This window comes from Dyella sp., from assembly GCF_035486915.1.
Taxonomy (GTDB): domain Bacteria; phylum Pseudomonadota; class Gammaproteobacteria; order Xanthomonadales; family Rhodanobacteraceae; genus Dyella_B.
Window position 1 is genome coordinate 57672 of record NZ_DATHMR010000015.1, and the last position, 44915, is coordinate 102586.

The 44915-nt window shown below is 58.7% G+C and carries 48 protein-coding genes; 17 read left to right on the forward strand and 31 right to left on the reverse strand.

What is annotated here, in order from left to right:
* Positions 1-225: 225 nt before the first annotated feature.
* The 5 genes from alaS to VK725_RS01455 all read right to left on the reverse strand — a co-directional run bounded on the left by alaS (position 226) and on the right by VK725_RS01455 (position 5792).
* Positions 226-2862 carry an alanine--tRNA ligase gene (gene alaS, locus VK725_RS01435; protein ID WP_325316282.1) on the reverse strand — a complete coding sequence of 879 codons (2637 nt, stop codon included), beginning with the start codon at positions 2860-2862 and terminating at the stop codon, positions 226-228.
* A gap of 84 nt (positions 2863-2946) precedes the next feature.
* On the reverse strand, positions 2947-3447 hold the full coding sequence (locus VK725_RS01440) for a regulatory protein RecX (protein WP_325316283.1): 501 nt from the start codon (positions 3445-3447) through the stop codon (positions 2947-2949).
* 45 nt (positions 3448-3492) lie between these two features.
* Positions 3493-4122, reverse strand: a complete 630-nt coding sequence (locus VK725_RS01445; RefSeq protein WP_325316284.1) for a short chain dehydrogenase — start codon at positions 4120-4122, stop codon at positions 3493-3495.
* Between the two features lie 2 nt (positions 4123-4124).
* Positions 4125-5159, reverse strand: coding sequence for a recombinase RecA (recA, locus tag VK725_RS01450; protein ID WP_325316285.1), 1035 nt, complete (start codon positions 5157-5159; stop codon positions 4125-4127).
* Between the two features lie 123 nt (positions 5160-5282).
* Positions 5283-5792 carry a CinA family protein gene (locus VK725_RS01455; RefSeq protein WP_325316286.1) on the reverse strand — a complete coding sequence of 170 codons (510 nt, stop codon included), beginning with the start codon at positions 5790-5792 and terminating at the stop codon, positions 5283-5285.
* An 88-nt stretch (positions 5793-5880) separates the two neighbouring features.
* Here VK725_RS01455 and mutS point away from each other — a divergent pair, with 88 nt between their 5' ends.
* Positions 5881-8451: a DNA mismatch repair protein MutS gene (gene mutS, locus VK725_RS01460; RefSeq protein WP_325316287.1), complete on the forward strand. Its 2571-nt coding sequence runs from the start codon at positions 5881-5883 to the stop codon at positions 8449-8451.
* 278 nt (positions 8452-8729) lie between these two features.
* On the opposite strand, the gene VK725_RS01465 is transcribed toward mutS, so the two are convergent.
* Both VK725_RS01465 and VK725_RS01470 read right to left on the reverse strand, forming a co-directional pair.
* Positions 8730-9287, reverse strand: a complete 558-nt coding sequence (locus VK725_RS01465) for a response regulator (RefSeq protein WP_325316288.1) — start codon at positions 9285-9287, stop codon at positions 8730-8732.
* A 107-nt stretch (positions 9288-9394) separates the two neighbouring features.
* Positions 9395-9799, reverse strand: a complete 405-nt coding sequence (locus tag VK725_RS01470) for an RNA-binding S4 domain-containing protein (protein WP_325316326.1) — start codon at positions 9797-9799, stop codon at positions 9395-9397.
* Positions 9800-9898: 99 nt separating this feature from the next.
* Here VK725_RS01470 and VK725_RS01475 point away from each other — a divergent pair, with 99 nt between their 5' ends.
* Entirely contained in the window at positions 9899-10507 is a 609-nt protein-coding gene (locus tag VK725_RS01475; protein WP_325316289.1) for a trimeric intracellular cation channel family protein, read from the forward strand.
* Here the strand turns inward: VK725_RS01475 and VK725_RS01480 are convergent.
* From VK725_RS01480 to htpX, 3 genes are all read right to left on the reverse strand, one after another.
* Positions 10504-11409, reverse strand: a complete 906-nt coding sequence (locus VK725_RS01480) for an AEC family transporter (protein WP_325316290.1) — start codon at positions 11407-11409, stop codon at positions 10504-10506. The genes VK725_RS01475 and VK725_RS01480 overlap by 4 nt on opposite strands.
* A 180-nt stretch (positions 11410-11589) precedes the next feature.
* Positions 11590-13458 carry a molecular chaperone HtpG gene (gene htpG, locus VK725_RS01485; RefSeq protein WP_325316291.1) on the reverse strand — a complete coding sequence of 623 codons (1869 nt, stop codon included), beginning with the start codon at positions 13456-13458 and terminating at the stop codon, positions 11590-11592.
* A gap of 96 nt (positions 13459-13554) precedes the next feature.
* On the reverse strand, positions 13555-14451 hold the full coding sequence (htpX, locus tag VK725_RS01490; RefSeq protein WP_325316292.1) for a protease HtpX: 897 nt from the start codon (positions 14449-14451) through the stop codon (positions 13555-13557).
* Between the two features lie 139 nt (positions 14452-14590).
* Between htpX and gluQRS the strand changes: the two genes are divergently transcribed.
* Both gluQRS and phbB read left to right on the forward strand, forming a co-directional pair.
* Entirely contained in the window at positions 14591-15457 is an 867-nt protein-coding gene (gene gluQRS, locus VK725_RS01495; RefSeq protein ID WP_325316293.1) for a tRNA glutamyl-Q(34) synthetase GluQRS, read from the forward strand.
* A 142-nt stretch (positions 15458-15599) separates the two neighbouring features.
* Positions 15600-16340: an acetoacetyl-CoA reductase gene (gene phbB, locus VK725_RS01500; protein WP_325316294.1), complete on the forward strand. Its 741-nt coding sequence runs from the start codon at positions 15600-15602 to the stop codon at positions 16338-16340.
* A 40-nt stretch (positions 16341-16380) separates the two neighbouring features.
* Here the strand turns inward: phbB and VK725_RS01505 are convergent, their stop codons facing one another.
* A complete protein-coding gene (locus VK725_RS01505) occupies positions 16381-17166 on the reverse strand; it encodes a tRNA threonylcarbamoyladenosine dehydratase (protein ID WP_325316295.1) in 786 nt (261 codons plus the stop codon).
* 151 nt (positions 17167-17317) lie between these two features.
* Here VK725_RS01505 and VK725_RS01510 point away from each other — a divergent pair, with 151 nt between their 5' ends.
* Positions 17318-17707, forward strand: coding sequence for a cytochrome C (locus VK725_RS01510; RefSeq protein WP_325316296.1), 390 nt, complete (start codon positions 17318-17320; stop codon positions 17705-17707).
* A 4-nt stretch (positions 17708-17711) separates the two neighbouring features.
* On the opposite strand, the gene VK725_RS01515 is transcribed toward VK725_RS01510, so the two are convergent.
* From VK725_RS01515 to VK725_RS01545, 7 genes are all read right to left on the reverse strand, one after another.
* The gene (locus tag VK725_RS01515; protein WP_325316297.1) at positions 17712-19277 is read right to left on the reverse strand and encodes a glycosyltransferase family 39 protein; all 1566 of its coding nucleotides are present in this window, start codon (positions 19275-19277) and stop codon (positions 17712-17714) included.
* A 328-nt stretch (positions 19278-19605) separates the two neighbouring features.
* On the reverse strand, positions 19606-19908 hold the full coding sequence (locus VK725_RS01520; protein WP_325316298.1) for a DUF962 domain-containing protein: 303 nt from the start codon (positions 19906-19908) through the stop codon (positions 19606-19608).
* A gap of 66 nt (positions 19909-19974) precedes the next feature.
* Positions 19975-20850, reverse strand: coding sequence for a pirin family protein (locus VK725_RS01525; protein WP_325316299.1), 876 nt, complete (start codon positions 20848-20850; stop codon positions 19975-19977).
* A 12-nt stretch (positions 20851-20862) separates the two neighbouring features.
* Positions 20863-21921, reverse strand: coding sequence for an NADH:flavin oxidoreductase/NADH oxidase (locus VK725_RS01530; RefSeq protein WP_325316300.1), 1059 nt, complete (start codon positions 21919-21921; stop codon positions 20863-20865).
* A gap of 54 nt (positions 21922-21975) precedes the next feature.
* The gene (locus VK725_RS01535) at positions 21976-22830 is read right to left on the reverse strand and encodes an alpha/beta fold hydrolase (RefSeq protein ID WP_325316301.1); all 855 of its coding nucleotides are present in this window, start codon (positions 22828-22830) and stop codon (positions 21976-21978) included.
* Positions 22831-22972: 142 nt separating this feature from the next.
* Complete coding sequence (locus tag VK725_RS01540; RefSeq protein ID WP_126671912.1) at positions 22973-23182, reverse strand: cold-shock protein; 210 nt, start codon at positions 23180-23182, stop codon at positions 22973-22975.
* 302 nt (positions 23183-23484) lie between these two features.
* Positions 23485-23694, reverse strand: a complete 210-nt coding sequence (locus VK725_RS01545) for a cold-shock protein (protein ID WP_126671911.1) — start codon at positions 23692-23694, stop codon at positions 23485-23487.
* Positions 23695-24150: 456 nt separating this feature from the next.
* Here VK725_RS01545 and VK725_RS01550 point away from each other — a divergent pair, with 456 nt between their 5' ends.
* On the forward strand, positions 24151-24378 hold the full coding sequence (locus tag VK725_RS01550; RefSeq protein WP_325316302.1) for a hypothetical protein: 228 nt from the start codon (positions 24151-24153) through the stop codon (positions 24376-24378).
* 10 nt (positions 24379-24388) lie between these two features.
* Here VK725_RS01550 and VK725_RS01555 read toward each other — a convergent pair whose 3' ends face one another.
* A complete protein-coding gene (locus tag VK725_RS01555; RefSeq protein WP_325316303.1) occupies positions 24389-25648 on the reverse strand; it encodes a winged helix-turn-helix domain-containing protein in 1260 nt (419 codons plus the stop codon).
* Positions 25649-25812: 164 nt separating this feature from the next.
* Between VK725_RS01555 and VK725_RS01560 the strand changes: the two genes are divergently transcribed.
* Both VK725_RS01560 and VK725_RS01565 read left to right on the forward strand, forming a co-directional pair.
* The gene (locus tag VK725_RS01560) at positions 25813-26286 is read left to right on the forward strand and encodes a hypothetical protein (protein WP_325316304.1); all 474 of its coding nucleotides are present in this window, start codon (positions 25813-25815) and stop codon (positions 26284-26286) included.
* A 138-nt stretch (positions 26287-26424) separates the two neighbouring features.
* Positions 26425-27513 carry a phospholipase A gene (locus VK725_RS01565; RefSeq protein ID WP_325316305.1) on the forward strand — a complete coding sequence of 363 codons (1089 nt, stop codon included), beginning with the start codon at positions 26425-26427 and terminating at the stop codon, positions 27511-27513.
* Between the two features lie 51 nt (positions 27514-27564).
* Here the strand turns inward: VK725_RS01565 and VK725_RS01570 are convergent, their stop codons facing one another.
* The gene (locus tag VK725_RS01570; protein WP_325316306.1) at positions 27565-28047 is read right to left on the reverse strand and encodes a peptidylprolyl isomerase; all 483 of its coding nucleotides are present in this window, start codon (positions 28045-28047) and stop codon (positions 27565-27567) included.
* A gap of 189 nt (positions 28048-28236) precedes the next feature.
* On the opposite strand from VK725_RS01570, the gene dacB reads away from it, so the two are divergent.
* A complete protein-coding gene (gene dacB / locus VK725_RS01575; RefSeq protein WP_325316307.1) occupies positions 28237-29769 on the forward strand; it encodes a D-alanyl-D-alanine carboxypeptidase/D-alanyl-D-alanine endopeptidase in 1533 nt (510 codons plus the stop codon).
* A 16-nt stretch (positions 29770-29785) separates the two neighbouring features.
* Here dacB and VK725_RS01580 read toward each other — a convergent pair whose 3' ends face one another.
* The gene (locus VK725_RS01580) at positions 29786-30262 is read right to left on the reverse strand and encodes a glutathione peroxidase (protein WP_325316308.1); all 477 of its coding nucleotides are present in this window, start codon (positions 30260-30262) and stop codon (positions 29786-29788) included.
* A gap of 99 nt (positions 30263-30361) precedes the next feature.
* Here VK725_RS01580 and VK725_RS01585 point away from each other — a divergent pair, with 99 nt between their 5' ends.
* The 3 genes from VK725_RS01585 (at position 30362) to VK725_RS01595 (ending at position 32947) form a co-directional block, all read left to right on the forward strand.
* Positions 30362-31372, forward strand: a complete 1011-nt coding sequence (locus tag VK725_RS01585) for a methionine ABC transporter ATP-binding protein (protein WP_325316309.1) — start codon at positions 30362-30364, stop codon at positions 31370-31372.
* Positions 31369-32061 (forward strand): methionine ABC transporter permease, encoded by a 693-nt coding sequence (locus VK725_RS01590; protein ID WP_325316310.1) that lies wholly within the window; start codon positions 31369-31371, stop codon positions 32059-32061. The genes VK725_RS01585 and VK725_RS01590 overlap by 4 nt, the downstream gene beginning before the upstream one ends.
* Positions 32062-32149: 88 nt before the next feature.
* Positions 32150-32947, forward strand: coding sequence for a MetQ/NlpA family ABC transporter substrate-binding protein (locus tag VK725_RS01595; RefSeq protein WP_325316311.1), 798 nt, complete (start codon positions 32150-32152; stop codon positions 32945-32947).
* 58 nt (positions 32948-33005) lie between these two features.
* Here VK725_RS01595 and pncB read toward each other — a convergent pair whose 3' ends face one another.
* Positions 33006-34193 (reverse strand): nicotinate phosphoribosyltransferase, encoded by a 1188-nt coding sequence (gene pncB, locus VK725_RS01600; protein ID WP_325316312.1) that lies wholly within the window; start codon positions 34191-34193, stop codon positions 33006-33008.
* A 365-nt stretch (positions 34194-34558) separates the two neighbouring features.
* Between pncB and VK725_RS01605 the strand changes: the two genes are divergently transcribed.
* Positions 34559-35371: a cytochrome c gene (locus tag VK725_RS01605; protein ID WP_325316313.1), complete on the forward strand. Its 813-nt coding sequence runs from the start codon at positions 34559-34561 to the stop codon at positions 35369-35371.
* Here the strand turns inward: VK725_RS01605 and VK725_RS01610 are convergent.
* The 3 genes from VK725_RS01610 to VK725_RS01620 form a co-directional block, all read right to left on the reverse strand.
* Positions 35368-36465 carry an aminopeptidase gene (locus VK725_RS01610; RefSeq protein WP_325316314.1) on the reverse strand — a complete coding sequence of 366 codons (1098 nt, stop codon included), beginning with the start codon at positions 36463-36465 and terminating at the stop codon, positions 35368-35370. The genes VK725_RS01605 and VK725_RS01610 overlap by 4 nt on opposite strands.
* Before the next feature lie 45 nt (positions 36466-36510).
* On the reverse strand, positions 36511-36921 hold the full coding sequence (locus VK725_RS01615; protein ID WP_325316315.1) for a hypothetical protein: 411 nt from the start codon (positions 36919-36921) through the stop codon (positions 36511-36513).
* Between the two features lie 138 nt (positions 36922-37059).
* On the reverse strand, positions 37060-37398 hold the full coding sequence (locus VK725_RS01620) for a hypothetical protein (protein ID WP_325316316.1): 339 nt from the start codon (positions 37396-37398) through the stop codon (positions 37060-37062).
* Between VK725_RS01620 and VK725_RS01625 the strand changes: the two genes are divergently transcribed.
* Entirely contained in the window at positions 37391-37828 is a 438-nt protein-coding gene (locus tag VK725_RS01625; protein WP_325316317.1) for a hypothetical protein, read from the forward strand. The two genes, VK725_RS01620 and VK725_RS01625, sit on opposite strands and share 8 nt — an antisense overlap.
* Before the next feature lie 50 nt (positions 37829-37878).
* Here VK725_RS01625 and VK725_RS01630 read toward each other — a convergent pair whose 3' ends face one another.
* Positions 37879-38481 (reverse strand): rhomboid family intramembrane serine protease, encoded by a 603-nt coding sequence (locus VK725_RS01630; RefSeq protein ID WP_325316327.1) that lies wholly within the window; start codon positions 38479-38481, stop codon positions 37879-37881.
* A gap of 109 nt (positions 38482-38590) precedes the next feature.
* On the opposite strand from VK725_RS01630, the gene VK725_RS01635 reads away from it, so the two are divergent.
* The gene (locus tag VK725_RS01635) at positions 38591-39472 is read left to right on the forward strand and encodes a PhzF family phenazine biosynthesis protein (protein WP_325316318.1); all 882 of its coding nucleotides are present in this window, start codon (positions 38591-38593) and stop codon (positions 39470-39472) included.
* Positions 39473-39482: 10 nt separating this feature from the next.
* Here the strand turns inward: VK725_RS01635 and VK725_RS01640 are convergent, their stop codons facing one another.
* Both VK725_RS01640 and VK725_RS01645 read right to left on the reverse strand, forming a co-directional pair.
* On the reverse strand, positions 39483-40376 hold the full coding sequence (locus tag VK725_RS01640; protein WP_325316319.1) for an NAD(P)-dependent oxidoreductase: 894 nt from the start codon (positions 40374-40376) through the stop codon (positions 39483-39485).
* Between the two features lie 64 nt (positions 40377-40440).
* Positions 40441-41619, reverse strand: a complete 1179-nt coding sequence (locus VK725_RS01645) for an NAD(P)/FAD-dependent oxidoreductase (protein ID WP_325316328.1) — start codon at positions 41617-41619, stop codon at positions 40441-40443.
* A gap of 99 nt (positions 41620-41718) precedes the next feature.
* Here VK725_RS01645 and VK725_RS01650 point away from each other — a divergent pair, with 99 nt between their 5' ends.
* On the forward strand, positions 41719-42201 hold the full coding sequence (locus VK725_RS01650) for a YajQ family cyclic di-GMP-binding protein (RefSeq protein ID WP_325316320.1): 483 nt from the start codon (positions 41719-41721) through the stop codon (positions 42199-42201).
* Between the two features lie 47 nt (positions 42202-42248).
* On the opposite strand, the gene VK725_RS01655 is transcribed toward VK725_RS01650, so the two are convergent.
* The 3 genes from VK725_RS01655 to VK725_RS01665 all read right to left on the reverse strand — a co-directional run bounded on the left by VK725_RS01655 (position 42249) and on the right by VK725_RS01665 (position 44374).
* Positions 42249-42938: a DUF1345 domain-containing protein gene (locus VK725_RS01655; RefSeq protein ID WP_325316321.1), complete on the reverse strand. Its 690-nt coding sequence runs from the start codon at positions 42936-42938 to the stop codon at positions 42249-42251.
* Positions 42935-43210 (reverse strand): GNAT family N-acetyltransferase, encoded by a 276-nt coding sequence (locus tag VK725_RS01660; protein ID WP_325316322.1) that lies wholly within the window; start codon positions 43208-43210, stop codon positions 42935-42937. Before VK725_RS01660 ends, VK725_RS01655 begins: the two co-directional genes overlap by 4 nt.
* Before the next feature lie 87 nt (positions 43211-43297).
* Positions 43298-44374 (reverse strand): 3-deoxy-7-phosphoheptulonate synthase, encoded by a 1077-nt coding sequence (locus tag VK725_RS01665; protein WP_325316323.1) that lies wholly within the window; start codon positions 44372-44374, stop codon positions 43298-43300.
* A 272-nt stretch (positions 44375-44646) separates the two neighbouring features.
* Here VK725_RS01665 and VK725_RS01670 point away from each other — a divergent pair.
* A partial coding sequence (locus VK725_RS01670; protein WP_325316324.1) for an FKBP-type peptidyl-prolyl cis-trans isomerase occupies positions 44647-44915 on the forward strand: 269 nt, incomplete at its 3' end.

The following is a 44915-nucleotide window of genomic DNA, read 5'->3' on the forward strand; positions in this document are numbered from 1 at the left end:
GTTGCTGCCTCACCCCTGAGCACATCACCACGCAGATCTGACGTTGTATCCGTCAAAAGGCCCTACCGCCTTCCCCGGCTCCAAACTACCAAGTTGCCTCGAAAGACAGCTTGCCTTAACGGTGCCATCGCAACTAGCAGCGCCGTTATCTGACCGATACTAGCCGAGCCCCCGCGACACGTGCAATCTACACACAATCTTGACAAGGGGTCCATATGCAGCGCGTCATCCGGCTAGCTGCTTACCAATCCACTCCACTGTACCGTTCAAAATGTCTGGCAATTGTGGTTTGTCCAGACCACCGCCTTGCGCCATGTCGGGACGGCCACCGCCTTTTCCCTCGATCTGATTTGCCACATGCGCAACAACATCGCCTGCCTTGATTTTTCCGGCAGCATGACCGTTGACACCCGCCACAAGCGAAACACGTCCATCGGAAGCACCCGCAAGCAAGACGACGCAGTTCGTAAGTTGCTGTTTGAGTTGGTCCACGCCGTCACGCAACGCCTTGGCATCCAGTCCTTCCACGCGTGCGGCGACCACTTTGATACCACCCACATCGCGTGCGGCGTTAGCGAGATCGCCCGTCATCGATCCGGCCGCTTTCGCACGCATCGATTCAAGTTCACGCTCGAGTTTTTTCTGACGATCGAGCAGTTGACGCAGCTTTTCAGTGACATCCTCGCCGCTGCTGGAAAGCATGGAAGAAAGTTCGCCGAGGCGGCGCTCTTCATCCGCCACATAGGCAAGCGCACCCTCGCCCGTCACCGCTTCAATACGGCGCACACCCGACGCCACGCCGGCCTCGCTGACGATCTTGAAAAGTCCGATGTCACCGGTACGACTCACGTGCGTGCCACCGCAGAGTTCGGTGGAGAAATCTCCCATCTTCAGCACGCGCACTTCGTCGCCGTACTTTTCGCCGAACAAAGCCATCGCACCGAAGTCGATCGCGTCGTCGTACGCCATGTGACGCACTTCCGCTTCGGCGTTGCGACGCACTTCGTTGTTGACCAACGCTTCGATCTTCGCGAGCTCTTCGCGGCTGACGGGTTTGAAATGGGAAAAATCGAAACGCAAGCGATCGGGAGCGACGAGCGAACCCTTCTGCGTGACGTGCGTACCCAGCACCTGGCGCAATGCGGCATGCAGCAAATGCGTCGCGGAGTGATTGAGTATCGTCGCCTGACGACGCACGGCATCGACGTTCGCGTCGATCAAATCGCCAGTGCGCAGCGGCTGCGCGCCATGCCAGCGACCGACGTGTCCGAAGAACACACCGCCCATCTTGAGCGTATCGCCTACATCGAATTGGCCAGAACCGTTCGACAGCGTACCCGTATCACCGACCTGGCCACCGGATTCGGCGTAGAACGGCGTGCGGTCGATGATGACGAAACCTTCTTCGCCATCGCTAAGCTGATCGAGCTGTTTGCCCGCTCGCACGATACCAACGACCTTGCTGCCTTGCGCAGATAGGGTGTCGTAACCGAGAAATTCCGTCGGCTTGATCTGGCTCGCGAGTTCGGCAGGCATCTGGCCCTTGGCTTCGAAACGGCTCGCGGCACGCGCGCGATCGCGCTGCTGTGCCATAGATTGCTCAAAACCCGCCATATCCACGGTTAGACCACGCTCGCGCGCGATGTCGGCGGTGAGGTCCACCGGGAAGCCGTAGGTGTCGTAAAGACGGAACGCATCTTCACCCGGGATGGTTTCGCCCGACTTCGCCGCCACCTCATCGAATACGCGCATACCGTGCTCCAGCGTTTCGCCAAAACGCTGCTCTTCCGTGCGCAATGCTTCTTCCACGAACGATTGCTTCGCAGCAAGCTCCGGATACGCCGCGCCCATTTCTTCGACGAGCGGTTTGACCATCTTCCAGAAGAAATCGCCGCGCACGCCGAGCATCCAGCCGTGACGCAGCGCGCGGCGAACGATTCGGCGCAGCACATAACCGCGGCCTTCGTTCGACGGAAGCACGCCGTCAACAATCAGGAACGAGCATGCACGAATGTGATCGGCGATGACCCGCAGCGATTTATTGGCAAGATCTTTCGTGTTCGTGAGCTGCGCCGCCACCGCGATGAGGTGTTGGAACAAGTCGATTTCATAGTTTGAATGCACGTGTTGCAGCACTGCGGCCAGGCGCTCCAGACCCATGCCGGTATCGACGCACGGCGCAGGCAGTGGCGACAGCGTGCCATCCGGGGCACGGTCGAACTGCATGAACACCAGGTTCCAGATTTCGATGTAGCGATCGCCATCTTCATCGGGCGAGCCGGGCGGACCACCGGCGATCTCCGGGCCGTGGTCATAGAAGATTTCCGTGCACGGACCGCAGGGGCCGGTATCGGCCATCTGCCAGAAGTTATCCGATGCAAACGGTGCGCCCTTGTTGTCGCCGATGCGCACAATGCGCTCGGCAGGCACCCCCATTTCCTTGTTCCAGATGTCGTAGGCCTCGTCATCGGTGTGATAGACGGTGACCCACAGCTTTTCCGGCTGCAACTTAAGGACGGATGTCAGCAGCTCCCACGCGTAGCGAATGGCATCGCGCTTGAAGTAATCGCCGAACGACCAGTTGCCGAGCATTTCGAAGAACGTGTGGTGACGCGCGGTGTAACCGACCGAGTCCAGGTCATTGTGCTTGCCACCCGCACGCAGGCAGCGCTGCACATCGGCGGCGCGTACATAGGGCAGCTTTTCGCTGCCGAGGAACACGTTCTTGAACTGCACCATGCCCGAATTGGTAAACAACAGGGTTGGATCGCTGGCCGGCACCAACGAGCTGGACGGCACGATGGTGTGATCCTTGGCGCGGAAGTAATCGAGAAAAGCAGAGCGGATATCAGCAGTTTTCATGCGTGTCGGGGGCAAAGAACAGGGAGGACGCGTCATCGCGGCGCTCCGCGATCAGTTCGCCCGAACCCGCGAAAAAGCAGGGGTTCAGGGGCTGTCGTCGGTGGCGTCGTCCACGTCGGCGTGGGTGACATCCCGTACTGTGGCGGCGGGAAAGCCTCGACGCAAGAGGAATTGCGCTCGTTTGGCCCGTTCCGCGGGGTCCGCCGTGCCTTTGGAGCCGTAACGGCGGCGAAGTTGGGCACCGGCAGAGTCTTTCCAATCGATGCCGGCGGCGTCGATCAGGTGGCGAATCTGCGCATCCGAAAGACCGTGGCTTCTCAGCTCCACGCGAAGGCGCATCGGTCCGTAACCTTGTGCGGAGCGTGTGCGGATCAGCACCTCGGCGAAGCGGTCGTCATCTTGATACTGCTGCTCGCCGAGACGATCCAGTGCATCGGCAGCTTCGTCCCGCGCGTAGCCTCCGCGGTCGAGCTTCTGCTTCAGCTCGCGACGGGAATGCTCCCGGCGCGCAAGCAGACCCAGCGCCTTGCTATACGCGCTGGCCTTGGGTTTCTCGGAGGATTTGTCGCCTGATTTGCGTTTCATGACCCAGGTGCGAAGACATCCAGCTTTCAGCTCGTCATTGACTAGCTAGAAGATCTTGTAAACCTGCCCCGTCTGCGCGCCTTCCACGCTGCGGCTGAAAGCCAGCGCAGCACGCGCCGCGGTCACCGGTTCAAATCCGCGGAAGAACGGCCCATACGAAGGCATCGCTTCGGTCAGCACATTCGGGCTCACCACATTGATACGCAAACCACGCGGCAACTCGATGGCGGCAGCGCGGACAAACGCTTCGACCGCGCCGTTGACCATGCTGGCCGAGCTACCTGCCACGATAGGTTGCTCGGAGAGAATGCCCGTCGTCAGCGTAATCGAGCCTCCATCGCGCAGATAATTGCGCGCGGCAAGCGCAAGATTTACCTGCCCAAGCAGTTTGTCGGTGATGCCCAGCGTATGCAGCGATTCACCGAACGCCGCCGCCGTGAAATCGGCCAATGGTGCGAAAGTCACCTTGCCTGCAGCGCTGATCACCGCATCCAGCTCGCCCGCCTCGTTCAATCCGCGACGAATGCTTTCCACATCGGTGAGATCGATGGTGATGCTGCCGGAACTGCGTCCGGCAGCAATGACTTCATGACGCTGTCCAAGCTCGGCGGCTACGGCGCGTCCCAATGTACCCGACGCGCCCACAAGCAGAATGCGTAACCGCCTTTCACTCATGCTCAGACTTCTTCCAGTGCTTCTTCGGACGACGCCTTCGCACCGCCGCCGCTTACCAGCAGGCGTGAACGCAATTCGTGATCGACCTCGTCCGCGATCTTCGGATTGTCCTTCAGGAACTGACGCACGTTCTCCTTGCCCTGACCGATGCGTTCACCTTTGTAGCTGTACCAGGCGCCGGATTTGTCGATCAGGTTCTGTGCCACGCCCAGCTCGATGATCTCGCCTTCGCGCGACGTACCCTCACCGTAAAGGATTTCGAACTCGGCTTGACGGAACGGCGGCGCCACCTTGTTTTTCACGACCTTGACGCGCGTTTCCGAACCGATCACTTCCTCGCCCTTCTTCACCGCGCCGATGCGGCGGATGTCCAGACGAACCGAGGCGTAGAACTTCAGCGCGTTACCGCCAGTGGTGGTTTCGGGATTGCCGAACATCACGCCGATCTTCATACGGATCTGGTTGATGAAGATCACCAGACAGTTCGACTTCTTGATGTTCGCGGTGAGCTTGCGCAATGCCTGGCTCATCAGACGCGCATGCAGGCCGACGTGGGAATCACCCATTTCGCCCTCGATTTCGGCCTTCGGCGTGAGCGCGGCAACCGAGTCGACGACAACCATGTCGACAGCACCTGAACGCACCAGCATGTCGGCAATTTCCAGCGCCTGTTCGCCGGTGTCGGGCTGCGAGACGAGCAGATCGTCGACATTCACGCCAAGCTTCTGCGCGTAGCTGGGGTCGAGCGCGTGCTCAGCGTCGACGAACGCCGCAGTACCGCCGTTCTTCTGGCAGCTGGCGATGGCCTGCAACGTGAGCGTGGTCTTGCCCGACGATTCCGGACCGTAGATTTCGACGACGCGACCGCGTGGCAAACCGCCGACACCCAGCGCAATGTCCAGGCCCAGCGAACCGGTCGATACCGTTTCGATGTTGTCGTCGATGCGATCGCCCAGGCGCATCACAGCGCCCTTGCCGAACTGCTTCTCGATCTGGCCTAGGGCCGAAGCGAGCGCCTTGCGCTTGTTGTCATCCATCGTCTTCTTTCCGGTCGTTGTGGGTATGGCAGGCATCATGATCCGTCGCCGTCTCACGGCTTAGGATCGATGCCAGATCGAGTATCCCACATCGGTCAAGCACACTTGCTGGCTATTTTTTGATCAATCCGCCAGCGTTTCGCGGAGGCCGATCAGCGCAGCCGCGACCGTCTGTCGGCGCACCGCGTCGCGATCGCCACTGAAGTGAAAGCGCTTTGCGCGAGGCGCGCCGCCACGTCGCTGCCAGCTGATCCAGACGGTGCCGACCGGCTTGTCGGGCGTTCCGCCGGTCGGCCCGGCGATGCCGGTCACCGCCACGGCAACACCCGCGCCGAAACGGTCGAGCGCACCCGACACCATTTCCAGCGCAGTCTCTTCGCTTACCGCGCCGTTGTGCTCCAGCGTGGCTCGACTCACACCCAGCAACGAGGCCTTCGCGTCGTAGCTATAGGTCACCACGCCTGCATCGAACCAAGCGGAACTGCCGGGAAGATCGGTCAGCGTCTTGGCGATCCAGCCACCTGTACACGACTCGGCCGTCACGAGCATCAGTCTGTGGTGCTGCATATCGGCAGCAATCTGCGTCGCCCACACCGCCAATTCGGCGTCAGTAGGAACAGATGACAACTCCATGCGAGACTCCAGTCTTCTCGACGCCCTAATTCACGGCGTGAAGCGGCCGTTGTACCCCTTCAGCGCCACGACGCCAAGACTTGACTAGATGAGCCAAGACGAACTTTCGTTACACACCCCTTTAATGCGTCAGTACCTCGGGGCAAAAGCCGCACACCCGGACGTGCTGCTGTTTTTCCGCATGGGCGACTTCTACGAGCTTTTCTACGATGACGCGCGTAAGGCCGCGCGATTGCTAGACATTACGCTCACGCAACGCGGTCAATCGGCAGGTCAACCCATCCCGATGGCAGGTGTGCCGTATCACGCTGTGGAGAACTACCTGGCCAAGCTGGTGCGTCTGGGCGAGTCGGTGGCGATTTGCGAGCAGATCGGCGATCCGGCGTTAGCGAAGGGGCCGGTGGAACGCAAGGTGGTGCGCATCGTCACGCCGGGTACGGTGACGGATGCGGCATTGCTGGAAGAGCGTCGCGACAACCTTCTGCTCGCCATCGCGGCGGGATCGCATGGCAGCTACGGCCTTGCCTGGGTCGATTTGTCCAGCGGCCGCTTTTTGCTGAGCGAAGTACCGAATGCTGAAGCACTTGCCGCAGAGCTTGCACGATTGCAGCCCGCCGAAACGCTGGTTGGCGAAGATGTCATTTGGCCAAAGCTGGTCAGTTCCCTGCCCGGTTTGCGCAAACGTCCGCCGTGGCACTTCGACAGCGATGCTGCCCGGCGCGAATTGAATCGCTTCTTCCGCACGCGCGATCTCGGCGGCTTCGGCGTCGACAACATGCCCTTTGCGATTGCCGCCGCCGGCTGCCTGCTCGGCTACGTGGAAGAAACGCAGAAGAGCGCGCTCCCGCATCTTTCCGGTATGGCGGTGGAAAGCGCAAGCGAGACGATTGCGCTGGATGCGGCGACGCGACGCAATCTGGAACTGGACACACATCCGAGCGGTCGTACCGAACACACGCTGCTTGGCGTGCTCGATGAAACCGTCACGCCGATGGGCGCGCGCTTGATGCGGCGTTGGCTGAATCGCCCGCTTCGCTCGCGCGAAACACTGCGCCGCCGTCATCAGGCGATCGGTGCATTGATTGAAACGCGTCGCTATGAGGATCTTCGCGATCAGCTACGCGGCATTGGCGATCTGGAGCGTATTCTCGCCCGCATTGCACTGCGTTCGGCACGTCCGCGCGATCTTTCCACCTTGCGCGATGGTCTTGCGGCTGCGCCGGCGCTGCGCGAATCCATTGCGTCGGTGGATAGCCCGCTGTTGCATTCGCTGGTCGACGGGATCGGCGATCACGCTGCGACAGCGGAGCTGTTAACAAAGGCCATCGTGGCGCAACCACCCGTGTTGCTGCGTGATGGCGGTATCGTCGCTGACAGCTACGACGCGGAGCTGGACGAGCTCCGTCGTCTGTCTACGCACGCCGATCAATACCTCGTCGAACTCGAAGAACGCGAAAAAGCCGCTAGCGGCATTCCTACGCTCAAAGTGGGCTACAACCGCGTGCATGGTTATTACATCGAGATCAGCAAGGCGCAATCGGAAAAGGCGCCCACGCATTACACGCGTCGCCAGACAACGAAAAATGCCGAGCGCTACATCACGGAAGAACTAAAAACGTTCGAAGACAAAGTGCTATCCGCCAAGGAACGTTCGCTGATGCGCGAACGTGCTTTGTACGAAGCACTGCTCGACACGTTGACCGAGCACCTTGAACCACTCAAGCATGCCGCCAACGCCATCGCCGAACTCGACGTGCTGTGCACACTCGCCGAACGTGCCGAAGCGTTGGACTGGAATGCACCAGAGCTGGCCGACGTCGCGGGCATCGCGATCGAGCGTGGTCGCCATCCTGTGGTGGAGAAGGTTCGCGAGGAGCCGTTCGAACCAAACGATATCGCACTGGGCGAAGATCGACGCATGTTGGTGATTACCGGCCCGAACATGGGCGGCAAATCCACCTACATGCGACAGAATGCTTTGATCGTCCTGCTCGCGCACATTGGCAGTTACGTGCCGGCCGCGAGCGCAGTGATCGGCCCGATCGATCGCATCTTTACGCGCATTGGCGCGGGCGATGATTTGTCACGCGGCCAATCCACCTTCATGGTAGAGATGAGCGAGACGGCAAACATCCTTCACAACGCCAGTCCGCAGAGTCTGGTGTTGATGGACGAAGTCGGCCGTGGTACCAGCACTTACGATGGTCTCGCCCTCGCTCGCGCCGCCGCGGTGCACCTTGCAGCAACGAGTCGCGCTTACACGCTATTCGCAACGCACTATTTCGAATTGACGGAACTTGCTTCCGAATACTCCACCATTGCCAACGTACATCTGGATGCCGTCGAGTATGGCGATCAACTGGTCTTCATGCATGCCGTAAAGGAAGGTCCCGCAAATCGCAGCTTTGGCTTGCAAGTAGCTGCGCTGGCAGGCTTGCCCAAATCGGTGATTGCAGATGCGCGACGCACGCTGGCGGAACTCGAACGAGGCATGCACGCCCATGTTGCTGCGCCCGCCGCAGCGCCTTCTTCTCCGCAACTCGGGCTGTTCGCTGCGGCGCCTTCCGTTGTCGAACGCGAACTTGAAGGCATGGACCTCGATGCAATGTCGCCGCGCGAAGCACTTGAGGCGCTGTATCGCCTCAAATCGCTTTCGTAAGAGAGATAGCCAAGGACTATGAAAGGGATTGGGAGATTCAAATTCTGTTGGCGTGCTTCATTGCTTACATTGCTTTAAAAGCCAGCCGCCGCCAGCCAACTTCTTTCCCTGCATACAAACCAAATCTTTCTCAATCAAAACACATTGTCGAAATACGTCACATCGACATTGAAAAAGCGACAGGCAAAAAATCGCCGCAGCGTCCCCTCACTGCGGCGTTTCCGTCTGAAGTCAGGCGGTACCTTGGGCTTTACTTGAACGCTATCTGCAGCACAGCCCTAGGCGGCCATACCGGAGACGGTGCTACGGATTTCTTCGTAAGGCGTGACGGATGTGGCTGGCACAGGCGTCGGTAGCGGCATGGGTGCGCGCGCAACAAGGCGACCGGCGCGAACCAGCGCATGAATGCTTTGCTGCACTTCTTTCAAACCGAATGGCTTCTTGATGAAGTCGTCGGCCCCGAAGCGTTGCACATAGAACTGTTCAGTCGCCTGCTGATTGCCGCTGATCATCACGATCGGAATATGACGCGTGAGCGGATCGTGCTTCAGCGCGCGCAACACAGCGAAACCGTTGATGCCCGGCAGCACGATGTCGAGAAAGATCAGCTCCGGCTGCTCGGCTTTGGCGATGTCGATGGCGCTCTCGCCATCTACCGCTTTCTGTACCATGTAACCGTCCTGTCCGAGCATTTTCCCCAGTACGGCCCGGATGGTTGGCGAGTCGTCCACGACCAGCATCCGTGTCCCCAATGCAGCCTGAAGTTGTCGCCCGTTCGGGGCAGCCTCGGCGGCATGGTTGCCAAGCAGACGCTTGAAGAAATTCATTCCGGTCATGATGTACCCCTAAATCCACTGCGACTTCCGCGGCTCTCATGATTTTTGAGAGCCCTCTTTTGGAAGCATATTCACGCAGTTTCATGCGAATTTCTGAGATGTGCTGCTCATGAGGAATCCTTAAGCCGTCGCAATTCTCGACGTTGCTGCTTGTTTGGACGTTTGGGGGGACGATTCAACCCCGCTCCACTCAAGCGTCGCTGCTCTCTTATTTGCTCGCGCGAAACCTTGCTTTCATCGGTTTCACGGTACAGCGTCTGAGCGACAGCAGCCGGTCCGCGAACTTCCGAAAGTGCCAGGATTTCCAGCTCCAAACGCTCTTCACCACGGGTCAAACGGATACGATCGCCCATATGCACCGCCTTGGAAGGCTTGCAGCCGGCATCGTTCACATCGACCTTGCCGCCTTCGATCGCCTGCTTGGCCATGCTGCGGGTCTTATACATGCGGGCAGCCCAAAGCCACACATCGGCCCGGACGTCCTTCTGTTCTTCGTTCGTTGTGTGTTTCATCGGTGGCATTATCGAATCAGAGGCGATCGGGTGCATGGCGACTTCAAGCCCCACTATGCTTGCGCAGGCCTGACGGAATCCAGTGCACAGGGGAACAGCATGCTTCTGTATCTGCTCGATCTGATTGGCGTAGCGGTGTTTGCGGTGAGCGGCGTACTCGCCGCGTCGCGTTCGGGCATGGACCTGCTGGGCGGCCTGGCGCTGGCCGCACTCACGGCCATCGGCGGCGGTACGTTGCGCGATGTGCTGCTCAATCGCCATCCGATTTTCTGGATTCGCGATGCGCGATATCTCTGGGTGATTCTTGTCGCCGCATTGCTCACGATGGCTTACATCAGCTTCTTTCCGCCCCCCGTTTATAGCTTGCTGATCGCTGACGGCTTGGGGCTTGCGCTGTTCGCCATCAGCGGCGCGCAAATTGCCGAGGCCGACAAACATTCACCGTTGATCGTCATCTTGATGGGTGCGATGACAGGCACCGCCGGCGGCATGTTGCGCGATGTGATGAGTGTACGTGTGCCGATGATCTTCGAGCAGGATTTATACGCGACGGCGGCCATCGCAGGCATCGCGGTGTATCTGATACTGCAGAAGCTCGGTTTGCCACGCACGGTCGCGGTCAGCGCAGGTGTGCTGGCGATTCTCGCGTTGCGTATTGCCGCCGTCGTGTTTGGATGGCATCTGCCGCGGTTGCATGCGATGCATTAACTCGCAGGCAGCCACTGATTTCCCAACGGAATCATGATCAGCGACAACACGATGCCGGCGCCAAGTATGGCGTTAGCAAGTTGAGGATCGAGGTCATATTCATCGGCGAGAATGGCGGCAGAAATCATCGGTGCCATCGCCGCTTGCAACACACCCACAGTCAGCACCAAACCGCCCACACCGAGTGAGCGCCCCATCAGCAAGCAAAGGCACGGCGCAATAAAAAGCTTCCAGCCAAGCCCTACGCCAAGCGCACCCGCCTGCCCTTGCTCCAAACCAAAGCGAAATTGCATACCCACAGAGAACAGGGCTAACGGCGTAAGCGTTGCACCCAGCGGCGCGAGCACGCCATGCACGGCGCTGGGCCAACCGCCCATCATGCCGACAAAGATGCCAACGATCAGCGCGACAAAGGCGGGAAAGGTGAGGATACGTTGCACAATCATCCCGGCACTCGCGCTGCGACCGGCGTAAATCGAAGCAACCATCACGCCAGCAGAGGCAAGCAACGGAAAAGTTCCGAGTTGATCGGCGACAACGGCGAGTGAAAGTCCCGCTTGTCCGTGCAAGGCCATCAACATCGGATAACCCATGAATGACGTGTTGCCCAGTCCGCAAACGAGCGTCATCGCACCAATGCGTTGGCGTGACCAGCCTAGACGTGGGCCGATTAAGGCAAATAACAGCCATGCACCGAAGAACGTGACAACCATGGATGCCACGGGAAACCACAGCTGCGTATTGAATTTGACCTGCGGAATCAGATCGAGCACGAGCGCGGGCAGCGCGACGTTGATCACCCACCAGTTGATGCCAGGCACGATGCCCGCGGGTGGGTTCGCCCACCGCTTCACCGCGATGCCCAACACCAGGCAGGCGAACAGGAGAATCAGCGCGCTCATGGATACCCTTCAACAAAAAGGCGGCCGCAGTATAGCGGCCGCCTTGATCGAGTATCTCAGTGAGTTGGCTTGACAATCGCTAGCTAAAGCCAACCAGCCCTTGTTTTTGCTCGTCATTCCGGCGAAGGCCGGAATGACGAGCAAGGGACTACGCATCGCGCGATGCTTTTGCCAGCCGCCTTAACCCAGCAACACGCGATTCATGCGCTGTACGAAGGCAGCCGGATCGGGAAGCTGCGCACCGGCGGCAATCTCGGCCTGCTCCAACAGAAGACTGGCCAAATCCTTCGCCTTAGCCTGATCACCTTCCGCTTCCACGCGCTTCAACAAGGGATGCTGCGGATTGATCTCCAGCGTCGGCTTGCTGTCGGGCATATCGTGTCCAGCTTCGCGCAGCAAGCGGGCCAGATGCGGTGCCATTTCATAATCGGACAACGCCAGGCAGGACGGTGAATCGGTAAGACGTGCAGACACCTTCACGTCCGCAACGCGATCACCGAGCAGTTCCTTGAGTTTCCTCAACAGTGGTTCGGCGGCTTTGCTTGCCTCTTCCTGCTGTTTCTTGCCTTCGTCATCCAGCGGCAAGTCGCCCTTCGCGACGTTGCGCAGCTTCTTGCCTGCGTACTCGTGCAGGCTGCCCAGCATCCATTCGTCGATGCGATCGGACATCAACAGCACTTCAACGCCTTTGGCCTTGAATGCTTCCAACTGCGGGCTGCCCAATGCCGCAGCGTAGCTATCGGCAGTGATGTACCAGATGGTGTCCTGATCCACAGGCATGCGGCTGATGTAATCGTCCAGCGACACTTTTTGCGCGCTGCCGTCGCCCTTGGTGGAGGCAAAACGAAGCAGCTTCGCGATACGTTCGCGATTGGCCTGATCCTCACCAATGCCTTCCTTGAGTGTATTGCCGAACGCCTTGTAGAACGTCTCGAATTTCTCAGGTTCGTCTTTGGCCAGTTTCTCGATCAGATCCAGCACGCGCTTGACGCATGCCGACTTGATGCGCTCCAACTGACGATTGTGCTGAAGGATCTCGCGGCTGACGTTGAGCGGAAGATCGTCCGCATCCACCACACCGCGAACGAAGCGTAGGTAGTTGGGCAGCAATTCTTCTGCCGCATCCATGATGAAAACGCGCTTGATGTAGAGCTTCAGTCCCTTACGCTCGTCGCGACCACCCATCATCAACTCAAACGGCGGCTGCGAAGGAATGTAGAGCAACGTAGTGAAGCTCTGGCTACCTTCGACGCGGTTATGCGTCCAGGCCAGCGCGTCGTTGAAATCGTGGCCGAGCGTTTTATAGAAGCTCTGATAGTCCTCGTCGCTGATCTCGCTCTTGGGTTTGGTCCACAGCGCCGAGGCGTCGTTGACGGTTTCCCACTCGTCCGTCGGCTTGTCGTCTTGCTCGATCGGCATGCGAATCGGGAAGGCGACGTGATCGGAATAGCGTGTGATGAGCGAACGCAATTGCCAGCGTTTGAGGAATTCGTCTTCCTCGGGTTTCAGGTGGAGCACCACGGCGGTGCCGCGTTCCGGCAGATCGATCTGTTCCAGCGAATATTCGCCTTTGCCATCGCTCTCCCATTTCACACCATCGCCAGCAGGCGCACCGGCACGACGGCTCAGCACCGTCACCTTGTCGGCAACTACGAAGGCCGAATAGAAACCTACGCCGAACTGGCCGATCAGGCGGGCGTCGCTCTTTTGCTCATGGCTCATCGCTTCCAGAAAGCGGCGCGTGCCGGAGCTGGCGATGGTGCCGATGTTGGCGACGACTTCATCGCGCGTCATGCCGATGCCGTTGTCGCGCACGGTAATGGTGCGAGCCTGCGGGTCCCAGCTCACATCGATATGCAGCTCGGCATCGCCCGATAGCAGCTCGGGTTTGGCGATGGATTCAAAACGAAGCTTGTCGCAGGCATCTGAAGCATTGGAGATCAGCTCACGCAGGAAAATTTCCTTGTGCGAATACAAGGAGTGCGTGACCAGGTGCAAAACCTGTGCGACTTCGGCTTCGAATTTGCGGGTTTCAACGGGTGCGGTCATATCGGGATGTCTGGATGTGAGAGCGAAAGGAATAACGCGCTTCCGTCACTCGCTCACGCGAACACGACGGAAGCAACCTGGCAAATTCGTTTGTCTTTACTGTGCAGCGCTCTGCAACGCAGCGATACGTTCGTCCAGCGGCGGATGGCTCATGAACAGGCGTCGCAGACCACTCGCCAACGGACCGGAGATACCGAAGGCGGCCATCGTCTTGGGCAAGGTGCTTTCGCCATGATTGAGCTGTAACCGCTGAAGTGCGGAAATCATCGCGCCGCGACCGGCCAGATGCGCACCAGCAGCATCCGCGCGGAATTCGCGCCAGCGCGAGAAAGCCATCACGATCATCGAGGCGAACAGGCCGAAGACGATCTGCAACGCGATCACCGTGAAGAAATAACCAATGCCACCGCCACCGCGGTTGCCGCGGCCACCGGACAACCAGCTGTCGACCAGGCTGCCAACGATACGCGCGGCAAGAATCACCAGGGTATTCAAAACGCCCTGAATCAGCGCCAGGGTCACCATATCGCCATTGGCAACGTGCCCGATTTCATGACCGAGCACGGCCTTGATCTGTTCGCGATCCATCTGCTGCAGCAAACCCGTGCTGACTGCAACGAGCGCGCTGTTCTTGGTCATGCCGGTGGCGAACGCATTCATTTCCGGTGCGTCATAGATGGCCACTTCGGGCATGCCGATGCCGGCGTTCTGCGCGTGCTGGCGAACGGTTTCCACCAGCCAGCGCTCGGCTTCGTTCTGCGGCTGATCGATCACCCGCGCGCCAGTGGACATCTTGGCCATCATCTTGGACATAGCCAGCGAAATGAACGAGCCGCCCATGCCGAAGATGGCCGCGAAGATGAGCAATCCCGTCGTGTTGATGTTACGGCCGTGCATGGCCGCCCACTGATCGACGCCGAAAAGGTGGCAGACGATGCTCAGCAGGAACAGGACGGCGATATTGGTAAGCAGGAAGAGTGCGATGCGGCGCATAGGTTTCTCTGGTCGGTCACACGGCTGGATATGGTAATCCAGCTGTCAGAGATTCGGGCAAAAGTCGTTTCTTTCAAGCCTTAAGAGTGTGTTATCGCGTCGATGCCAGAATCCGAGTCAGCTTCCGTAAAATAAGCCGATGACGTATCGCGGACGCTTTGCCCCCTCCCCGACTGGCCTTTTGCACGCAGGCTCCCTGGCCGCTGCCGTGGGTAGCTGGCTGTGCGCGAAGCATGCGCATGGTCAATGGCTGATACGCATGGAGGATATCGACCCACCGCGCGAAGTGGCCGGTTCTGCCGCGGCCATCCTCGCAGCGCTACCCGCTTTCGGTTTGGTGGCCGACGCCCCCGTCATCTATCAGTCATCGCGCGAGGCCGCCTATGACGTGGCATTTAAGCAATTGAAGCAGGCGCAGCTGGTTTTCCCGTGCTGGTGCAGCCGCAGCGACCTGGCCGCGGCCAATGGCATTCATCGCGATGGCCGCTGCATCGCCGCTCCCGATCCGCATCGCGCACCCGCATGGCGCATGCGGGTGCCTGACGAAGAAATCACCTTTATCGATGCACTGCAGGGCGAACAGCGGCAAAACCTACGCGATGCCGTCGGTGACTTTGTCATTCGACGGGTCGAAGGGTTCTATTCCTACCAGCTGGCCTGTGTCGTGGATGATGCCTCGCAAGGGATCACCGACGTGGCACGCGGCAGCGACCTACTCGATTCCACGCCACGGCAGATCTGGTTGCAGCGATGCCTTGGTTTGCCCACACCGCGTTATCTGCACTTGCCGTTGGTGCTGGATGCCGAAGGGCGAAAGCTGTCGAAGTCGGAACGCTCGCTGGAGATCGACGCATCGGACCCGTTGCCAGCGCTGCGCCGGGCGCTCGCCTTCCTCGCCATCCAGTCAGATCAAAACGCCGTGAATGCAGGGGAATTGCTCGATTCGGCACTGGCGCATTTCGACCCGAAAAATTTGCCGCATTGCAGCGGTCATCGCCTGGCATAACCCGGTATAAAGAACGGTACGCAGCCGTAACATGTTTGCGATACCGGAACCGATATTCTTTCATGCTGTCTGCGTATAACCCCATTTTTTCGCGCCATATGGCACGAAGACTTCCCACGTAGACATTCAAGGAGATCAGGTCATGACACAGCGTACGGCACTCGTTACAGGCGGAACCGGCGGTATTGGTACTGCCATCGTGCGCTACCTGGCCAAACAGGGACATCGCGTCGCCACCAATTACCGCGACGAAGCAAAAGCCAACGCCTGGCACAAGGCCATGACGGACGAAGGCATCCAGATATGCATGGTACATGGCGATGTCGCCGATCCGGCTTCGTGCGAAGCGATGGTCAGCGCGGTGCATCACAAGTGCGGCCCGGTCGATATTCTCGTCAACAACGCGGGCATTACACGTGATACGACCTTCCACAAGATGACATATCAGCAGTGGATGGACGTGGTGAACACCAACCTCAACGCCTGCTTCAACGTCACGCGCCCGTTGATTGAAGACATGCGCACGCGTAAATGGGGTCGCATCGTGCAGATCAGCTCGATCAACGGCCAGAAGGGTCAGTACGGTCAAGCAAACTACGCGGCGGCGAAAGCCGGCATGCATGGCTTCACCATTTCGCTGGCGCAGGAAAATGCACGCTTCGGCATCACGGTGAACACCGTGTCGCCCGGTTACGTGGGCACCGACATGGTGATGGCCGTGCCCGAAGAAGTGCGCGAAAAGATCGTGGCGCAGATTCCGGTGGGGCGCCTGGGTAAACCCGAAGAAATCGCGCATGCCGTGGCGTTCTTTACCACCGAAGAAGCCAGCTGGATTACCGGCGCCAATCTGGCCATCAACGGTGGCCATTACATGGGTTGGTAAAGGCTGGGGTTGGTAAAGGCGGGGGTTGGTGAAGCAGGCGTCAGCGTTCCAGCAGCTTCTCGATCACCTTGCCGACCGCAGCAAACGCAAACGCACCGGTCACATGCGTGGCGGCACCCAAGCCGCCACCGCATGCCAGATTCAACGCATCGCCGCCGGGCGGACGCGTGCCGCACACCGTTCCATCCGGCTGCGGGTATTGCACGTTCTGCAGCGAATACACGGCAGACACGCCGAAGTAGCGATCCGGATTGCGGGGAAACCCGAAGTCCTGCCGGAGCTTCTTGCGGATCAGACTGAACATTGCGTCGTGCTCGGTGCGCGAAAGATCGCGTACGCGAACCTGTGTCGGATCGGTGCGGCCGCCAGCTGATCCCACCGTCACCATCGGCAACTTGCGGCGTCGACACCAGGCAATCGCTTCGAGCTTCACGCGGAACGCGTCGCACGCGTCCAGCACAACGTCATAGCCACGATCCAGCAGCTCATCGAGCGTGGTGGGCGTGAGAAATCGCTCGATGGCTTCCAGACGTATCGCCGGATTGATCGCATGCGCACGCGCGGCGATGACGCCCACTTTCGGCTTGCCATACTCGCCATCCAGCGCGTGCAGCTGGCGGTTGGTGTTGGAGACGCAGACTTCATCGGCGTCGATCAACGTGAGCCGGCCGACGCCCGTGCGTGCCAGCGCTTCCGCTGCCCACGAACCGACACCGCCAATACCGATCACGCACACGTGCGCCTTGGCGAAACGCGCAACGCTGCCTGCGCCGTAAAGTCGTTCGACGCCGTCGAAACGTTCGGTGGGGAAAGCCGCGCCGGTCATGGATAGCCACCGATCGCAGCGTCAGAAACGCAAGGATTCACGCAAGGACCTTCAAGACGTTGATACCCCATTTTAACCGGCCCGTACGCTGGACATGGGGACATATCACTGCGGTATCCTCGGCGCCCATCGTCCCTGGTATGAATAGACCATGCGTGCAGCCCTTTTGATAGTGCTCGGACTGGCCATTGGCATTGTCGGCACAGTATTCGCCATGAATGCACTTGAGGATCGAAATCCGCTGCCGCACGCGATGATGGTGACGATGAACTTCCACCGCCATCAGCTGCAGCAGGCGATTAGAGGACAGCACTGCGATGCATCGGCCACCGTCGAGCAGTTGCAGAGCATGCAGATGCTTTCAAAGGATATTCCGGCCGCTTTCCCGGATGCGCCGCAACCTTTCCTGGACCTCGCCCACCAGCTGCATTCGGCGGTGCAGACCGCCACGCAATCGGCACCGGCCGACTGCCCGGCACTTATTGCCGCGCTGAAGCCTGTGGACAAGGTTTGCGGCGACTGCCACAAGCAGTATCGCTGAGCGATCAGGACCCGGGTTCAGGCTGGACCGCCACGGTTTCTGCCGGGGGCGCCGGGAACATCAGGATCGTGATTTCCTTGCCCTGAGGAATTTCCATGGTCGGCGTGCCAAGGGCCGCGATGCGGTTCTTGAACGCATCCAGTTCCTCGCGCTTGCCCAGTGCCGAACGACCATTTATGGCCCACACACGACTGCCCTGCTTCCAGCGCGCCAGTGCCTCGTCCAGTTGCGAAGTCACCACGGCCGTGGATTCGATCGGCAACGTGCCCTTGGGATTGAGCACCGAAAGCATCGTTGGCGCGTTCGGATCGGACGTAAACACCGTATCGCCAGGACGCACATTCGCTGCCAGCGTCGCCGCGGCCATATCCCAGCGCGGTTTGGTTTCCGTGCGGTAGACAGGGCCAAGATTGACTGCGCCCAGCAGGAACAACAGCGTGATCGCCGCCGGCATGACGCGACGCGGAATTGCCGCGGCACCCAAACCCGCCAGCACAAAGAACGGCGCTGCGCTCCACAGAATGTAGCGCGGCAACAACACAGACTTGAACAGCGATATGACAAGGATCAACAGCGGCAGTACCAGAAACGCCAATATCATCACGCGGCCTTCCTGGCGATTGCGCATGCGATACAAGCCAATACATCCAAGCAACGCCACGAAGCTGCCTAGCACAGGAACGGCGGTAGGCAGCAGCGCAAATCGCACAACGGCAGACATGCGCATCAGGTATACGCTGCTGGCCGTCACCCATAAATGCTTCAGGCTGAGCTCGGGAATCCAGTTGAACTTGTCGATGATGTGGTGATCGCCCGCAGCCATGATGGCGCCGTAGAAAGGCAACGTGCAGGCGATAATCGCAATTACGCTGTGTATCCAATTGCGCTGGAAGCCGATACGCCACACCGGCGAGGGTTCACGGCGAAGCCCACGCCAGATCAAGAACAGCGACAGATTCGAGGCAATCAACCAAGGGGCCGCATCGCCGAGTACATCCAGTGCGGCGATGGAACCAAACACATAAGCAGCCCAACCCAAACGATCTGATTCATGCCGACGTACGTCGAGCGAAGCGCGCAAGGGATACTGCGCAAGACGCACCAGGCCCCACAGCGCAATTGTGATGAGCAACGTAACAAGCGTGTAGGAGCGAGCTTCCTGACCGTACTGCACTTGCAGCGGCGACAACGCCATCAGCAAACCAGCGAACAATGCAGCACCGCGCCCCCCCAGGCGCCGCGCAATCACAAACACCATGATGGCCGACAAGGCACCGAACAACGCCGAAGGAATACGCAACCATGCGTCCGTGGAGGTAAACGGTGTCAGCAACTGCAGCAGCATGAAGTACGTGGGCATGTGCCGATTGCTGAAGCTGTCGACAACCAGATCGCCCAATCCCAGATGCACGCGTTGCGAGGTCAGCGCCTCATCTAGCCAGAGCGGCTGGTGATCGATACGGAACAGCCGAACCGCCAGACCGATAACCAGCACGAACAACATCCAGGCGATATCCGCCCGTGGCCACTTTTCGGCGGATACGAACTTCAGTTTGTTATCGATCGCCATAAACATTCACAGCCGAACAAATTGTTTCGATACCGCGTGTCGTTCGCATGGGTTCATCCTTGGATACCAACGCCGCGCTCCATGACGGACGGGAATCTAACGCGAGCGACATGGATCGGTTGTCAGGTCCATGTGACAGGTTGGTGCGCGTTCAGTCGCCATCGTTCCCATGACTGGCGACCTACGTATGAAAAATCGATACGACCGACGGAAGCGGTGCGTGGGGAACGGCTATTTTGCGCCATTTTTGGGGCGTTGGACGCATGTCATCAAAGCGACACACGGCAGCTGAGCGATAACTTGCTCCAAACCTACGTAAAGGCGCTTTTCAAATCTTTACCTTGCCGCGCAGCACGTGCCAGTACATCACCCAATCGCCCATCAGGCTGTAAAGAGGGTGACTGAAGGTGGCGGGGCGATTCTTCTCAAATACAAAGTGACCGATCCACGCAAACCCGTAACCGGCAACCGGCGCGAGCCACAACCAGACCAGTTTTCCAGATACCAGTGCATACACCACAATCAGCAGCACCAGCGAGCTGCCAATGAAGTGCATCAGGCGGCAACGGCGATCGCGATGCTCGTTGAGGTAAAAAGGATAGAAGTCGCGAAAGCTGGGAAAAGCTGACATGGCACCTTACCGGGTGGACTCCAGTTCGTTCAGCCTAACGCCAACCCGCCTGTCCTGCACCATTGTTCAGCCTGGTAACGGGATGAACTCGTGCTCATCGCCCGGTATTTTGCCGAACCGCTGGGCGGCCCAATCGGCCTTTGCCTGTTCGATACGCTCTCGCGAGCTTGAGACGAAGTTCCACCACAGGTGACGCTCGCCATCCAGCGGCGCACCACCAAACAGCATCAGGCGCGTCGCTTTGTTCGCATGAACCGCCGGTGCCGATTCACCTGCCTGCGTCGCCATCTGCGCAGCGCCTATCGTGAGATCGCCCCATGTGACTTCACCCTCGATAACGTGAACACCACGCTCGGCATGTTCTTCGGGCAATGTTAACGATGCGCCAGTTTCCAGTTGCGCTTCAATGAAGAACATCGGCGCGAATACTTTCACCGGCGATGCTTTGCCGTAAGCGGTGCCCGCAATCAGCACAAGTTGCGCGTCGTTCTGAACGAGGCGGGGCAAACTTTCCGCATCGTGATGGTGAAATTCCGGTGCGACTTCTTCATCGGCACGCGGCAAGGCCACCCACACCTGGATGCCATGCATGCGCTGCCCGCTGCGACGCACATCCGGCGGAGTGCGTTCGGAATGGGCAATGCCGCGTCCTGCGGTCATCCAGTTCACGGCACCTGGCGTGATGTCGGCGAGACTGCCCAAGGTATCGCGGTGACGAATCGTGCCTTCGAACAACCACGTCACCGTCGCAAGGCCGATATGCGGATGCGGCCTGACATCCATGCCTTTACCTGCGGGCAATTCCGCAGGACCCATGTGGTCGTAGAAGACGAAAGGCCCGACGTGGCGTACCTGCAAAACAGGCAACATGCGCCGCACCACAAATCCATCGCCAAGATCGTGCAGGCGTGTATTGTCGATCAAGGTCGGATACGACTGCATGTCCAATGCTCCTTACCAGGCTCGCTGATATTGCTCCGGCGGCGTGAGGCTTGCACCCAATTCCTGCGCAGCACGACGCGGAAAATAGGAGTCGCGCAGGCTGGCGCGGGCAATCAACACCACATCGGCCGCACCGCCGGCAATGATGCCGTCTGCTTGCGCAGGCTCGGTAATCAGGCCGACAGCGCCAGTTGGCATTCCCGTTTCCTGACGAATACGCGCCGCAAAAGGCACCTGATAACCCGGCCCCACCGGAATCTTTACGTGAGGCACAAGACCGCCGCTGGAAGCATCGATGAGATCCACACCCAGCGCCTTGACGTCACCCGCGAGCCGCACACTATCGTCGATCGTCCAACCGCCTTCGGCCCAATCGGTTGACGATACGCGCAGCCACAGCAGTAAATCCGCAGGCCAGACCTCGCGAACTGCAGCAATGACTTCGCGCACGATACGCGTGCGGTTTTCAAAGCTGCCACCGTATTCGTCCGTTCGATGATTGCTAAGCGGCGACATGAACTGATGCATGAGATAGCCATGCGCGCCATGTAGCTCGATCAGCTTGAAACCCGCCTCCTTCGCACGCACGGCGGCCGCGCGAAAATCCGCGATCACTTTGCGAATGCCTGCGGCATCCAGTGCCTGTGGCGTGTGCCAATCCCTGTCGAAAGCAATGGCCGACGGCGCAACGGTTTGCCACGCGCCCTTGTCAGCCGGCAAGGAACCGCCGCCTTCCCACGGGCGAAACACACTCGCCTTGCGGCCTGCATGGGCTAGCTGCATGCCTGGTACAGCGCCGTGCGCTTCGATGAAGGCAGCGATGGGACGCCATGCTTCGCGTTGCGCATCGTTCCAGATGCCGGTGTCGTGCGCTGAAATGCGTCCTTCCGGCGAAACCGCTGTCGCTTCGGTAATCACTGCCCCCGCACCACCCACCGCGCGGCTGCCCAGATGCACAAAATGCCACTGGTCGGGCACACCGTCCGTCGCGGAGTACTGGCACATGGGCGAGATGACGATGCGATTGCGAAACGTCACGCTGCGTTGGATATAGGGTTCAAACAGCTTCATGAGAACACCACTTGAGAGGCGAAACCGCACACATGGCGCCGAACCGGCGCACGATCAAGGCTGGATGGCATCGACAGGCCGAACACTTACATCGCCGATCCATTCGGCCAGCTGTGCAACAAGCGGATTGGGTCCTTTCATCCAGGCGAAGTGATCGGCACGCTGACCCGCCAGACGTTCGGGAGAAACGATATCCACGCGTCGCGGCGCCTTGGGCATCTTGTCGAGCAACCAGTCGAGCGACGCCTGCGGCACCAGCCAGTCGTCACGCAAGCGTAGTGCCAGCAGCGGCACATCGAGTTCGGCAAGCTGGTGATCGAGATCCACATCCATGCCCTTCGCGCGATAACGTCCGGTAAGGCCGCTATGCGACCAGTCGGCGATCAGGCCACGCGCCTCATTGCCGCCGAAACCGATGCGTCGCCCTGGCAAGTGGCCGACCAGACGCGCTAACGGCGAAGCGAGGGAATAGGCGCAGCGGATCATGGCGCGTCGCGGGAAACAACGCCAATACGGCGCGCCACTGGCAATCAAGGTGATGCCAGCCACATCGCGCGGATGAAGGCTGGCGTAGAGACAGGCGAACTGACCGCCAAGGCTATGACCACCCATCCATAGTTTTGCGTTCGGCCAACGCGTTTTTACCTCGGTCACACCAACCGGAATGTCCGCTTCCAGCAACTCGCGATAAGCCCAGTCGCAGTGTCTTCCCGCGCGACGATCGCTGGATCCAATCCCGCGCCATTCGTGCAACGCCATGGCAATTCCATTGGCAGCAAACGCTTCGGCCAAAGGCAGGTAGTGTTTGGCCGGTACACCCAATGCGGGCAACCAGTAAATGACATCGTGAGGGTATTCGCGCGGCTGCGTAACAATAAGTTCGCTGTGCGCGCCATCCCTGGATGTCATGGGAACAACCATGCTCGACGCAACTTGTGTTTGTTTTGATGTGACTAATGCAGACATCGGTGCAGGTTAATCAATGCGCATGACAGATACAAAAAGGCCGGCAAATGCCGGCCTTTTGATCAATAGAGTTATTGCCAATGGCTCAAGCTGGCGCGACTTCGTCGGCCTGCAAGCCCTTCTGTCCCTGCACAACCTTGAAACTCACCTTCTGCCCCTCTTTCAGGCTTTTGAAACCCGTCCCTGTGATTGCACGGAAATGCACGAAGACGTCGGGGCCATTCTCGCGGCTGATAAAACCGAAGCCTTTAGCGTCGTTGAACCACTTGACTGTGCCTACCTCACGATCCGACATGATTCACTCCATTCGTTCGAGCGTTTGACTCTGAGACCAGTCGACCCGCCCGGGCCGACGGCTTACTGGGTATGCTGAAAATCGAATGAAGCGATACGGATAAGTCCGCATCGGGACACGCGGGTTACCAAGCAAACACAGTGGCGTGAGGATAATGATTTTTGTGAATCGATATGTGATGAAAATTTCACATGAGAGCTCACAATTGGAATAAGCCAAAATCAGCTTATTTCCCAATAAAAAAGCCGGGCATTAAGCCCGGCTTTTTTATTTAAATCGATCTATATCGATCTATAAGGCAATTAGGCCGGAACGACTTCATCAGCCTGCAGACCCTTCTGGCCCTGCACAACCTTGAAGCTGACCTTCTGGCCTTCTTGCAGGCTCTTGAAGCCATTGCCCTGGATCGCGCGGAAGTGCACGAAAACATCCGGGCCATTGTCGCGGCTGATAAAGCCGAAACCCTTGGCATCGTTGAACCACTTGACGGTACCGATCTGACGATCAGACATGAAACACACTCCAAAACTAGGATTTTCAAAAAGAGACTCGATCTCCCGCATACGGGAGCCGGCTTACTGGTGTGCTAAGGAAAACCCTAGGGGTGAGCGATGAGGCAGATCGTAATCGGCTGCATCGGGTCACGAAACTCTGGTGACCCCGGCAAACACAGTCCCGCCATCATACCTGCAAATACCGGCATAACGCGAATACATGTTCAAGAAAGACGCACTTTAAGGCTCGCGCTATGCTAGCCATGCTCAATTCGAGCTCAAAAAATAGCATCCATGGAAGCGGCTAATTCGACAGGTATCTTTCGTCTTTCTTACGCGTGCCGGTGGGCTTGCCTCGCCGCCGGGCTGCTGATGGGAGGGTGTAGCCACACCGTCCGTAAGAACCCTACACCGCCTCCCACCCCGCCGTACAAGCAGGCCGTTATCACGGGAATTTCCACCTGTGACGCCTATTTGAATAGCTATCTGACCTGCCATCGTGCTGCGGGCACGTACAACGACGCAACGCTGCAGACGCACTATCAGACGATGACGCAGAGCCTGCAGCACGACGCAAACGATCCACTGGTGCGGCCCTATCTCAATGATCGCTGCGTAGGCCTGACGCAACAGATGACTGCTGCGTTGAACGGACGCTCCTGCGCAACGCAAGCCGCCAGGACCACAACCGCTCCACATTGAACCCAACTCCTTAGGCGCGCCACCGCGCACGCAGCGCACTTGCAACGTGTGCTGGCCGGCACCGTCCGAGCCGAACCTTTGGCGTGCCATGCCACGCAGCCGTTGCGGCAATGGCCTGTGCAATTTCCTCGAGCATGCGCTCGGACGGGTCGATGTCCTGCTCAAGGAAAAGTGCCTTGATTTCGAACACGCCATCACCGCGATGCGCCTTGGCATCGACACGTCCCACCAGTCGACCACGATGAAGCAGAGGCAGCACGTAGTAGCCGTACTGGCGCTTTGCTTCTGGCAGGTAGCATTCGATGGTGTAGTCGAAGCCGAACATCCCACGCAAACGCGCGCGATCCCACACGATCGGGTCGAATGGCGAAAGCAGGGTCGTATGCGTTGCACGCAAACGTCCGAGGCGTGCCTTGTCCAATAGCTCGGCATGATCGGCATGCACATAGGCGAGGCTGTCCCAACCGGATACCTGCACACTCAGCAACTCACCCGACGCAACCAGCGCAGCAAGTTCGCGATCATCCACCGAGGGTTTCAGGCGAAAGTAGTCCGCAATCCATCGTGCCTGGGTGATGCCAAGTGCGCGCACGCTCTCAAGGACAAAGCGTTTGCGTAAATCCGATGGCGACAATGCATAGGCCACTTCATCGTAAGGTGGATCAAGCTTGGCAAGCACACGTTCGGCCAGATCGTATACGCGCTGGAAGCGTTCGCGCCGCGTCACCATCAATTCACCGGACGCAAACCACGCTTCCAGCCATTTCTTTTCCGGCTTCCATTCCCACCAGCCCGAAACGCCGCGATCTGCGCGCTCGAAATCGGATGCGCGAACCGGGCCCGATTCACGAATGCGTGCAAGAAGATTTTTCATCTCCTTTGCGTGACTATCTCTGGTGCGCGCAGCATGACGATCGGCCCAATGACTGCTTTCCGCTTGCGATCGCCATGCGCGATGAAAACCGACATCCGATGCCGTGATGAAACACGCTTCATGCGCCCAGCATTCTGCAATACGGCCCTTTTCCAGCGCTTCTTCCAGCCATGTGGCCGGATAATCGCCCAGGCGTGCATGCAACACCAAATAAGGGCTTCGCGCCACGACATGAATGCTGTCGATCTGCAACAGGCGCATGCGCTGAATGGTTGCCAACAGGTCGTCCCGACGCGCGCGCCGCTTGGATGGCTGCAACAGACCTTGTGCTGCAAGGTGCAGCGCACGCGCCTGCACAAGCGACAAGGGACGAATGCCAGATGAAGATTCGCTCAACGGATGTACGCCTTCACACGATCGTGACTCATATATTGTGCTGGCATTTACAACGTACTTGCTAACGTCGAAACAAGCTTGAAATGGCCGGGGCTATCGACGGTCATGCATTGGCAGGAAGCAGCTCCCCGGCAGTTCAGGCATTTTTGCATGGAGCTACGACGATGAAACCTCGCACCTTACTTCTCGCTTCTATGATCAGCACGGGTCTGCTTATGTCGGGCGCGGTCATCGCGCAAGACCAGACCATGCAACCCACCGCAACACCGCAGAATACGGTGCAGCAGCCTACAACAGCACCGCAAACCTCTGCGGCGCAGCAGCCATCGGCGGCGGCCCAGAACTCGACCATGCAACCGCCCTCAGGGGCCCCGGTCGCTACACAAGGCAACTCGACAACTAGCAGCGCCACCTACAACTCATCGCAAGGCCAGCTGACGGTCAACTCGAAAACGGGCAACGTGCCTTCGACCGCCTCGCCACCGTCCTTTGAGCAGCTTTCGGGCGGTTCGAAGATGATCACCCAGGAACAGGCTAAGGCTTACCCTCCGCTGGCCAATGACTTCATCCATGTCGCGGGTCATAGCGACCACATCACCAAGAGCCAATACGAGCACTGGCTGCAGAATTTGAATTGATGAGCAGCGATGACACGTGATGAAACGCGTCTGCCGGCCGTTGCCTTTCGCAACGGCCGGTTTTTTTTGATTTATCCACATACAACATGATTAAACTGGCGGCCACACACGCAGGATCGGCGTGCTGGGGAGTCGCTCATGAGACCGTGGTTCAACCGCCTGATTGCTGGAGTGTGCGTCGGGGCGGCCTTTTCGCCAGCCCACGCGCAGAACGCCAACCCGACGGATATTCGCGCCTGCACGGGCATCGAGAGTGATGCACAGCGACTGGCGTGCTACGACCGCGCAACGGGACGCACGCAGATGCCTGCCGCGCAGAAACGCACGGAGCCTGCGGCATCGTCACCGTCGAATGTGTTTTCCAGAGCAAATGTCATCGCCGCTACGCCCGTGCCGAATGGGAAAGCGGCGCCGCTTTCGCTGCTCGACAGCCGCTGGGAATTATCGCCCGACAGCAAGCTCGGCACGTTCAATCTGCGCGGCTACAAACCCATCTACGTCTTGCCGGTTTTTGCGACGAGCAATCAGAACAACCTGCCCTCCAGCCCCAATCCGGTGAACACGGTGCAAACCCCGCTGGGGATGCAGAACCTGGAAAGCAAGTTCCAGATCAGCCTGAAAACCAAGATCTGGCAAGGTGTATTCGGCGATGTCGGCGATCTGTGGGTGGGCTATACGCAGGATTCGTACTGGCAGGTCTACAACTCGAAGGAATCGCGTCCGTTCCGCGAGACGGATTACGAGCCCGAAGCCATGCTGGTCTTTAACACCGATTACCAGGTGTTCGGCTGGGATGGGCGACTGCTTAGCATTGGCTTGAATCATCAATCGAACGGTGAGTCCGATCCGCTATCGCGCAGCTGGAATCGCGTGATGGGACAAATCGGCTTCGAACGCAGCGGCTGGACGATCGTGTTCCGCCCGTGGTGGCGCATCCCCGAGCAGGCGGCGGACGACAACAACCCGGATATCAGCAATTACATGGGCCGCGCAGATGTCCAAATCATCCACGAATGGAATGGCCAGGAATTTGGACTGATGTTGCGCGATTCGTTGCGCGGCGGCAGCGAGCAGCACGGTGCGGGACGATTCACGTGGAGCTTCCCGATCGTGCGCAACCTGCGCGGCTACGTGGAATTCTTCAAGGGATACGGCGAGAGCATCATCGACTACAACCACAACGCGACCTATGTGGGCGTAGGTATCTCGCTGCTGGACTGGTACTGAAATGGCGCAATCCGATGGAACCTCCAGCGGGTTGCGCCAGATATCAACGGCTTAGTGGTGATGACCACCCGGGCCATGCACATGGCCGTGAGCAAGTTCTTCCGCGCTTGCCTCGCGCACTTCGGTCACTTCAATGTCGAAATGCAGCGTCTGACCGGCGAGCGGATGGTTGCCGTCGATGTGCACCTTCTCGCCATCGACCTTGGTTACCGTCACGTTGATCACGCCCTGCGGACCATGACCCTGAAACTGCATGCCCGGCTGGATGTCTTCCACGCCCTGGAAGGCTTCACGCGGGAGTTCCTGCATCAGTTCCGGGTGATGCTCGCCATAGCCTTCTGCCGGCGCAACCTGGACCTTGAACTGATCGCCAGCCACGCGGCCGGCCATCGCCTTCTCCAGACCCGGCACGATCTGGCCGGTGCCCTGCATATAGGTCAGCGGCTCGCGGCCCTGGGAGCTGTCGATGACCTGACCGTCGTCGCCGGTCAGCGTGTAATGGAAAGAGGCAACGGTCTGGTCGGCAATCTGCATGATGATCTCGTAAAGGTAAAAAGCGCCGGCCTTCGCCGACGGATTGCCTAGGGTACCACCCACACCATGGGTGCCGGAAACGTGCGAAATTGTGTCTGCATCTGCCCTGCATCGTGCGGGGATTTGACCGTATAAAGCTATCGTGAAGCGTCTCCGCTTCAGCGATACTGCGCACATGGAGGCCCTCCCATGCGATACCTGTTTCGATTGGGTGCAACCTGCACGCTGATCGGAGCCGTGATGACGATGCCGACAGGCATCGCAGCTCCCCCTTCGGCCGTCGTCAGCACGGCGACCCAACAGCAACTGGCTAGCGAGATCGATACGCAAATCGACCAGCCGCGTTTTGCTTCCGCGCGCTGGGGCATTTCCGTGGTCTCGCTCGACAGTGGCCACACGCTGTACGCGCGCGATGCCGATCGCCTGCTGCAACCGGCTTCGACCGCCAAGCTTTACACCGCTGCATTCGTGCTCGATACGCTTGGTCCCGATTACCGCATTCCCACGCAGCTTGTCGCTATCGGCCCCATCGAGCACGGACGACTGAATGGTTCGCTGATGCTGCGTGGCATGGGCGATCCGACCTTGGATACGCCCGGCACCAACAGCGACTGGGCCGATCAGCTCGCCACGCAATTGGCCGCCAACGGCGTGCATGAGGTGCACGGCGATCTCGTCGCAGACGATAGCTATTTCGAGGGCCCACCCATTGGGTCCGGTTGGGAAGCACGCGATCTGCAAAGCTGGTTTGCGGTGCCGGCTTCGGCATTGAGCGTGCAGGAAAATGTCGTCGATCTGACGGTGTCGCCAACGGGCATGGGCGGCACTGCATCGTTGACGTTCGATCCGCGAGGGTCCATGCCGCACGTCATCAATCGCATCGTTACCGGCACCCGCAATGACATAAATCTGTATCGCGCGCCCGGCGATTCAACGCTCTACGCGTTCGGCACCATTGCACAACGTTCGGAGCCGCAGAATTTCAAGCTCGCCATCGCTGATCCAGCATGGTTTGCAGGAACGCTTTTGCGAGAGGCATTGAGTCGACACAGCATACGCGTTGATGGCACCGTTCGTGTGCAGCATTGGCCGCAGCAAAGCGCGGTCGATCCTGACAAAGGCACAGTCGTCGCACAGGTTCTGTCGCCACCGGTGATGGAAGTGCTATCGCGCGGACTGAAGCGCTCGCAGAATCTCTATCTGCAAAACTTGCTGCAAATCGCCGGAGTCAAGCAAAAAGCTGCGGCAGAGCAAGCGGGCGATCCCGATGCGGGATTCCTCAGCTCCGAAGCGTGGGGAACACGCGCCATGCACGAGTTGCTCAATCACATCGGCATTTCACCCGACACCGCTCAGATGGAAGAAGGCGCAGGTTTATCGCGACAGGATCTGGCCACACCCAACGCCATGGTCCGCCTGCTCACTTACCTCGCCAGCCAGCCTTACGGTGCGGATTTGCGCGATGCACTGCCAAATGCGGGCGTCGACGGCACGCTCGAATTCCGCATGCGCGATACGCCGGCCATGGGCAACGTGCACGCGAAAACGGGCAGCATGACGTATGTGCGCTGCATGGTCGGATACGTGACGACAGCATCCGGTGCGCATCTGGCATTCGCCATCATGCTCAACAATTACGTGCAAGATGCAGACGAGCCCAGTCCAAGTCGCAATCTGGATGCGATTGTCGAATTACTGGCGGCGTATCAGGGACACGGCTGAACGCCGCCGTATCCAATCAGCGTTTCTGCAGATCCTTGCCGATCTTTTCCGGCGTATCGGTGGGCGCATAACGCTTGACCACGTTGCCTTCGGCATCGATCAGGAACTTGGTGAAGTTCCACTTGATCGCCTCGCTGCCAAGCAAACCTTTTTGCTCTTTCTTCATCCATTTGTAGAACGGATGAGCGTTGTCACCATTCACCTCGATCTTGGCGAACATCGGGAAGGTGACGTCGTAGCTGGTGGAGCAGAAGTTCCTGATTTCGGCCTCGTCACCAGGCTCCTGGTGACCGAACTGATCGCAGGGGAAGCCCAACACCACCAGTCCCTCGTCGCGATGGCTGCGCCACAGCTCCTCCAGACCCTTGTATTGCGGCGTAAATCCACATTTGGACGCGACATTCACCACCAGCATGGTTTTGCCGCGCCAGGCACCGAGAGATTGCTCTGTGCCATCAATATCGCGTGCACTGAAGTCATAGGCCGTCGTCATGCTAATCGCTCCGGGTGATATGCATAGGGCAGTCTACTTCAAACCTATCCTGCCTCGCTGGCATAGAATGCGCGTTCTGGCCACCGCGCAGGATTTGCCGTGATCCGCTTTGTTGATGTCCACAAGTCCTACCGTGTCGACGGCAAGGATGTTCCGGCGCTCGAACCCTTCGACCTCGATATCGCCGATGGCGAGGTGTTCGGCATCATCGGGCATTCCGGCGCGGGAAAATCGACGCTTATACGGCTCATCAATCTGCTGGAGCGTCCTAGCGGCGGACGCATCCTCATCGGCGATACCGATATAGCCGCCCTGCCCGATCCGGCGCTACGCGCGGCGCGCCAGAAGATCGGCATGATCTTTCAGCACTTCAATCTGCTGTCGTCGCAAACCGTGTCGGAAAACATTGCCTTTCCGATGCGCATCGCGGGTGAGAAAGACGCCCGTGTGCTCCGTGCACGTGTTGACGAGCTGCTGCAACGCGTTGGCCTTACCGCGCACGCCAACAAGTATCCGTCGCAACTCTCGGGTGGACAGAAGCAACGCGTAGGCATTGCACGCGCGCTGGCCAATCGTCCCTCCCTTCTGCTTTGCGACGAGGCCACCAGTGCGCTCGATCCGCAAACCACGGCATCCGTGCTGGATCTTCTCGCGGAAATCAATCGCGAGCTGAAGCTCACTATTGTACTGATCACGCACGAGATGGATGTCGTGCGCCGGGTATGCGATCGCGTTGCGGTGCTGGATGCGGGTCGCATTGTCGAACAAGGCACGGTCGCCGATGTTTTCCTGCACCCGACGCATGCGACCACGCAGCGTTTCGTACGCGAAGCATTACCCGAGGAAGCCGCCGGCGAAAATGTTCCCTATCAAAACGTACAAGGCCGCATCATGCGTTTGTCGTTTCGTGGCGACACCACATGGTCGCCAACGCTTGGGCGCGTGACGCGCGAAACCGGCATCGACTTCAACATCCTTGCCGGGCGCATCGATCGCATCAAGGATCTGCCTTACGGCCAGCTAACCCTGGCCATGCAAGGCCCCAATGTGGACGCTGCCTTGCAAGCGCTACGCGCCGCTGGTATCGAAGTGGAGGAACTCGCACGATGATCGCCACACACCTTCCGTTGCTGCAAACCCTCTTCCCGAATATAGACGATTGGGGTGAGTTGGGGCAGGCATGCATCGACACCTTACTAATGCTCGGCGGCTCGTTGTTGCTCACCGTTGCGATCGGTTTACCGCTCGGCGTGCTGCTCTTTCTTACCGGCAAAAATCAGCTGCACGCGATGCCGAAACTATATGGCGGCCTTTCGCTTGTCGTGAATGTGCTTCGCTCGATTCCATTCATCATCCTGATGATTGTGCTGATGCCAGTCACTTATTTCCTGGTTGGCACAAAGCTCGGCATTCGCGGCGCGATCCCCCCGCTGGTGATTGGCGCAGCGCCCTTCTTTGCGCGTCTCGTGGAGACTGCCTTGCGCGAAGTGGAGCACGGCGTGATTGAAGCCTCGCAAGCCATGGGCGCGACGACGTGGCAGATCGTGCGCCACGTGCTACTGCCTGAAGCACGCGCCAGTTTGTGGGCGGGTGTCACGGTCACCGCGATTGCGTTGGTCGGTTACACGGCCATGGGCGGTGCCATCGGCGCGGGCGGTTTGGGCGATCTGGCGTATCGCTATGGTTATCTCAGCTACAAGTCCGATTACATGGTCGTCACCGTTCTACTTCTCATCGTCCTGGTTCAGCTTCTGCAGATGCTCGGTGATCGGATCGTGGCCCATTACAGCAAGCGCTGACGTGGCGATCTGAACGGCTCCAGGCGGCGGCTTTGCATACAGCCGTCTGGACGGCTATTCTTGTGCATTGCACAAGGACCCCATCCCCATGAAAAAGCTATTGGCTTTCTTTGCCGCTACGCTGCTGCTGGCTGGCTGCTCGTCGTCCGGTTCCGGCGGCTCCAACGGCCAGACGCTTACCGTGGCTGCGACCGCCGTGCCACATGCAGAAATTCTCAAGCAGGTGAAGCCCATTCTTGCAAAGGAAGGTATCGACCTGGATATCAAGGTGTTTGCCGATTACGTGCAGCCCAATACACAGGTTGAGGAAAAGAACATCGATCTGAACTACTTCCAGACCAAACCTTATCTGGACACCTTCAATCGCGAGCACAAGACCAATCTGGTGATCGTCACCGGCGTGCATATCGAGCCGTTCGGCGCGTACTCGCATAAATACAAGTCCATCGATCAGTTGCCCAATGGCGCGACCGTGACGCTCCCCAACGATCCGAGCAATCAGGGTCGCGCCCTGCTGCTGCTCGCCAAGAACGGCTTGATCACGTTGAAAGATCCGAGCAACGAACTGTCCACGCCCAAGGACGTCGTCGGCAATCCCAAGAACCTCACCTTCAAGCCGCTGGAAGCCGCGATGCTTCCGCGCACGCTGGACGAAGTGGATCTGGCTTTGATCAACACCAACTACGCACTCGCAGCCGGACTCAATCCGACCAAAGATGCGCTGCTGATCGAAGACAAGAATTCACCGTATGTGAATTACCTGGTGGGACGTCCGGACAATCAAAACGATCCGCGCGTGCAAAAGTTGGCACAGGCGCTGACCAGTCCTGAGATAAAGGCATTTATTGAAGAAAAGTACAAAGGCGCGGTGCTACCGGCGTTCTAAGAGTTCATAAAAAAGCCTGCGCACTTGCAGGCTTTTTTGAGCCATTCAAAGCGGCCAACTAAATTTCCGCTGTCACCGGAATCTCGAACACCTGCCGTAAATAAGCGATATACGCCTTGTCATCGCACATGTTCTTGCCGGGCGAATCACTGAGCTTGGCCACAGGCTGTCCATTACAGCGAACCATCTTGATCACGATATTCAACGGCGTGGGACCAACGTCATTCGTGAGATTGGTACCCACACCGAAGGCGAGCTGGCAGCGCCCATGGAAATGTTCGTAGAGCTTCATCACCTTGGGAATATCCAGGCCGTCGCTGAAGACAAGCACTTTGCCGCGAGGATCGACACGTTTGGCTTCATAGTGTGCGAGCACGCGCTCGCCCCACGCAAAGGGATCGCCGGAATCGTGTCGCGTTCCGTCGAAGAGCTTGCAGAAGTACATGTCGAAATCGCGTAGGAAGGCGGTGAGTCCGTAGACATCCGATAGCGCGATGCCGAGGTCACCACGGTATTCCTTTGCCCACGCTTCAAGCGCTGCGATTTGCGAATCGCGCAGCCGCGGGCCAAGCGCCTGATGAGCCTGCAAGTATTCGTGTGCGAGCGTGCCCAGTGGGCGCAAACCCACTTCGCGCGCGAGCCACACGTTGCTAGTGCCAGTCAGCTGCGCACCCAATCCCTCGTGCAACGCGGTCACTACCTCTTTCTGCCACTCGCGCGAGAAGCGGCGGCGGGTACCGTAGTCAGCGATGCGGCACTCGGCATAGCCTGGAGTGTCCCGAAGCATGGCTATTTTCGCCTGAAGACGCCGGCGCCCTTCGGTGAAATCCATATTCGGGGCGTTGTTGCGGAAATACACTTCGTTGACGATGGCCAGCAGCGGCACCTCATACAGAATGGTGTGCAACCACGGTCCGACAATGCGTATCTCGATCTCGCCGTTGTCCTCCGGCGAAGGCGCGATATCAACGTATTTGGCGTTGAGTTGAAACAATCCCAGGAAGTCGACGAAGTCGCTTTTGATGAAGCGCCACTGGCGCAGGTAGTCGAGTTCATCCTCGGTGAATCGCAGGGTGCAGAGCGCGTGCAGCTCCTCGCGAATTTCGTCGATATAGGGCACCAGGTTCACACCGGGATTACGGCATTTGAACCGGTATTCCGCGTGAGCACCGGGATACTGATGCAATACCACCTGCATCATCGAGAACTTGTAGAGATCGGTGTCGAGCAACGAGCTGACGATCATGGATCACTTCCATGTCGGGGAGAGAGGTACACCCCACGATGGTGCGGTGCCCGCGCATTATCCAGCCGAAGTTGCCGTCGTGAACAGCAGACAAATGAAAACCCCGACAGCCAGGGGAATAACTGTCGGGGTTTGTTAGGCCGCGTTCCGGGGGGAGGGTAAATAGGAACCGGCCCCTCGATGGCTCGATGCTCTGAACCATCTAGGTTGTCGCCTCACGGCGATTCGTCTAGTTAGTGTGGTCGCTGCAAATGAAGTTCAAGGCCGCATCCCGTTCCGTTCAGCTAACCGATAGCTACACTACGCAACAACCATACGATGTGCATTTCCCCATATCCAAGTGCTTGCTAATACAGGAAATCGCCATGCGGGTACGTAGTCTTTGTCTTTTCGTCTTAATGCTTGCATTACCTTTGCATGCTGCCGATTTGATCATCGATACGGGACACGGTACCCGCACTTGGACAACGGCGCAGTTGCTGGCTCGCCCGGATTTACAAAACGTCACCATTCCGATCGATGTGGCGTTTGGCCGCACCATGCACTATCGAGCGGTGCCCTTGCGGGCACTCCTTGCGGGACTGCAACCGGGCGATCATCTGCAATTCGTCGCGAGCGACGGGTTCTCTGCCGATATTCCCGCCACCATTCTTCTCAACCAGCAAGGCGCCGAAGCGTGGCTTGCGATTGAAGATCCCAAACAACCGTGGCCGTCGTTACCCAATAATAAAGGCGATGCAGGGCCGTTTTACGTCGTGTGGACACGCCCCGCGGCAGCGGCCATCGGCACGGAGCAATGGCCCTATCAACTCGTGCGCATTCAACCGACGCAGGATGTGGCGACGCGCTTTCCGGCAACTGCACCGGCGACATCAGTCCCGGCCAACAGCGAGATTCGGCATGGTTATGCAGTGTTTCAGCGCACCTGCTTTGCATGCCACACGCTCAACGGCCAGGGCGATGCGCACATGGGACCGGATCTCAACATCCCGCATAATCCGACGGAATATCTGAGCGACACCCTGCTGCGCGCATTCATCCGCAATCCGCAGTCACTGCGGCGTTGGCCTGAAGGGAAAATGTCCGGCTTCCCGACGCAGCAATCGCTCTCGGACGCCGATCTGAATGCGGTGATCGCGTATCTGCACTACATGGCGCAGCGTAAGTCCGCTCATTAATCCGTTGCCATGGCCGCCGACGGTTCTTGCGATTTGAGCAACGCACGCAAGGTGTTCTCGCGCTCTGTTTTTGGCTGCTTCGCTAGCGCACGCACGCGCGCATAGAAATCCGGCCATTGACCACCGGCCTGTTTGAACAGCGCCGCGAACGATTGCACCCATTGGTCATACAAACCGAAAGGCAGAAGGGTCGCGTTGTTGATTGGCCGAGCGACCCACGCGTCATAGCGGTGATCGTTCGGATAGTTCTTGTCGCGCCATACGACGTAGCGTGCGCGGAAGTCTTCAATCTCGCGCTGCTTGCCAGTAGCCATGGCTTCCTGATCCGCGCCGCTTTTGTAGAGCTTCTTCAAACGCTCACGCAGATCGAGCACCAACTGGGTGAAGCCGTCATCCATGACTTGATCATGATTATTCGCCACGGTTTCACCGCGCGAACGATGCCATTCGCGCACGCCTTGGTCTTCTACGAACATCGCGTAGCTTTCGTTGAAGGGCGTATCGTCTTTGACGTAGATAAGCTGGTGGGCCAGCTCGTGAAAAATCGTGCCGATGAGTTCGTCGTCATCCCAACGCATCATGCTGCTGATGATGGGATCGGAGAACCAACCCAATGTGGAATACGCTGGTACGCCTCCGATGTAGACGTCGTAGCCCTCTGCCTTCAGCTTTTCGGCGCCTTCCTTCGCTTTCTGCTCGTCAAACCATCCGCGATAGGCCACGCAGCCGGCAATGGGAAAACATTGCGGCACGGCATCCACGGAGAAACGCGGCGTGGCGAACACGTTCCACACCACGTAGGGGCGATTGAGCTGCACGTAATAGGTGTAGCTACGGTTATCCGGCAGATCGAGCTTCACAGAGGCGAATTGGCGCGCTTCCTGGGAAAGCTTCAGGCGTGCGGCAAGCTTTGGATCGGTCGCCGAATCCGCAATCACCTTGCTGACGGAACGGCGCTGCAAAAGCAACGCACTTTCACCGTGCGTCACATGTGCGTAGTAACGAAGATCGGCACAGGCACCGAGCACGACAGCCACCACGGTGTAGACAATCAGCCGGATACCGGAATGGAGAATGCGGATTCGAAACGTCATCCCCCCATTCTGGCGGAAGACTTAGCTGTGAACATTGATGGCCGGTCAGTGATGACCGTTGCCACCACCGCCACCGGAATGTCCGCCACTCGAATGTCCGTACGATCCACCGTGGCCAGACCATCCGCCATGCCCACCGCCGTAATACCCATGCCCGTAATACCCACGCCCGTAATAACGGCCACCCCACCCGCCGCCTACAATAACCGGCCCATAGCAGCAGCCCCAACCGTACCCGTACCCGTACCCATATCCATAACCGTAGGGGTAATAGCCGTAGTAAGGGTAAGAACTGTAGTAGCCGGTCGCCGGAGTGCTGCCATAGTAAACATCGCCCGCGTACCCGTTGCCTTGTACATAGCTATAACCCGGCGCGATATAACAACCGGAAAGTGCGCCCGTGAATACGACCAGAGCGAGGGCTGCAAACAGGTGTTTGATGGTTGAGATTTTCATAGCGCGGGCTCCATGCGAGTGACGCTGATTAGTACGTTAATCCTGCACCGTTGAATCCGCCCTGAGCAACAAAACAACCGAGCCGGCTTTTTACGGCCGGCCCGGTGTCGAAATATCAAACGCAAAACGAAAATTCGGTCAGCTTTTGCCGTTCTTGCCTTGATCGCCACGCGCGTGCGCAACGTGGTTGTGCACCGCTTCCGCGGACGGCTTGCCTGCGTTGCCGTGCAGATCGCCATTTTCGCCCTGAGGCGCTGACGTGGCCCCAGGCCATGTGGGCCCCTGCTTTACGCGATCCTGCTTGGCTTTAAGCAACGCCTGAATGTGCGCGACCGCTTCTTCCGGGCTGATGTGATTGTGGTTTTCAGCTGGCGTGGAAGCGGTTGTAGCGGATTCTTGGGGCTTGCTGGGCTTCGCCTTCTTGGGCGCGGCCGGTTTCTTAGGGCTTGCCGGCGCCGCTGCGGGTGACTTGGCCACCACTGGTGCTGCCGCCTGGCTAACTGCCTTCTTCTCAGCCGTGGCTGGCTTGGGCGCCGCTGCTTTCTTCGCAGGCGCTTTCTTTGCCGGTGATTTCTTCACCGCACTCTTTGCCTTGGGTGCGGACGAAGCGGATTTGCTGACGGGCGCTTTTTTCGCCGTCTTCTTCACGGGCTTGCTGGCCGAAGTCTTTTTTACGGCCTTCTTTACAGCCTTCTTGGTGACTTTTTTTGCAGCCTTTCGCGCCGTTTTCTTCGCTGCCTTCTTACTGGCCGCGGCCCTTTTTACGGTTTTTTTAGCTGCTGCAGGCTTGCGGGCCGTCTTCTTCCCGGTTGAGCTGGCTCGTTTGGATGCCTTACGGGCCGCGGACTTCTTCGCGGCAGACTTGCGGGTCGTTGCCATGCGTGGGTACTCCGGCGGTGATGAGTAGGATCACAGTCGCATCTTCAAGGTGTATGCGCAATGAGCAAGTGCCGAAAATCACATGCCCGGCTGCGACAGCTGTTCCAGAAAAGTCGACAGCACGCCTGGATTCACCACGACGGTAAATACCACGCCATACGCTGCACCCCACAGGTGCGCACTGTGGTTGATATTGCCGCGCCCCTGCCGATCCATATAGACCGAATAGATCACGTAGAGCACGGCATAAATGATGGCCGGCACGGGCAAAAAATACACGTAGATCCTGGCCCACGGCGAATACAAAATGAAAGCAAACATGACCGCGGATACGGCGCCGGATGCCCCCAGGCTGCGATAGTTGGAGTTGTGTCGATTCTTCAGATACGTGGGCAGAATCGAAATGACCAGACCACCCACGTAAAACAGAACGAAACCGAAGGCGCCAAGCGACTGATTGACCTGAGGCTCCATGATCCTGCCGAAGAAAAACAGCGTCATCATGTTGAAGAGCAGATGCATGCCATCGGCATGAATCAGCCCGTAGGTGACCAGGCGCCAATACTGCTTTTTTCGCTCGATAGCCGGCGGCCAGAGAATCAGGTCATCGATCAGGTTTCGGTTGCTGAAAGCCATGAACGAGACGATGCACGTGACGGCCAGGATAATAAGCGTAAACAGCATATGACGATTCCGACAATGTTTTGGAATTCCGCCATCTTGACGTTCACGGGCCAAGTTGTCGACGGCTAGAATGCGCGATCACGTCTTATCTGCAAGCCCCTACCCCATGAGCCCTGTCCGCTATATGCATCTGGATGTCTTCGCCGCCAGTCCCGGTGGAGGCAATCACCTCGGCGTGGTCACGAATGCCACGGGATGGAGCGATGCGCAGATGCAGCGCTACGCGCGTTGGACGGATCTGGTGGAAACAACCTTTCTGCTTCCACCCAGCGATCCCAAAGCCAGTTATTGCGTACGCATCTTTACCCCCCAGAAAGAAATCGCCTTTGCGGGCCACCCCAGCGTGGGCAGCGCGCACGCAGTGCTCGAATGCGGACTGGCCACACCGAAGAGCGATCTGCTGTGGCAGGAATGCGGCGCAGGCGTGCTCCCCATACGTGTGGAAGGCAGTGGTGCACAACGGACGCTGTTATTGCAATCGCCTGCCGCACGCGTAGTGAAAACAGGCCTGCACGCGCATCCGCTCCTGGCGCCGACGCTCAACGGCATTAGTCTTGGCACGTTGCCGCCAGCGTTGGTCGATGGCGGCCGCCGCTGGTGGCTGGCCGAATGTGTGGATGAAGCGAGCTTGCGCGCCTGGCAGCCGGACCACAGTACGATCGGTGCTCTTGCCGTAGCCAGTGGCAGCATGGGCTTGTGTGCCTTCGCGCGTAGCAAGCATTCGGATTATCAGCTCGTCGTGCGCGCTTTTCCATCGGGCGTGGGCATCGTCGAAGATCCTGCGTCGGGCGCGGCCAATGGGTTGATCGCCGCTTACATCGCTCATGCCGAACCCAACGGTCCTCTCGCACAGGGTTACTCGGTAAGCCAGGGACGCGAAATGGGCCACGATGCGCTGCTGATCGCGCGTATCGCCGATGGCAGCATCTGGATTGGTGGGCGCACCAACACCGTGATCGACGGCACGCTGCAGTGGAACGGTCGTTAGGTCGACCTGCCTAGCCGCCTTTCTTGCGTCCATCCAGATTGGCGCGACGTTCCGATACCCGTGCAAGCGCCGATAAATCCATCGATCCGGCACCATCGGCCATAGCTTCCAGCAAACTGTCGCGCAACACACCTGCCAGCGGCAGCGGCACTTGCGCGGAGTGACCGGCGTCCTGCGCCAGCATCACGTCCTTCAATCCCAGCGGTAGCGCAAACCCGGGCGGCTGAAAGCGCTGTTCTGCGATCGACTTGCCGTAGCCCTGATAAACCGGCGAGGCGAACAATGTGCTCGTCATCAGCTCCAGAAAATCATGCGTACTGACGCCATAGGCCTTAGCAAGCGTCGACGCCTCGGCCATGCTCTCGATGGCCGTGACGAGCATGAAATTACCCGCAAGCTTCACCACGTTGGCGCGCTCGGGCGTGTCGCCCATTGGCCAGATTTTTGCAGCCATCGCTTCAAGCAATGGCTTGGCTTTTTCGATTGCACTCGCCTGCCCGGCGACGACGATATTGAGTTTGCCCGCTGCAGCAACGTCAGGTCGGCCAAATACGGGGGCAGCCACATAACCGAGCCCGCGCTTTGCGTGTTCGTCGGCAAGCTGTCGTGCGAGTGCGACGGAAATCGTCGCGTGATTGACGTGCACGGTGCCCGGGTCCATCGCATCGAGCAAACCGTCATCGATAAATATCTCGCGTACTGCCTGATCGTTCGACAACATGCTATGGACAACTTCGCCCTGCACTGCGCGATCGGGCGTACTCGCAACCTTGGCACCCAGCGACGCCAGTTTTTCCGACGCTGCTTGCGATCTATTCCAGACGGTGACTTGATGCCCGGCCGCAACAAGGTTGCTGGCCATCGCACTACCCATTGCGCCAAGCCCGATAAAACTAACTTTCATGATGAACTCTCCACACTGCAGACGTGCACTTCAGCACGACAGATGTTCAGCCGCCGCGAAACGGCTATACGACCTCGCCGGCCGCATGACCGGAAGCCCACGCCCATTGAAAGTTGTAACCACCGAGCCAACCGGTGACATCCACGACTTCGCCGATGAAATACAGGCCAGGCACCACTTTGGATTGCATGGTGGCAGATGAAAGACCGTCGGTATCCACGCCACCCAGCGTCACCTCTGCCGTGCGATAGCCTTCCGTGCCGCTGGCGACGACAGGCCAGTTATGCAGCTGATCGCCGATATCGCGCAGCTCGGCATCGCGATATTGGCGCATGGGGCGACTGGCGAACCACACCTCGCTAAGACGTTGCGCCAGACGTTTCGGCAACAAATCACCCAAGACATTGCGAAATTCGGCCGCCGGCCGCGCTGCGCGCTGATCGATCAGCCAATCGCCGATGGATTGCTGAGGCGAAAGATCCACGCGCAGATCGTCGCCTGGCTGCCAGTAAGACGATATCTGCAGAATGCATGGCCCGCTGATGCCGCGATGTGTAAACAACAACCCCGCGCGAAAACTTCGCTTGCCTACGTGCGCCTCGGCAACGGGCAACGCAACACCGGCGAGATCCGCGTAATGCTCTTGATGCTTGCCGCTCAACGTCAACGGCACGAGTCCCGCGCGTGTCGCCAGTACGTTGTGCCCGAACTGCCGCGCGAGTTCGTAACCCAATCCGCTTGCACCCATGCTCGGAATCGACAAACCGCCGCTGGCGACAACCAGCGAATCGGCATGCACTTCGCCGCGCGCTGTCAGCACGCTGAAACCCTCATCGGTCTTGCGCACTCTTTGCACGCCGCAATTAATTTCGACACGTGCATTCACCGCCCCGCATTCGTCCAGCAACATGCGCAGAATCAATTTGGATGACTCATCGCAGAACAGTTGCCCAAGCTCCTTTTCGTGATAGGCAATGCGATGCTTTTCGACCAATGCGATGAAATCGGATGGCGTGTAACGCGCCAGTGCCGATTTGGCGAAGTGAGGATTGCCCGAGATGTACTGGGCTGGCGTGACGCCGAGATTGGTGAAATTGCAACGACCACCGCCGGACATCAGGATCTTCTTGCCGGGCTTGTTGGCATGGTCGAGCACCAACACGCTGCGTCCGCGCTGTCCCGCGGTGATGGCACACATCAAGCCCGCAGCACCGGCGCCGATGACCAGGACATCCACTTTCACGCGACCACCGCCTTTTTCGCCGCCGGACTGCACATCCACGCATTATCCAACAGATGCATGCCTTACACTTGCCGCCTACCCCAGCAAAGGACTCTGGCCATGCCTTCCTTCGATGTCATCTCCGAGGTCGACAAGCACGAATTGACCAACGCGGTCGATCAGGCCAATCGCGAACTCGCCAATCGCTTCGACTTCAAAGGCACGGACGCCAAGTTCGAGCTGGACAAATTCGTCATCACGCAAAGCGCGCCCAGTGAGTTTCAGCTGCAGCAGATGATGGACATTCTGCGCAGTCGTCTCGCATCGCGAAAAATCGATACTCGCGCGCTGGACATGGCCGACCCGGAAGTGAACCTGGCCGGTGCACGCCAGAAGATCACGGTGAAGCAAGGCATCGAGCAGCCCGTCGCCAAGAAACTGATAGCCACCTTGAAAGAAGCCAAATTGAAGGTGGAAGCGCAGATCAATGGCGACAAGCTGCGCATCACCGGAAAGAAGCGCGACGACCTGCAGCTGGCGATGGCAGTCTTGCGCAAGGCCGAGGTCGAACTTCCGCTTCAGTTCGACAACTTTCGCGATTAAGTCGATGTGCTTTCATCTTGGCTTGCGCCGGGATGAAAGACCTTCAACTACGCAAGCCCCGCCGCGATGTTCACGCTGATGGCGATAATAAACACGTTGAAGAAGAACGCCACCACACTATGCAGCAATGCCGTCCGCCGTAGCGTGTGACTGGTGATCTGCACATCGGATACCTGAAAGCACATGCCGATCACGAAGGCGAAATATACAAAGTCCCAGTAGTCGGGCTGCTTCGTGCCCGGAAAATCCAGGCCTTCGTGTTGCTTGCCGAAATCGCCGTAGTAGCCGTGCGCATAGTGCAAGGCATACATCGTGTTCATGAAAAGCCACGACAGCACGATGCTGAGCGCGGCCATACCCATGGCCTTGGCGCCGCCACCCTTGGCGGCGTGCAGCTCGGTGGATAGTGCGACCAGCACGACCACCGAAAGCGCCACCGCAATCCAGAGCGTACTGCGACGCCCGACATCCTGACCCATCGCTTGCCGGCACATGTGCTCCGCGGTGACGCGATTGAACATGCGCGTCAGCATGGCGAGATAGAGCAACACACCAACATCGAAGCTGATCAAAAGCGCCGAAGGAGGCTTCACGCGCGATAGCATCAGCGTGACGAATACCGCCAGAAAGACGACAGTGGAAATCGCCAGCCATGGACGAGCCCGCACGAAACGAATGGGCGCCCACCGTCGACGCACCGATCGCCCCGGCGTCTTGCCCTCGCTGGACGCATTCATGCGCGCAGACCCGCGTATTCGGGATGACGCTCGCTCCACACTCGCGCATAACTGCACGCTGGCACCACTTTCCAGCCTTCCTGCCGCGCCACTTCATAGGCCGCGCGCACCAGCTCGCTCGCAATGCCGCGGCCGCCCACTTCAGACGGTACGCCCGTATGGGTAATGGTCATCACCTTTCCCTGCAAGGTGTACTCAAGTTCACAGGTGAAGCCATCCACCGTTGTTTCGAAACGGTGCGAGGAAGCCAGGTGCCGGATGTTCACAGTCATGATGCGTTCCCGCGCGTTGCAAAGTACAAGCATAGAACGCCTCGCCATCGGCCGCAGAGCAACCTTCGTTCGGCTGCCATGACTGACTCAGGCAGCAGCCTGTGCTGCAAGGTTATGACGACGCCGGCGCACGGCTTCTGCGAGTCGCTCCAGCACTTCTACGGTGGTCTCCCAACCGATGCAGCCATCGGTGATGCTCCGACCGTACGTCAGTTCGCATCCCGGAACGAGATCCTGCCTTCCGGCGACCAGATGGCTTTCGACCATCACGCCTTGTATGCGGGTTTCGCCAGCTTCGAGCTGCGCAGCAATGTCGGCAACGACACGGGGCTGATTCTCCGGTTGCTTGCCGCTGTTGGCATGGCTGGCGTCGATCATCAAACGCTCTGTGACACCTGCTTTGGCCAGTGCGCTGCATGCAGCGGCAACGTTGGCGGCATCGTAATTGGGCAACTTGCCGCCACGCAGGATCACGTGGCAATCCTCATTGCCGTGAGTGCTAGCGATGGCCGTGCGTCCGCTCTTCGTGACGGCCATGAAATGATGCGGCTGCGCGGCTGCGAGCACCGCGTCCACCGCAATCTTGATATTGCCATCCGTTCCGTTCTTGAAACCGACGGGGCACGACAAACCCGATGCAAGTTCACGGTGCGATTGACTTTCGGTCGTGCGCGCACCGATCGCACCCCACGCCACGAGATCGGCAATGTATTGCGGCGTGATCAGATCCAGAAACTCGCAACCGGCCGGCAAGCCGAGCGCGTTGATGTCGCACAATAGCCGACGGGCCAGATGCAGCCCTTTATCGATGTGATAACTCTCATCGAGATCCGGATCGTTGATCAAACCCTTCCAGCCCACCGTGGTGCGCGGCTTTTCAAAGTACACGCGCATGACGATTTCCAATGTGTCGGCGTGTCTCTCACGTTCGGCGACGAGGCGCCGGGCGTACTCCATCGCGGCATTGGTGTCATGAATCGAGCAGGGCCCGATGACGACGGCGAGACGATCGTCTTCGCCCTGAAGAATGCGGTGCAAGGCGCTGCGCGAGGCAGCGACCGTGCCAAGTGCTTGGGGATGCGGCTGGCAATCCCGCATGACGTCGGCAGGACTGGCGAGCTCTTTTATTTCGCGAATGCGTAAATCGTCGGTGAGGCTGGTCATGGAAAGCTCCTTTTTACGTGACCCGGCGACCAACAAAAAAGCCGCCAGGTTGGCTGGCGGCTTTTTCGAGGAAAGTGGGTGATCTGGTTAGTTACGATCGCGCACCATGCTCCGCCGCCGGCTTCGGATAGCCATAAAACCAGAAGTAATAGCGGTGGGAGGCGATGATCATGGGGTAAGTGATACCACATCACAGTGCCGATGCCAAACAGCTGCGCGGCATAAAACAATGCGCTAACGTCTCATTATTCATTCCGTTTCTGGGGGTTTACATGGCTCGTCCGCTGGTCTTTCTTGTTACCGCCGCGCTGGTCCTAGGCGCTTTCGGACTGCGTACTGCGCATGCCGATGACGTTGCCAAGCTCAGCATCATGGACCAGAAAGTAGGTACGGGCGATACAGCGCGCGATGACACGGAAGTCGAGGTCAACTACACAGGTTGGCTCTACGACGCGAAGGCCCCGGATCATCACGGCGCGAAGTTCGATAGCTCTTATGACAGTGGGCACCCGCTCACTTTCACCATTGGGGCCGATCAGGT

Bases quoted from the DNA above. Each gene is read 5' to 3' on its own strand.
- alaS (WP_325316282.1), bottom strand. From the start codon at position 2,862: ATGAAAACTGCTGATATCCGCTCTGCTTTTCTCGATTACTTCCGCGCC.
- VK725_RS01440 (WP_325316283.1), bottom strand. From the start codon at position 3,447: ATGAAACGCAAATCAGGCGACAAATCCTCCGAGAAACCCAAGGCCAGC.
- VK725_RS01445 (WP_325316284.1), bottom strand. From the start codon at position 4,122: ATGAGTGAAAGGCGGTTACGCATTCTGCTTGTGGGCGCGTCGGGTACA.
- recA (WP_325316285.1), bottom strand. From the start codon at position 5,159: ATGGATGACAACAAGCGCAAGGCGCTCGCTTCGGCCCTAGGCCAGATC.
- VK725_RS01455 (WP_325316286.1), bottom strand. From the start codon at position 5,792: ATGGAGTTGTCATCTGTTCCTACTGACGCCGAATTGGCGGTGTGGGCG.
- mutS (WP_325316287.1), top strand. From the start codon at position 5,881: ATGAGCCAAGACGAACTTTCGTTACACACCCCTTTAATGCGTCAGTAC.
- VK725_RS01465 (WP_325316288.1), bottom strand. From the start codon at position 9,287: ATGACCGGAATGAATTTCTTCAAGCGTCTGCTTGGCAACCATGCCGCC.
- VK725_RS01470 (WP_325316326.1), bottom strand. From the start codon at position 9,799: ATGAAACACACAACGAACGAAGAACAGAAGGACGTCCGGGCCGATGTG.
- VK725_RS01475 (WP_325316289.1), top strand. From the start codon at position 9,899: ATGCTTCTGTATCTGCTCGATCTGATTGGCGTAGCGGTGTTTGCGGTG.
- VK725_RS01480 (WP_325316290.1), bottom strand. From the start codon at position 11,409: ATGAGCGCGCTGATTCTCCTGTTCGCCTGCCTGGTGTTGGGCATCGCG.
- htpG (WP_325316291.1), bottom strand. From the start codon at position 13,458: ATGACCGCACCCGTTGAAACCCGCAAATTCGAAGCCGAAGTCGCACAG.
- htpX (WP_325316292.1), bottom strand. From the start codon at position 14,451: ATGCGCCGCATCGCACTCTTCCTGCTTACCAATATCGCCGTCCTGTTC.
- gluQRS (WP_325316293.1), top strand. From the start codon at position 14,591: ATGACGTATCGCGGACGCTTTGCCCCCTCCCCGACTGGCCTTTTGCAC.
- phbB (WP_325316294.1), top strand. From the start codon at position 15,600: ATGACACAGCGTACGGCACTCGTTACAGGCGGAACCGGCGGTATTGGT.
- VK725_RS01505 (WP_325316295.1), bottom strand. From the start codon at position 17,166: ATGACCGGCGCGGCTTTCCCCACCGAACGTTTCGACGGCGTCGAACGA.
- VK725_RS01510 (WP_325316296.1), top strand. From the start codon at position 17,318: ATGCGTGCAGCCCTTTTGATAGTGCTCGGACTGGCCATTGGCATTGTC.
- VK725_RS01515 (WP_325316297.1), bottom strand. From the start codon at position 19,277: ATGGCGATCGATAACAAACTGAAGTTCGTATCCGCCGAAAAGTGGCCA.
- VK725_RS01520 (WP_325316298.1), bottom strand. From the start codon at position 19,908: ATGTCAGCTTTTCCCAGCTTTCGCGACTTCTATCCTTTTTACCTCAAC.
- VK725_RS01525 (WP_325316299.1), bottom strand. From the start codon at position 20,850: ATGCAGTCGTATCCGACCTTGATCGACAATACACGCCTGCACGATCTT.
- VK725_RS01530 (WP_325316300.1), bottom strand. From the start codon at position 21,921: ATGAAGCTGTTTGAACCCTATATCCAACGCAGCGTGACGTTTCGCAAT.
- VK725_RS01535 (WP_325316301.1), bottom strand. From the start codon at position 22,830: ATGACATCCAGGGATGGCGCGCACAGCGAACTTATTGTTACGCAGCCG.
- VK725_RS01540 (WP_126671912.1), bottom strand. From the start codon at position 23,182: ATGTCGGATCGTGAGGTAGGCACAGTCAAGTGGTTCAACGACGCTAAA.
- VK725_RS01545 (WP_126671911.1), bottom strand. From the start codon at position 23,694: ATGTCTGATCGTCAGATCGGTACCGTCAAGTGGTTCAACGATGCCAAG.
- VK725_RS01560 (WP_325316304.1), top strand. From the start codon at position 25,813: ATGAAACCTCGCACCTTACTTCTCGCTTCTATGATCAGCACGGGTCTG.
- VK725_RS01565 (WP_325316305.1), top strand. From the start codon at position 26,425: ATGAGACCGTGGTTCAACCGCCTGATTGCTGGAGTGTGCGTCGGGGCG.
- VK725_RS01570 (WP_325316306.1), bottom strand. From the start codon at position 28,047: ATGCAGATTGCCGACCAGACCGTTGCCTCTTTCCATTACACGCTGACC.
- dacB (WP_325316307.1), top strand. From the start codon at position 28,237: ATGCGATACCTGTTTCGATTGGGTGCAACCTGCACGCTGATCGGAGCC.
- VK725_RS01580 (WP_325316308.1), bottom strand. From the start codon at position 30,262: ATGACGACGGCCTATGACTTCAGTGCACGCGATATTGATGGCACAGAG.
- VK725_RS01590 (WP_325316310.1), top strand. From the start codon at position 31,369: ATGATCGCCACACACCTTCCGTTGCTGCAAACCCTCTTCCCGAATATA.
- VK725_RS01595 (WP_325316311.1), top strand. From the start codon at position 32,150: ATGAAAAAGCTATTGGCTTTCTTTGCCGCTACGCTGCTGCTGGCTGGC.
- pncB (WP_325316312.1), bottom strand. From the start codon at position 34,193: ATGATCGTCAGCTCGTTGCTCGACACCGATCTCTACAAGTTCTCGATG.
- VK725_RS01605 (WP_325316313.1), top strand. From the start codon at position 34,559: ATGCGGGTACGTAGTCTTTGTCTTTTCGTCTTAATGCTTGCATTACCT.
- VK725_RS01610 (WP_325316314.1), bottom strand. From the start codon at position 36,465: ATGACGTTTCGAATCCGCATTCTCCATTCCGGTATCCGGCTGATTGTC.
- VK725_RS01615 (WP_325316315.1), bottom strand. From the start codon at position 36,921: ATGAAAATCTCAACCATCAAACACCTGTTTGCAGCCCTCGCTCTGGTC.
- VK725_RS01635 (WP_325316318.1), top strand. From the start codon at position 38,591: ATGAGCCCTGTCCGCTATATGCATCTGGATGTCTTCGCCGCCAGTCCC.
- VK725_RS01640 (WP_325316319.1), bottom strand. From the start codon at position 40,376: ATGAAAGTTAGTTTTATCGGGCTTGGCGCAATGGGTAGTGCGATGGCC.
- VK725_RS01650 (WP_325316320.1), top strand. From the start codon at position 41,719: ATGCCTTCCTTCGATGTCATCTCCGAGGTCGACAAGCACGAATTGACC.
- VK725_RS01655 (WP_325316321.1), bottom strand. From the start codon at position 42,938: ATGAATGCGTCCAGCGAGGGCAAGACGCCGGGGCGATCGGTGCGTCGA.
- VK725_RS01660 (WP_325316322.1), bottom strand. From the start codon at position 43,210: ATGACTGTGAACATCCGGCACCTGGCTTCCTCGCACCGTTTCGAAACA.
- VK725_RS01665 (WP_325316323.1), bottom strand. From the start codon at position 44,374: ATGACCAGCCTCACCGACGATTTACGCATTCGCGAAATAAAAGAGCTC.